Below are 57,671 nucleotides of genomic sequence, written 5' to 3'. Positions count from 1 at the left end.
CGAGCGCGGGATCAGCGCGCAGCGCGGCCAGTTGCGCCGGGTTGCGCAGCAGCGCGAAGGTGCCCAGCGCCAGGGTGTTCGCGGTGGTGTCGAAACCTGCCACCAGCAGAATCAGGGCGATCCCCCTCAGCTCCTCGTCGGTCAGATCGCTGTCGGTGAGTTCGCTGAGTACGTCGTCGGTGGGGTTCGCGCGCTTGGCGGCGACCAGCTCTGCAAGGTAGCGCTGGGCCGCGGTGTAGGCCGCTATCTGGTCCTCGTCGCTTGTCTCCCCGTTGAGAAACGACTCGATCTGCTCCTGGAAGGAGCCTCGGTCCTGGTACGGCACCCCCAGCAGCTCACAGATCATGATGGCGGGGATGGGCTTGGCGAACGCGGTCACCAGGTCCGCCGGTGGCCCGGCCTTCTCCATGGCGTCCAGGTGCTCGGTGGTTATCTGCTCGACGCGCTCGGTGAGGAGCCGCATCCGCCGTGCGGTGAACTTGCCCACCAGTGGTTTCCGATAACGCCCGTGCTGTGGCTCGTCCATGAGGAGGAACTCGCCGGGCGGCGCCGGAGGGATCTCCATGCCGGTGATGTCGATGGACGGGTGGAGCATGAGCTCCTTGCGCGAGCTGAACCGCGAGTCGGCCAGGACCGACCTGACCAGGTCGTACCCGGTGATCAACCAGCCGGCCTTTCCTCCGGGGAAGGTGTAGCGGCTGATGGGGCCGTGCCGACGGGCATCGAGCAACTCTGCCGGCGGGTCGAAGGGGCAGCCGGGCTGACGCGCCGTCGGCAGCGTCGTGACGGCATGCAGGGATTCACCCATGACCATTCCTCATCTCGCGACAGTACGCGTTTGGAACGGATTAAAAGCTACGTTGCGTTCAGAGGACCGTCAATCGGTCGAGTGGTATTTTCCCAGGTGAATGGCGGTAAATTGATGCAATGACGCTGGGCTCGAATGCAATGCTGTGTTGCAATGAGTTGCGACGAAGGCAATGCTGACGGCATGCCAGGATGACGGCGCGCGTGTGCCTGGACTCGTTGCTGTCCGAGGACGGCAGGCGCACCGCGGCCGAGCCGACCCGCAGGCTGAAGGCCGGCCCGGCCTCCGTCTCCGTGGCCGTGAACTACCTGGTCCAGCACGGGTATCTCCGGCGCGACATCTACGTGGTTGACGACGGCGCCTGGTGCCGCTCGATCATGGTCAGCACGCGGCGGACGCTTGAGGCGGCGCAGGCCGCGACGGCTGCGGCGGAGACGCCCGGGCTCAACAGCCCCGTGGGGCAGCGGCCGGCCAGGGGAGGGGCGTTCCTGGGGCGGCTCAGCGCCTGCCCGGTGCCCTTGACCGCCTTGTTGAACTCCGCGTCGAACTGTTCACGCCCGGTCTTGGCCACGAGGGTACCGTCTCGTCCACGTCCTCATCCCAGCCAAGTGCATGGAAACGTGCTCGGGCGGCGGGGTTCGGGGCGGCGTCATGTCGGCCCCTCGCAGAAGGGCGGGTCCGCACCTGGGATCATGAACGCATGTCCGAGGAACCGAACCTGATGTCAAGCCTGTGGCCGCTTGTGCCGTCCGGGGCCGCCGACTGGCTGCTGGAGTTGTGCGGCGACGGCATCACAGGGTTCATGCCTCCGGCGATGCCCGACGCGGTGTGGGTGCTCAATGCCATGTACGAGCAAGAGCAGGGGCCGGAGGATGTGTCATACCACGAGTACCACCAGGCACGTCTGGCAGATGGAAGCACCCTGCCCCACATCGTCGCGGGCTTCGACCTCGACGCCGTGAGCGTCGCCACGGGAGGAGGACTGGGCCGCGCCCAGCACCCGGGCCCCGGCTGGCGACGGCTGCGCTGGGCCGAGCTTGCCCAACGAACCGGCGACCCGGCCGTGCCCGACGGGCTGATGCCCTCATACCGTTGCTTTCCCTCGGCCAAAAAGGAGGGCAGCTGGCCGCTGGGCATGATCCCGCCGACCGAGGGGAGCCTGGATCGTGAGACCTGGAACCGGCTGATCGCCATCCTCACCCAGTACAGTTCCGCGGGCCCGGACACCCGCTGCCTGGCTTACTGCAACCCGCTGATGCTCGGAGCCATCGACTTCGACAACCTCCACGTGCGTGCGGGTCGACTCGGCGACGCCGAGATCCTGTATGACCAGTCCGAGGCCGACTTCAGCCCGTCCAACCTCTGGGCCGATGACCACTCATGGGTCCTGTGCACCGACTACGACCTGTGGGCCACCAAGGTCGCCGGGCCCCCAACCCTGATCAACGCGTTGCTGAACGACTTTGAAGTCGAGGCGATGCGACTGCCCTGGGCACACTGACGGGGGAGCTGCTTCGGCCCCCTGTTCAGCCCCGCAGCGCGCATGCACATGTCCGCCAACACCGGTTTCCACTCCCTGAGATTGGTTGGCATCCTACGATCCTGTGGTCGGCGGCTGCTGGGAGTACGGAGATCGGGTTACGGCCGTCTGTCCGCCGAATGGCGGCCATAAGCGGCTCCGGTCCGGTCTGTGGCCTTACACCGGTTGTATCGATGACTGTGGTGTGAGGGGAGCCGGAAGCGATGACGAACAGGTACCGGCCGGTGGTGGCGTCCAGACCTCGCGGGCCCGCTCGATCCGCGCCGCCTTCGGCGCGTTGGTCAACGACCACCTCGGCGGCCTCTTCGACGCCGAGACAAGCTCGGAACTCGACCTCTCCGCGCCGCTGACGGCTCGGTCGACGGCCGGTGCGCTGTCTACTTCTTCGCAGCCTTGGCCGCTTCGTCCCCCGCGGTGGCCGTGGCGCTGCTGCCCCCCGCCCAGCCCGCAGGGGACTTCTCGTCGCTTCCCCCCGCGCAGTTTTCGCCCGTCTTCGCCACGCTCTTGCCCCTGTACAACTCCCAGCCGCGGAGCGTCCAGGTGGGCCCCCGTTCGATCATGACTCGGGATGGCATATCGGGCCCGTCGCCTGCCGCCTCATCACAGCCGCAGACGACCCCCAGCTTCACACTGATCTCGCAACAGCTCTCGGCGGACGGCCAGGGGGTATATGACGCCGCCTTGATCATGTGACGGGGCGGAGGCGGTCCCGCTGGAGGCGTTCCATCGGTCCGTTGCTGCGCCGAGCCGGATGCACCGTCACATCCACCGGAAAATAGTAGCCATGGACATAGTGTCCATGTAATCTATTCGGCATGAGCAAGGTTTCACCGGGCCCTACGCCCGGCTTCCTGGTGTGGCGGCTCGCCAACAAGTGGCGCGTCGCGGTCGATCGCGCGGTGGCGCCGCTGGGCCTCACGCACGCGCAGTACTCGCTGGTCGCATCGCTGCACGGCATGCAGCGCGTCGGCGAGCGGCCCAGTCAGCGCCGCCTCGCCGACCACACCGGCCTGGAGGCGTTGTACGTCTCGAAGCTGGCGCGCGCCCTGGAGTCGGCCGACCTGATCGAGCGCACCCGCGATCCCCGCGACCCGCGCGCCGTACAGCTCGCCCTCACCGAGCAGGGCCAGGCCGTCACGCGGCAGGCCATCGACGTGGTCCAGGAACTGCACCAGCAGTTGCTGGAGCCGCTCGGTGGCCTCGACGCCCCGCGGACGCGCGCCTTCACCGACGAGCTGACGACCCTGCTCGACGCACCTCTCACTCCATCCCTGCCGAACGACCCAAGGGGAACGCCATGACCGCCACCGCATCCACCACTGCACCCGTCGCCGACGCTCGCGCCCTCGGCCTGGCTCACTACGCCGCCCGCGGTGTACTGGAACACGTCCTGGCCCGGCACGGCGTCACGTTCCAGCAGCAGGTCGTCCTGCGCGCCGCCATCACCGCCAACGCCCCACGGACGCCGGACGATCTCATCGCCCAGGTCCAGGGCTCCCTCAAGGCCGACCCGGCCGACATCCGTGCCACCCTCGACGAGCTGCTGGTCAGGGAGCTGCTCATCACGGACGGCACGTACCTTCGCCCCACGGACGCGGGGCGTGAGCTGCTCGCCGCCGTCGGCGCGGAGACCGCCCCCATCACCGCCCGGGTCTGGGGCGGGATACCCGCCGAGGACCTGGCCGCCGCCGGTCGCGTCCTCGCCCTGGTCACCGAGCGCGCCAACGCGGAGCTTGCGGCGCTGACCACCTGACCTCCCGACCGGTCCTGTAACTGGCTGTGATTACAGGGTGGTTCGCGTGAGGCTGCGACCGCATCGGGCCGGGTGCGGGGCCGGCCGGCCGGACCGCGGACCCGGATCTTCTTGAGCACGGGGATGAACTGGGGGCTGTCGGCAGCCTGTCCTGCGGTCAGGATGAGTGCGAGCGGGCGGCACTTGCGGTCGGCGGCGGATGCGTCTTCGCTCTTCACGTGTGGGATCGTCGCCGTCGTCCTGTCCGGCTTGTCCTTCCGGGCTGCCCCCTTTTGCCGGGCCTTCTCCTCGGCGGCGGCGGCCTTCTCCAGGGCGGTCAGGATCTCGTCGTCCACGTGCATCTCGGCGCCGTCGTGGTGGGCCCGTGCGGTGGTGGAGTCCACGCTGACCAGTGAGAGGTCCACCTCCTCCCGCTTCGCGGCTTCGGCGATCAGGCCCTCAAGCAGGGCCTCGAAAGGTACGGCTCAATGAACTCCCACTCCGCATCCGTCAGTTGCTCCCGCGTCATGGAAGACGGCCTACTGGAACACGTCATGCAACACGGAAAGTCCCACAGATCGATCACGACTCGATACGCGTTCTAGGGCGTTTCGGAAGTGAATTTGGGGCGGAGTACGCGGGGGTGTAACCCTCGGTCTTGTACGCGGTGAGCTGTGCTGGCCAAAGCTATTCCGTGTCGCTGTTGATCCAGAGGCCCAGAGCCGCAGCGGTCTCGGCGGGGCTGCGGCCGGTGGTGGTGAACTCCCGGTTCACTGCGTGCCGAAGTTCTTCCGCGTCCTTGAGTGCTTCCTCGATTTGGTCGAACTCCCACCCGCGGGCGGCAAGGCGGGTACGTCGGTCCGCGTCGGCGCAGTCGAGGCGTGCCCAGGCGACGGGCGGCGGGTCCGCGGTCGCTGCAGACGCGCTTGCCCATTCGGTCGGTGTCAGGGGGACACAGCACCAGTACGTCTCCGCCGGCCCGGAGCATCATGGCCGCGATCTTCACCCAGAGCCTGTTGTAGGCGGGCCATACGGAATCCGCCGTAGGCGAGGTGATGTCGATACCGAGCAAGCTGCCGTCCGACTCAGGGAGTTCGTCGAAGTCGACTGTGCCGAACGGGTATGCCGCCAGATATGGCAGGAGGGTGGACTTGCCGGCCCCGGGAGCACCGGTGACGACATAGAGCCTGGACATTCTGCCTCTCCTGGTACGTGGTGCTGAGTCAGCGGGTCCGCATTACTTTACCGTCGCGGGTGAAACCGCTGGTCGCAGCCATTCGTTGAGAGCCGCGACCAGGACGGTCGCCTGGCGTCGCCGGAGGCGGGCGGCTGACCGCGACCCGGGCGGCCGGGCTTCTCCATTCGTCGCCGGTCCGGTCAGGCGTCCGTTCCACCGGGCAATTGCCCCAGCGCTCCGCTGCCGGAATGGCCTGGTCAGTGGAGCACTCCGGACCATAGAGTCATGATCATGACTGAGGAAACCACGCCCGACACCGCCCTCCCGGCGACGCTGACCCGCCACGTGGATGCCGAGACCTGCGCCGACCCGAGCAGTGTGATGACCCTGCTGGCCGAATCGGACGCCGCCGGCGGCTTCACGAGCTACCGGTCCACCTTCAGCAGGGGGGCCGTGGGAGCCCCGGCGCACTTCCACACCAAGGCGACGGAGCTGTTCTTCGTGATCAGCGGGTCCCTGCAGGTGCTGGTGGGCGACGAGGTCACCGTCCTGAACGCGGGCGACTTCCTGGCGGTGCCGCCGCGCACCCCGCACGCCTTCGCCGCGGCGCCCGGCGCCGAGGCGGACGTCCTGTTCGTGTTCACCCCGGGTATGGGCCGGTTCGACTATCTGCGCCTGCTCGGCCGGGTGATGCGCGGCGAGGCCGACCCGAAGGAGATCGCCGAGTCCGCGGAACGCTTCGACAACCACTACGTCGACAGCCCCGCATGGCGTGCCGCCCTGGAGCGCTCGGCGTGATCGACTCCACGAACCACATCCGTGTGGCCCGCCCCTCACGGGACCTCGCCGCTGCGGAACGCTTCTACACGGACGGCCTCGGGCTCGAAGTCCTGTGGCGCACCACCGAGCGCACCCCGGGCGAGCACGATCTCCTCATGGTCGGCCCGCCCGGCGGGTCCTGGCACTTCGAGCTGACGCACGACCCCGAGCGTCCGCTGGAACCCACCCCGACCGTGGACGACCTGTTCGTTGTCTACCTGGGGGCCCCGGTGGACGAGGCCCTGATCACCCGGCTGGTCGCCGCTGGCGGCACCCGGGTCCCCGCGCACAACCCGTACTGGGACGAGCACGGCGCGACGATCATGGACCCGGACGGCTACCGCCTCGTCCTGTGCGCTCGCACCTGGGGCTAGTTCAACTTCGCTGACACCGAAGCAGGTTGGTCGAGACGGGACAACGCCGCTCGGCGTGGCTGTCTCTGGCCTGTGCTGCTCTATCCCGGATAAGTGAGCATATCCGGGATAGAGAAACCGGCATGACGTGGCAGCCCGGGTCCTGCGTCCACCTGCGGCCGGGGCCGCGGTCGGCGGGCACCAGGAATTCGAGTTCCTCGCGCAGCGCGGCGATGAGAACGAAGCGTGGCGTGTGCTACTTCGTCGCGGTCTTCCCGCCCGCGTGTGCCGGCAGGCGCTCCGACGGGGTACCCCACGCTTAGGGCGATCTTTGTGTTCGACCTCATTTGCTGCTTGATCGGGCGTCGGATTCACGCGATCAGCGCGCATCTCGGGGAAGGCCCGAGTTCTGAGAGGGCTTACGCGAACGGTGACCTGCGGAGACGGATCACGTCCGGGGCTCTCGCAGAACTCTCGCGGATGTCCGTTTATGAGATGAGGCGGGGCCACCGGATGCATAGGCTCAAGGCCGTGGCCGATGAGATACAGAGAATCGTGACGGAGCTGCCGGATCTGAAGGGCGTCACCGGCGTCTGGACGGTAGCCGACGACCGGGTCGCGCAGGGGGACGCCGCCTTCGCCGCAGACCTCGGCATCGCACTCGCCAGGACGTACGGCTCTGAGGGGCAGATGTGGCAGTACAAAAGTGTTTTCGACTATCTTCTTCGGCTGCTGGCCACCACTGCTGGTCCTGAGAATGTTGCCCAGGCGCTGCGGCTGGTCTCCTCGGCCGAGGTCGCCAGCAGAAAGCTGGATCGCTACACGGCCTCGCTGCTGGCTTCCAGCCACGAGGCTGCGGACCTGGTTGCGGCGTTCACCGGCCGGGCTTCGGAGGAGCTTCGGGCCTGCCTGGTCCACGAACTGGTTCTCAGGGGCGCGGTCGTCGAGGAGACGCCGGGGATCACGGATTGGGCGACGTCGTCGCATTGGGGTCATCACCCGTTGGGCTGGCTGCCTCTGACGCTGTCCGATATAGAAGGGAATGCGGACCTGCCGAGTTACGGCATCTGTGGCACCAGTCATCCGATGCCGTACGGACCATCGGAGAGCCGTGAACTGGCAGTGATCGCCGACGCGCGTGTTCCGTCGGCGCGGGAGACGACAACACAGGCCACTGCCACGGCCATGAGAAAGGCCGTGGCGAACTGGGCCGAAGAGTCCAACGGGCGTATTGAGACGCGGGTTTTCGACCTCACAGCCCCCTTGGACGTCGAGTCGGTCCCGAACGCGCTCCTGATGCTGGGGCTGCAGTGTCTGCACGGAGCAGGCAAGAAGACCGCGCTGTCGGTCGCTGTCCTTCCGCCAGCCCAGGCATGGCGAGTGCTCTTCGCCTCGGCATCGACGGGAGGGGCGTACAACTTCGGTTCCTATGGCGCCTACGGCCGCCTGTTGGCCTGGCAGTCCCTGGCCGCGCTGGCCGGAAGCCCGGAAGGCGCCACCGCCGACGAGGTCGAAGCACGTGTGCGGGACTGCATTTGGCACGGCTTCGACGCCGATACGAAGTGGTTCAGGCAAGTGGCCTGGGACATCGGTCTGGTCGCCCTTGCGCGAGACCGTCGGCGCCTGGCTGTAATGGCCGCGACTGACACTGACTGACGTGCCCGAGGCCCATGCGTTGAGCCGATAACCACCCTCACCCGACGGCTACCGGCTGCGTGCCTCCGCCGCGCACGCCCGAGGGCGAACCGGCTGCCGCCCCGGCGTGACGGGCCGGCCCAGCTGTGCCGTGGACGACGATGCCGTTCCGTACGATCGCCTTCTTGTGGGAGACCGGGCTCTCCCGTGACGGAAACTCGGATGCGGGTGCCGTACGGCCGCCCCTAGGCTGCGCTCGCGGGGAGGGCGAGGCGCGGTATCGACCGTCAGCGGATCGGAGATGAATGGGGTATGACCAGTCAACTGTTCGCGATCTGCTTCAATGCGACCCGACCGTCGGGCCTGGCACGGTTCTGGTCCGGGGTTCTGGGCTGGGAGTTGGCCGACGGTCCGGACGACGACATCGCGATCCTGCCCCCTGATACCGCCGGGTTCCGCATCCGTTTCCTGCCGAGCCAGGAGCCGAAGATCGGTCAGAACCGGGCGCACTTCGACCTGACGAGCACCTCCCCGGAGGATCAGCAGCAGACGGTGGCCAGGGCGCTGGAATTCGGCGGGAAACACATCGACGTGGGCCAACTCCCGGAAGAGGGGCATGTGGTGCTCGCCGACCCGGATGGGAACGAGTTCTGCGTAATCGAGGCGGGCAACAAGTTCCTCGCCGACACCGGCTTCATCGGAGCGCTGGCCTGCGACGGTACGCAGGAGGTCGGCTACTTCTGGAGCGAGGCGCTGCGGTGGCCGCTGGTCTGGGACCAGGACCAGGAGACCGCGATCCAATCGCCGAACGGCGGTACGAAGATCACGTGGGGTGGTCCTCCGGTGGCGCCGAAGAAGGGCAAGAACAGGCTGTACTTCGAGCTGGCGCTCCCCGCTGATGCCGACCGGGAGGCGGAGGTCGACCGCCTGATCTCGCTCGGCGCGACGCGCACCGGCATCGACGAGAGCGACGGCGGCCGAGTGCTGATGCTCGACCCCGACGGCAACGAGTTCTCCGTGCAGAGCCCCCGGTAGCGGGGCTGTTGTCGGGTGACCGCGCGTTTCATAGGCGTTCGCCTATCCCAGTCCGCCCACGCCTGGCGGGCTGCGGGCGGCAGGGGCTCGTCGACGCCTTCTCTGTAGAGCGAGCGGCCCGCCGTGGACCGCCCCTCGCGGTCGAGTACCCCGAGCATCAGGTACTCGCCCTCGCCCTCGGCGAGCGCGGACAGCATCGGTGCCCCGGGCCGGCAGCCCACCAGCGTGACCGGGATCTCCGGCGGCTCGGGCCGCTCCTCATACAGCCCGTTCACGCTCAGGCAGGTCCCGTAAAAGATGGACTCGGGCCACCCGCCGGCCAACTCGAACTGCGGAGGGTCCGGCAACCCATGCCGCCCACTGTCCGGTTCGCTCACCACGGTTGTCAGTCGCCGGTGATGGTACGGCGGGGTGTGGCTGTGACGACCCGGACCCAGCTCATCGCCGGCTCGACATCGGCGTTCTCACGGGTCGTGCAGCGTCTGCCGCTGGCCGTCATCGAGTTCGGTGGGCGACCGACCCATCCGTTGCAGCCGGACCGGGACGTTCCGCCGTAGGACGGTTCGACATAGCCGAGGACTGTGCTCTTGAGGATCCAGCGGTGGTTCTCCCGCCATTCCGGGTGGCGGATCAGCGTCGCGGCGTCCGCGGCGGCGGTCGCCTTCTTGTGGGTAAGCCCCTGGGGACGGTCCTCGATACCCTTGGGCGCCGGGGTGATCAGGGCCCCGACCGAATCATCACGTGATGCTCGAGCGGCGTCCCGGTGCGCAGCGCCGACGGTCCGTTCCGGCGTGCGGCACCGTGGGGCGCGGACGGCAGGGTCCGGAGTGGCGGGCGGACCCGGCGGCGCATGCGCAGGGGCCCGGTTGCCGACCGCGTTGGCAGCCCGAGCCGCAAGGACGACTGGGATGCGGGCCATCACCTTGGGTCCCGCGCGCCGAAGCCGTGGCGCTGGTCGTAGACGGTGCGGGAGCCACTCGCCCAGCGGCCGGCGGTGTTGTGCTCGGCCTGGCGGCGGTCAACGGCCGGTGATGGTCCAGGTCCGTTCTTGCGGGCGGTCTCCTGTCCTTCGGGGGTCGCGAACCTTCGCGCCCAGCGAGCGGTACTCGCGGGCCGCCGCCAGGGCCGCCTTCATCTCGGGGCGTTCGCGGACCCGGGTGCTGATCTGTTCCTGGAACAGCCGGTGTACGCCGGAGGCTTCGAGGGTGTCGACCTATGGCTGGATCTCCTGCGTCCGGTTCGAGACGCGGGCGTACGCGAGCCGGACCTCCATCGGCATGGCAGGCGCCGCGAGCTTCTGCACCGGCAGGGCCGTCCAGACGGAGCCGGGATGGCGTACGGCGGGGGTGGCGACGTGCAGCTCGGAGTGGAGCGAGGGGACGAGCTGGAAGCGCGCGGTGTGGTACTTGAGCGCGACCTTGCCGGAGGTGGTGCGGCAGGGCGAGCCCGTCGGGGTCTGGCAGGTGGACATCGGGCAGACGTACGACTCGACGAGCCGGTACGGGCGGCCTGTGAAACAAATCGACCTGCGGCGATGCCGCCGACGCCCGGTGTTGAAACGGGGATCACCCATGAAACGCTGCGCCGATCGTTGACGGCACCGCGGCTCACGCCGGACCCACCGCGACGTCGGAGCCGCCAGTGGAACGGATTCACTGGCGCAAGCGCTGTTGCGCCTGTTCTTCGGCGGCGTCAAATGCGGGTTCGAGTGTGGCGAGCGCGGAGCGGAGCAGGTCTGGTAGCGAGCCGGACGGCACGACGAGCCCACTGGTTGTGAGTGGTGCAGCCGGAGGCTGGAGCCACTGCCGGAGTGCGACCCGAACCGCAGCGGCCGCGCTCGCCGCGAGCACGCGAGGAGCGGGCGTGCCGGTGCAGCCGAGGCGCTGGTCGATCGCGGCGGCGAGGGGGTGTTCGATCGCTGCGGCGGCGTCGAGGAACGTGTCACGCAGCGCGGGACTGGCGGTGATCAGCAGCAACTCGTCGTGGTCACGCGGTTCGGTGTACTGCTCCAGGATCGCTTCGGCCAAGGCATCAGCGAGGCGGACGTGGGCGGGCCTGGCTGCCACGGCCGCGGCGACCCGGGATTCCCGTTCGGCGGTGACGGCGGCGACGATCGCCTGTTCGCGACTGGAGAAGTAGTTGTTGTAGGTCCTCGGCGAGACCCCGGCTGCCTCGGCGATGTCGTCGACGCGGACGTTGTCGGGCCCGTGCTCGAGGGCCAACCGAAGTGCCGCCTCACGCAGTGCCACTCGGGTGGCCTGCTTCTTCTCCTCGCGCAGCCCGGTCCGCCTTGTGGTCACCCTCGAAGTGTCCCAGCCTGAGTGCGTGTACGCAAACTTGCGTGCACGCAATATTTGCTTCTACTCTCAGGCCACCTACAGGAAGGTCAGACGCATGCGAGCCAAGGGCATCTGCTACGACACCGGCTTCCTCCGCAACGGCAGCAGCTCCCGGGAGCACTTCGACCCCGACCTGGTCAAAAGGGAGCTGACCATCATCCGCGACGATCTCCACTGCACCGCTGTCCATATCACTGGCGGCGACCCGGGCCGCCTGGAGCTCGCCGCCCGTCACGCCGCCGAGCTCGGGCTGGAGATCTGGTTCTCGCCCTACCCGCTGGAGCTGACGACCGATGAGATCCTCATCCTGATCGCTGACTGCGCAGAGCGGGCCGAGCGACTCCGGACGCAAGGAGCCGAGGTCGTGTTCGTTACCGGCGCTGAACTGAGCGTCATGAACCATGGGTTCCTCGAAGGCGACAGCACCGAAGAGCGACTCGGCTGGTTGCTGAGCGACCCGGCCCGTCGGCCCGAGAGAATCGCCGCGGTCGGCACCCGCCTCAACGCCTTCCTCCACGAAGCCGTGGCGGTGGTCCGCGAGCGCTTCCACGGCAAGGTCACCTACGCCGCCATCCAGTTCGAAGCCGTCGACTGGGACTTGTTCGACTTCACGACCTTCGAACTCATCCGATCTGCGGAAGTAGCCGCCCGATTCCGAGATGCCGTGCGCAGCCTCGTCGCACAGCCCAAACCGGTCGCTATCACCGGCTTCGGCACCGCCACCTGGCGCGGCGCGGGTGACGTCGCACCCCGCAGCATGGAGATCCTCGAAACCGACGAAGTCACCGGGGCGCCGCTCCGGCTGACCGGGGAATACGAGCGTGACGAGGCCGGCCAAGCGGCATACCTGAGCGAACTGCTGGAGATCTTCGACAGCGAGGGCGTCGACAGTGCCTTCGTATTCCTCTTCGCGCTGTACAACCTGCCCCACCGCCCCGATGGCGATCCTCGCGACGACCTCGACCTCGCCAGCCTCGGCATCGTCAAGATCCTCGAGGACCGCCACGGCGACACTTACCCCGACCTGCCCTGGGAGCCCAAGGCCGCCTTCGCCGCAATCGCCGACCACTACCGCGGCTGAGTCCGCTCAGGATCAAGACGTGGGGGACGGATAAGGCCCTGGAGGTCCTTCATCGTTTCTCCGTGCTCGATCGGTCGGCAGTGCCGCCGGGGGCCGGGGACGGGGCACAGTGGCGGCCAGCCTCAGGTCGAGGCACTTCCCGGAGCCGGGTAGACGGACCGTCGTGCCCTGTGGCTCCCACCCCGGACGCCCCGGCATCTTCGTCCCCGCTGGGGCGGCGCCGGGGCCGGCTACTACAGCCCGACTCCGGGACCGTCCGTGTCCACGGTCCGTCGCGGCCGGTGTCCGCGGTCGTCGAGCTGGGCGAGTTCGTGCTCGTAGTCGACGGTGATGGAGCGTCTACGAATCACGACCCGCGTCAGCTGCCTGACCCGGAACGAAAGGCCAGTCGGCCTCTACGGGGAAGGGCTCCTGCGCACGCGAGCATGTGGACCACAACGTCCGGCGGATCCGCCTAGCCCAGCTCCAGCTCCCCGACCTTCTGATCCCCGCTCATCTCCCCGGTCGGCCGGAATCCGAGCCCCAGGTAAAAACCTTCGGGGCCGTCCGCGCCCGGGTGCCAGGTGGTGGTCAGGCGGGTGCCGCCGCGGCGGCGGATTTCAGCGGCCACAGACTCGACCGCGAAGCGGCCGTAGCCGCGGCCCTGTTCGCCGGCCGCGATGTTGAGCCGCCACAGGCCCGAGCGGATGTCGGTGCCGCTGCCGTCGCCCGCGAAGTCGATATCGAGGAAGGCCATGAGGAAGCCGACGGGCCGGTCGCCGTCGAAGATGAGACGGGGCCAAGCCATGTCGGGGTATACGTATGCCTCGGCAAGGGACTTCACGACCGGCGCGACCAGGTGCTCCTGGTCGGGGCGGACCTTCAGGCCGATCGCGGCGTCGAAGTTGGCGGCGGTGACCTTTGCCAGTCGGAGCGTAGTCGTCATGCGGGAACCGTAAGCCAGTGGATCAAGTGGTTTTCCCGGCGCCGCATACCTCCTGCAGACGGCGACACCGCCAGCTTTCTCTCGGCTCCACACCGTTGTCCACGAGGTACGGCTACCGGCCGACCACTGCGGCCCGACACTTGACGAAAGAGATAAGGGCCCCCGCCAAGTCGTCGCCGCTTTCTGGAGACCACGAAGCCTCGTGCCCGACGGCCTCCCCGGCCAGACCCCGAATGCACTCTGCGCTCGGCCTGCAGCCAGCTGCGGGACCGGGGCGACGGCGGTAGAGGCGGGCGTACGCCGCTCGCCGGACCGTGGGTAGGCTGCCCGTCGCCAGAGTGTCGATCATCAAGGAATTGCTCCGTGACCAACCCGCCGGATCCGCGCCCGTACCCCACTCAGCCGTACGGGCAGCCGTACCCTCCCGACGCCTACCCGCCGCCGGCGGCGGTCTGGGGGCAGCATCCCCCTGTCGGAGGGGCGCTGTCCTGCGACATATGCGGGGGCATGCCGGCTGTCCGGGCCACCGTGCGGGGCCATCAGGGGATGGTCGTCCTCATGCGCTTCCTGAAGCGCTCGGGGGCGTTCTGTGGCTCGTGCGGTACGTCGTTGCACCGCAAGATGACCGCCGACACTCTCTACCAGGGCTGGTGGAGCCCTCTCTCAGTGATCTTCACCCCGATTACTGTGCTGGCCAACGTGCTGGGCCCCCGACGGGCGTTCCGCCGTCTCGGTCCGCCCTCCGGTGGCTGGCAGCGACCGCTGGACCCCGGGAAGCGGGTCTTCCTGCGTCCGGCAGCCTTGGTGTTCGCCCTCCCGGTCGCTCTGGTGGTACTGGCGGTGCCGCTGCTGGTGGTGATCGGCCTGATCGCTGGTGACGGGAAACCTGATCAGCTGTCCGTCGGCGACTGCGTACGCAACAACTCAGCCTGGCCCGCGCAGGACCTGGAAGCAGTTGTCTGCGGCTCCTCCCCGGATCAGTACCGGGTGTCACAGGAACTGACTGGCCCGGGCGATACCTGTAAGGCGGATGGCATGGAGATCCCCTACATCGGTGACCCGAAGTACAGCGCGAACGGCTACACGCTGTGCCTCAGCAGAGTTCACTGATTCGGTGATGTGACTCAGCGAAGCGGGTTCGCCATCACGACTTCCCCGGTCTCACTGTCAGGTAGAAGGTCTCCACGCTCCAGCGTGATACCGAAGCCACTTTGTCGATAGAGGGCGGCTCTCGTTGCCGGGAATCACCGAGAGCCGTGACGACCGAGTAACCCGCTGCCGAGCCCTGCCGTCATGGGGTTTTGGGGATCGTCTCCCGGTTGGCAGGTGACTGTTTCCCGGGTTCCCGTCCATTCGGTGTTCTCTACAGCTCGACATCCTGGGCGGTGTCTTCCCAAGTGATGTCACGGAGCGCGGTGTCGGCTTCGGCTGGAACGCCGGGGGCGGCCTGGAACCAGATGACGGTGAGTGCGGAGCGGTGGAGCACAGGATTGCGTGCTGGGTCGATCGGCGTGGAGGCGAAGGTGCCGATGCATGTCACGGCGGGCAGCAGTTCGACCGGGCCGAATGGGCCGGCAGTCAGGTCCGGGTATTCCCGCTGCGGGTCGATGAGGTGCACCGGGGTTCCGGGGAAGGTCTTCTCGGCGTTCTGGACCAGGCCGGTGACCTTGAGGTCGTTCAGGCGCTTGAACGGGGGTCGCGCCCGCGTGAGTGGGTGGTCACACATGTGGCCGGAGGACGACGGGCATGCCGAGGTCGGTGAGCTTCTTTGGCGTTCCCGCGTGCTTTGTCGCAGGCTTCGGCCGAGAGGGGTGCGATTCCCTTTGGCCTTGGTCAGGCTGACCTGGAGGCCTCGGACTTCGCTGAGCCGGCCGTTTATGCGGGCCTCGACGATGCGGTCGTTGAGGTTGCTGATCATCTCGACGAGAGGACGTCCGGCGAGACGAGCTGTCTGAGCTGACGGATGGACCTGGGCGTCGTTGAGCCACTGGGCGATGGCGCGGTAGCAGCCCAGGCCTTCCTCGTCGTGCCATTGGCGGGCGAGGGTCTCGATCTCCTTCTCGTCCGTCAGATCAGCGAGTTCGCAATCCGTGGCCCTTCCCCTCGATCGCGGAGTGGTTGTTGACCCCGTCAGGGCACGGAATTGCGACTGAGCCCCCGAGGCGGCGGCGCTCGCCAACTGCGCTGCTCAGCTCGGTGCGGGGCCGGGGGAGGCGGCGGTGCGCCGGGTCTCTGTGAGGTGGATGTCGATGTACCGAGCGAGGGTCAGCGGGTCCTGGGGGGCGTCGGCCTGGAAGGCGGTGCGGCGGAACAGACCGACTCCGCTGAGTGCGACGCCCTCGCGGGCGAGGACGAAAATGAGGGCGAGGAAGGCGGACCGGGCGTTGCCGTCGTCGAAGGGATGGAAGAAGCAGACGTCGAGATGTACGCGTGCGGCGCGGGCGGTCAAGGGCAGGGGCTGCCCGGTGTCGTTTGCGCTCTCGGCCAGGCAGGCATCGAGGTGGGCGCGGGTATTGGAGCTGATGCCGTAGCGTTCGCGGCCTCCCTTGGCGAAGGCGGGCGAGCTGCGGAACGGCGGCGGCTGAGGTGTGCCCAGGACATGCTGCTGCCAGCTGCGGAGCAGTTCGAAGTCGAGCGGGGCGCCGCGCGCAGCGTCGGCCCGCAGCAGCTCCAGGGCGGCAAGCAGGCCCTCCGCGCGGGCAGGGTCCACGGCGCCGTCGAAGGCGCGGATGTCCTCCGCGGCGCCGTCGCAGGATGGGATCACCGGTCCATCCGCGCCGCTGTCGGGGGCCTCCTGCCAGGGCACGGTCTCGCGCACCGTGAGCCAGCACTTCAAGTGGTCCGGCGCGGGCTTGGCGGAGGGTGTGCCGTCGTCCGGCCGCAGCGACAGCGCGAGACGCTCCGCGACGTCGTCGACCAGCACCGCGTCCGGGCCGGTCCAGCTCCGGAACCGCCCGCCGATCGCCTCGTCGACCAGGTCCTGTGCGACGTCGGGTGCCACTCCCCAGCGGCCGAGGAACCAGGTGAGCACCTGACGGCAGTGCCCGTGCCAGCCGCTGCCGCAGCCGGTGCGGTCGACGACCTGCAGAATCAGGTTCCGGGCAGCGTGCTCCCACAAGATCCGCTGGTCCTCGATGACGGCCAGCTCGAGCGGGTACGCCTCGAACCAGCCGGCGAGGCTCTCCAGCCACTCGCGCCACTCGCACAGCGCCGCGACGACACGGGCGAGCGTCTCCTCCGGAGCGGTGACCGAGTCCCGCGGGCAGCACCAGTTCCCGACCGGCCCCCCGTCGTAATCCCCTTCGTCGTGTGACCAGCGCCAGCCCACGGTCCAACGGCCGTAGCGTTCGACGAGGGCGTGTGACATGGCGTCGGCCCAGAGCTTGGCCTCGCCCCAGCTCCAGTCACTCATCGCCGGGTCGGCGAAGGGCACATCGGGGCGGCGAGGCACACGCCGGGCCGGTCCGAGCGAGTGCACCACCCGCGCTGCCGACGGGCCGTCGAACGGATGGCGGGCAGGGTCCACCTCGTCCCAGCTCAGATAGCCAGGTGCAAGCTCGGGAATCACCGCGCAATCCTGCCACGCCCACCAGGCCCCCGTTCAAGTGGATTTCCCCAGATCGGCGGCGCGAAGGAGTGCTTGTGTGACTGGCCGCGATAGTCGGACATGCTCGAGTTGATCGGGCTACCTGACACCGGCGCCGCGTCGCTTCCGCCGGTCAAGGATCTGACGCATCTCGATGCGAGCGCTCCAGTTGGCGGGACTCGCCGACTACAGCGCTCAGCGCCCTGCTCCCGTGCGGGTGACGTCTGCGGTGGTGCGAAAGCGTGCACGGTAGGCGGTCGGGGTGATCCCCAGGGTGTGCTGGAAGACGCGGCGCATGGTTTCCGAGGAGCCGAGGCCGGACTCCTGGGCTACCGTGTCGACGGAGTCGTTGCCCGCTTCGAGGAGGGCCTGGGCGGCCTCCAGCCGTACGGATTCCAGATACCGGCCAGGCGTCATCCCGGTCTCCCTGCGGAAAAGCCTGCCGAGGTGGCGGGTGCTGACGCTGGCACCACGCGCCAGGGACTCCAGGCTGTGAGGGGCAGCCGGGTCGGCTCCGACGCTGTCCATCACCTGCCGCACCACCGGATGCTTCGCTTCACGCGGTGCCAGGCGGGCACTGAACTGGGACTGTCCTCCGGGGCGGGCCATGAAGACGACCAGCTCGCGTGCCACATCCCGCGCGATGCCGGCACCATGGTCGTCCTCGACCAGGCAGAGGGCGAGGTCGATGCCCGCGGTGACACCGGCGGAGGTGATGACGTTGCCGTCCTTGACGAAGACCGGGTCCGTCTCGACGTTCACTTGGGGATAGGCGGTCGCCAGCTGCGTGGCGAGCTGCCAGTGCGTGGCGGCGCGCCGCCCGTTCAGTGCGTCCGTCTGCGCCAGGACAAAGGCTCCGGCGCACACCGAAGTAATCCGCCGTGCGCGGCTGACGAGTTCCGTGACCAGGGAGAGCAGCCTCTGGTCGGTGACGGCACGCTGCCAGTCGCGTCGGCCGGGCACGACGACCGTGTCGATCCGCGCGGGCAGACTCGTCGGCGTGGTGTCGACGCCGATGCGCACGCCCGAGGAGGTGCGCACGTCGGTGCCGGTCGGCGAGACGATCCGTACGTCGTAACGGGCGCCGAAGGCGTTGGCCGTGGTGAAGACCTCGGCGGGGCCGGTGACGTCCAGCAGCTGCACGCCGTCGAAGGCGGCCACCACGACCACCTGACTCGCTGGTGTGCGGGTGGCTACTCGGCCCATGGGGAGTCCAGGATGGTGCGGACGAAGTCCCCGCGCTCGAAGCCGGGCACGTAGTGCGCGAGCACGTCGGCCTTGACGTTGCCGAACGTCGTCTCCGGCTTGGGCCGGACCCCGTCGGCGAAGGCTTCCAGGATGCGCCGCTTGAAGCCGGGGCGGGGGTGCAGGGCGACGACCGCGGCGCGGTCCGCCTCGTCGAGGTCGTGGTAGCCGATGCCGAGGACGTCGTACTCCACGCCCGCGGTCACCAGCGCCACCTCCGGCTCCATGAACTCGGGGATGCCCGGCGTGGTGTGCAGGGCGATGGCGGTCCACACCCGTCGGATGCTGTCCTCCGGGACCCGGTGCGTCTGCAGGAAACGGCGGGCTTCATCGGCGCTGTCGACCTCGAAGCGGCGCCCGCTGCCGTGGAAGGTCTCGTTCAGGCCCAGGTCGTGGAACATGGCCGCGATGTACAGCAGCTCGGGGTCGAAGCCGAGGTCCCGGTTGCGCCCCTGGAGGCTGCCGAAGAAGTACACCCGGCGTGAGTGGTCGTAGATCAGCTCATTGGTGCTGTCCCGTACCAGCTCGGTCGCCTCCCGCGCGAGCTTCGAGTCCGGCACACGCACCCCGGCCGGTACGGAGGAGTCGTCCGTCATCGCAATCACCTGGTCCCTCGGTCCGCCGGTCCCTCCGGCAACACCTTCAGTCTCCGGATCACCAGATCGCTGCGCCATGGCTATGCGGCCGTACAACCCACAGATATGGACACCCCTGGCCAGGCGCGACGGGACGATACGACGGCATCCCGCAGCCGATTGCCGTCATCAGCAACGTCACAACCCGCCTGCCCGACGTCGCTCCCGGCCGGGTCGGGCGACTGTCCGGTCATGGTCGATCGTCGCGGCCTCGCTGCGGAACTGCTTGGCGCGGGAACGGGTGTCGGCCGCACCGTCCATGGCGAACTGGATGTCTTCCTGGACCGTCCGGCAGACCTGGCCGAGCTCGAATGCCGAGGCACCCGCCTCTGCCAGGCCCTGAAGGTGTTCGTCGAGCCCGTTCTGCAAAGCAGAAGCCCCGCGCTCGGCGGTTTGGGCCTGGCGCTCCGCGGCTCTCCTTCGCCCTGGGTGTTGGACTGGGAGGACTGGGGGACAGCACCCCGAGGTCTGGATGCAGCATCCCTGTGGGTGAGTTCCCCAGGGCCTGTCTGGTGGGTCGAGAGTGTTGAGGGTTTCTGCCGCGCCCGGGGTGTCAGATGCCTCGTTCGATCATGTCGATGACGTGCTGGCCGGCTTCGTGGGCCTGGGAGGGGAGGAGGCCGCGGAGGGGGCCGTCGATGAGCAGGACGGCGAGTCCGTGGACGGCTGACCAGGCGAGGAACTCAGCTCCGGGGCGCCGGTCCTCGGCCAGGAGACCGGCATCCACGAGGCCGTCGAGGGCCTCGCCGAGCAGCTCGAAAGGGGTCTTGCCACTGACGCCCGCAGCGGTGTCGTCGGCAGCGTGGGCCATGTCGCCGGGCACGTGGAAGGCCGTGCGGAACAGGCCGGGCTCCTCCTGGGCGAAGCGGAAGTAGCCGGTGCCGACCGCACGGAAGCAGGCCCGGGCGGCTGCCACCGGGTCGGCGGTGGGCGGCAGGGCGGCCTGCTCGGCCTCCATGGTTCGGGCAACCTGGGCCATGGCCGCCTGGGAGACGGCGTGCAGCAGGGCCCCGCGGTCGCCGAAGTGCCGGTAGGCGGCATTGGGGACGACCCCGGCCTGCCGGGTGACCGCGCGCAGCACCACGGCCTCGGGGCCGCCCTGGCGGGCGAGTTCGAGGGCGGCCTCGATCAGCGCGTTGCGGAGGTCGCCGTGGCGATAGGTGTCCCGCTTCGGCTTGCCGTTCCCGGTTGCCGCCACGGCTACCGCCTCCAATGTGGACAGTATCCACTTAGGTCGTCTAGGCTCCTGCATGATCACTCGGGGGGTGCGGATTTCCGCATCCCCCGAATGTGGACATCGTACACAAGGGCGGTCAATGGCCGTCCGGACGCCTGTCGCCAAGGGGGACCCGGTACTCATGGGCAAGATCACGCACTTCGTGCACCAGTCGCTGGACGGTTTCATCGAAGGGCCGAACGGAGAGTTCGACTGGCCGCGTATGGACGGCGAACTGTCCGCCTATTCGCAGGCCCTCACGGACAGCGCCGACATCTTCCTGTACGGCCGCGTGGTGTGGGACATGATGTCCGGCTTCTGGCCCCGCGCCGAGGAGTTCTCCACCCACGAGCACGACCTCGCGTTCGCACCCGTCTGGCGCAAGGCTGCCAAGGTAGTCGTCTCCTCGACCCTGACCGAGGCCGACTGGAACACCCGCGTCATCAACACCGACGTCGTCGAGCAGCTCACCGCCCTCAAGCAGGACGGTGCGCACCTGCTGCTGTTCGGCGGCTCCGCGCTGGCCGGCTTCCTGACCGAGCACGGGCTGATCGACGAGTACCAGATCTTCGTCCACCCCGTCGTGCTCGGCGGCGGCAAGCCCGTCTTCACCACCCCGCAGCAGCGCATCGACCTGACCCTGGCCGAGACCAGGACCTTCGACTCTCAGGTGGTCCTGCTGCGCCACGAGCGCACCGCCCGGCCCTCCTGACCCCCACCACCACGACGAAGGACGGAACCCGCGATGACCGCACCCGTGAAGGGCCCCGCGAGCTACTTCCCTGCCATCGAGAAGAAGTACGGCCGCCCGATCGCCGAGTGGAAAGACCTCATCCTCGCCTCGCCCCTGACCAAGCACATGGAACTCGTCGGCTGGCTCAAGACCGAACACGGCCTGGGCCACGGCCACGCCAACGCTCTGGTCGCCCATACCCTCGCCGAAGACAGCGGTAGATGAACCACCCGGGTGGGAACTCGTCACACAGGGACCCGACGGTCACGGACGAAGCCAGAGCCGGATCGCGGCAACGGTGGGCGTCCCGTGAAAGATGCACGCCCGCTTCTCGTATCTGGTGGCCACCGCCCGGGATCCCTTGAGCGCCACGATGGTGCGTTCAACTTCGTTCCTGCGGCGGTTGGCCCGCTGGTTCTTCGGCTCGGAGATGGTGTGCTTGATCTGCCGCCGACGCAGGTAGCGGCGATTGCGGCGTGAGCTGTAGGCCCGGTCCGCACACAAGCGGTCCGGCCGAGTACGCGGACGGCCACCGCCCAGGCGAGGAACGTGGATGCGCTTCAAGACCTCGATCATCCACGGGCATCAGACGGTGGAGTCCACGCTCACCAGAGACCAGTCGATCCGCCCCTCCGCGTTCGCGGATGCTTGGACGGCGCGCAAGATCTTCTCCCAGGTGGCGTCTGCCGCCCACCTGCGATGGCGGGAGTGGATCGTCTGCCGCTTTCCGAACCGATTCGGTAGATCCCGCCACGGGATACCCGTCCGCAGACGGAACAGAATCCCGTTGATCATGCGACGGTGACACTTCCACCGCCCGCCCCGGCCCACGTTCTTGGGCAGGTGCGGCTCCAGCCGAACCCGCGCGCACCCCAGCGACGCACGCGCCAAGCTCCTGGAACTGACCGAGCGCGGCTGGGCCGCCACCCGCGCCGCCGACCAGATAGCACAGTCGGCCGTCGCGCCGTCGCGCGAGGCGCTGGGCGAGGCCCGCTGCCTGGCCTGATGTCCGGTCTTGCGACCGTAGGCCATCGTTTTCAACCGGTGGCGCTCGGAGACGGCCAAGGCAAGAGCTGCGGCTCGGACCACAGGCATGGAGGACAACGGCCAATCCCGGAAAGGTCATTCAGGACGGTCGGGCACCCTGCGCCGCACGCTGTACGCGACGCGCTCAAGGGCGCCTGATCAGGGAGTCCGGCAGTCAGCCGAGGAAGTCGACGTGGTCGATCAGGCCGTCGCGGACCCGGTAGGCGACCAGCACGCGGAGGGGGGGCGTCCGTGATGCCGTGGGCGATCTCGTGGTCCACCACCCAGTCGCCCTCGGTGAGTCGGCCGACTATCTCGGCCCGGCAGCGGCCCTTGGCGAACATGTCGGCGTACGCCTCCCGCACGGCGTCGCGCCCGAGCAGGCGGTCGCCGCTGCGGCGGTTGATGCAGACGTCGGGGGCGTACGTCGCAGCGAAGGCTTCGAGGTCGTGGCTGTTGTAGGCGGCGAGCTGGCGTTCGACGACGGTCTCTGGGGTGGTCATCAGTTGATCATGCAGAGTGTTTCCTCGTTCGTCCAGGGAGAACCGGGACTACCTGCCGATCGGTACATTCCCACCACGCACGACCTCTCAGGGGCGGCTGCACCCCCAAGGCAGCGGCTCCGGCGGTGGCCGTGAACGTTGTGGCTGTGCGTCAGTGCGCGGTGCGTGCCGCGTCGCGCAGCCTGCGCCACGTGCGACTGACCGACGTCAGCCCGGCGCGCTTGGCGCCTGGTTCACCGGTCTCCCAGTTCCGGGCCGTCTCGGCGAATGTCTCCGCCCGCGTCGTCGCGACCGGTCGTCGCGCCTGCGCGGCCCGTGCGGCGAGCCGCAGGTCCTCTGGTTCGATCGTGTCGAGCTTGGCCCGGACGTGGCTGAGCAGCGTGGCGCAGGCGTCGGCGATCGCGGCCTCGCCCAGTGGGCGCGCCGGGAGGTCCAGCCCTTCGGTCAACCGCTGCTCCAGAGCCGTCCGCAGGTCCTGCAGGGAGATGTCGCGGATCGTCAGCGACAGGTGGGCAGACAGTCCGGCGGCGCCCACCGCGCGGTGCGCGAAGCCGCGCGGGACGTAGAGCACGTTGCCGGGCTCAAGGACGCTGTGCAGGAGCCGCGGGGAGTGCTCGTCGTCCGGGAGCTCTCCCAGCGACCAGTCCGCCACAGTCGGCGCGGAGTGGACGTACCAGGTCTTACGTCCTGCCACCTGGAGGACGAACACGTCGGCGTCGTCACGGTGCACCGCGAGCCCCTGACCGCCGGCGGGCGTGACGAAGAAGAACGCCTCCACGTGCCGGCCGATCTCCTCGGACAACCGCGCCACCAGATCGCCCGTCGGGCGGTGCCACTGGTCGACGCATCGCAGGAGCAGCGTCGCCCCGGCGTGCAGGAGTGCGACGACTTTCGCGCGGTCGGCGAACCCGTGGTGCGTTGTGCCGTTGACCACGCGTGATGTGGTGTAGGCACCGGGCGGGACGACGACCTTGTCGGAGCGGACCATCTCCAGGTAGGGGGTGCGCAGCAGCCCTCCGTCGAAGGCGGCGTCCAACTCGTCGAGGTCCAACGGCGAGGCGAGTGTCTCCGGCGTGAAGACCGCGGGTTCGCGCTGCCACTGGCGGCCGGCGAAGCTCTCGACGTCGCCGACCCAGTCGGCCAGCGTGGGCGATTCCATGGTGTTTCCCGTGGTGTCAGGGTGTTCGGTGCTCGCGGTCGGCAGCGTCCGTCCGGAACGGGGGCGTGTGCGGGCTCCGCGGAGGGAGGGGTTGTGCGTGGTGGTCACACTGCCCTCGTCGGGAACGGCCGGGCGGCGTGAGGGCGGTGCGCCAGGTCATGCCGTGGTTTCCGCGTCGAACCGCACGGAGAGCAGGGAGCGCAGGGGGACGTGCGCCTCCTGCTGCGGGCTGCGAATGACGAGTCGGTTGTCGAAGGCGACGGTCAGCAGACGCTCGGCCAGGGGCACGACCAGGTGCTTGGCCCAGCAGCGGGCGCCGTCGAAGCCGAACGGCATGAACCCGGGCACCTTCTCCGGGTCCGTCACCCCGGCCCATCGCTCGGGCCGGAACTCCAGCGGGTCGGACCAGTAATCCGGGTGACGATGCATCAGGAGCGGGAAAAGCGCGACGTTGTCCTCGGGACGGATCTCGGAGTGCAGTCCGGTGTACGCGTCCCCGCCCTTGCGGAACAGCATCCATGCGGGCGGGAGCAGTCGCAGCGTCTCCCACAGGACCGCGGTGAGGTCGTTGCGGGCTTCTTCCTGTTCCCGCGCCGGTCCCATGAGCCACAGGGCGTTGCCGGCCAGTGCGGCCACGCCGTCGCAGAGGGTGGCTGTCGCTCGCCGGTACATGGCGATGGTCTGTCTTCTGTCCTGGGTGCCGGAAGCACCGCGGATCTGCTCGGCCAGTGCGGTGGATCTGCCCTCGGTATCGGATCCCGGCCAGACGGTGACGGCGCGGTCGACGATCCGAGAGAGCGTATTGGAGCGTGTGACGCCGCGTTTCGACAACAGGGAGACCGGCAGGGGGTCGGACGAGAAGAGCCACTGGCGCAGATAGGAGGTGGCCGCGTAGGGCCAGGCGCCGGACATCCCGCGCGCAGGGGGCGGCGGAGTCCGGATGCCCGCCATGACGTCCTGCCCCAGCGCGCGGATCGTCCGTGTCGCGCTGTCGTGGTGGATGTCGGCTCCCGCGGCGGGCTTGTAGACCGAGCGCTCCGTCGCCAGCACAGGGCGCGCCGCGACGATTTCGGCGATCAGGTGGCAGTCGGAGACGCCGACCGTGGTCGCGTCGATCCGGAATACTTTCTCTTCCCTGGCCAGCAGGTCCTGAATTCGCGGGGCGTACACGACGGATTGGCCGCGCACCGCTGACGGCGCCATTTCTTCCACGGGAATCCCGCCTCCATTGGCATGTCAATGAAATGCGTTTCCCGCAGCAGGCGGAGAAATCCGGGCATGGAACGGGCAGGACCGTCGCTCCGCGCCGTGGCCCGGCCTGCGGCGGAAACCGACACGGTCATGGCCGCCGCGGACCGCGGCAACCAGGGGGCACTGTGCGGCGTCGGCGGAGGCAGCGGCATGGCCGCGTCCTCCGCCGACGGCGGTGCGTCAGATCACGTGCAGGACCCACGCGTGGTTGGCGAGGTCCTCGTCCTTCTTGAACTTGCTCACAAGCGCCTTGATCATCTTCATGGCCACTCCATTCGCAGTATTGCGGGCACGATAAAACAGGCGTGCCCGCGCCATAATCGGAATTCGACATTCCCGTCCGGAAACCGAACGGGATGTTCTAAACCCGGACCTTAACCGAAAGCGAGCGCCCCTGGCACCCCTTGACGGGCAATTATCTGATCTTGGTGCTGTGCGCAAGAATTTCGCAAGCGATGCGCAAGCAGTACGCAAGTAATGCGCAAGCCGGGGTGACTGCAGAACCTTCGCTTCGCGGGTGGACGCTTCACCCGTGCCGGCGAGGGCACCCCTCAAGAGGAGGAAACAGGTTGTCAGCCAGGAGGTGTGGCCATGCGTATCCCTGGTCCCGAGCCCCGGGTGGACGGTGGGGTGGGCGCTGTCGCGGCGGCGGGCGGACTGCACAACTACCAGTTGCGGCTGCACGCCGAGTACGGGCCTGTCGTGCAGTTCCAGCTTCCGGGCACGGAGACGGCCGTTTCCGTCGCCGACCCCGTGCTGCTGGAGGCCACGGCTCACATCGACAAGCGCCCGGAGCGGCTGTTCGAGTTCCTGGCCCCGCTGTGCGAGGCGGGCAATGTGCAGGTGATGGCGGCTGATGAGCACACCCCGTGGCGGCGCCTGCTGCTGTCGGTGCTGGCCGGGCGCCCCTCCCACGAGCGGCATTTCGCACAGTTCACCGCGCTGACGACAGCACTCGCGGACCGCTGGGCCGGGCAGGCCGGCCGCGAGCCCGTCGCGCTGCAGAAGGATCTCACCGCGCTGACACTGCGGATGATCTGTGAGTACGCGCTGGGGGGTGACGCCACGGACCCGGACAGAGTTGTCGCCGCCTTCGAGGAGGTGCTCACCGAATCCCTGGGACGGCTCTACCAGGTGCCGGTCCCGGGTACACAGGAGGAACGGGCCGAGCGGGCGGCGGAGTCCCTCGCCTACCTGCGCGCGACGGTCGACCGAGTGGTCGCCGCGCATCGCTCCGGCAGTCGAACGGACAAGAGCGATCTGATCGGGGCACTCGTCGACGCCGGTGAGCGGCCCGCGCGGATCCACGACACCGTGATGGTGACGATGCTGGCCGCCCACCACACCACCGGGGTGGCCGTCTCATGGACCCTGCATCTGCTGGGACGGCATCCCGAGGCGGCCGAACGCGTCGCCGACGAGCTGGACCGTGTGCTCGGTGACCGTGCGGCGCCCGAGTACGCCGACCTGCGACGGCTCACGTATCTGGAGATGGCCCTGAAGGAATCGATGCGGCTCTACCCGCCCGGCCCGTACGGCGCGCGGGAGACGACCGAGGCCCTCGTCCTGGGCGACTACGAGATCCCGGCCGGGGCCACGGTCTTCTATCCGTTCTGGGCCGTCCACATGAACCCCGACCACTGGCCCGAGCCCGAGAAGTTCGTACCCGAGCGGTTCACCCCGCAAGAGGCGGCCAAGCGGCCGAGGCTGGCCTACATCCCGTTCGGGATCGGGCCGCGCAACTGCGAAGGTGCCGGTCTGGCCATGATCAAGGCCGAGCTCGTCCTGGCCGTACTTCTCAAGCGCTTCCGGTTCCGGCCCGCGCCAGGACACGAGGTGAGGCCGGTCGAACGGTTCGTGCTGTGGGCGGCCGACGACATCCGAATGATCGTGAGCCCGCGTTCTCAACAGGCCGGATGACATGCGAGGTTAAAGCAAGCTCAGAAACTGACAGGGGCGTGACGATTGCGGTGATCAGCGGGCTCGCGGCGTTGGCCTACGGGCTGATCCGCGCGGGGCAGGTGGCTCGGAACCTTTGTCGGCCTTGTGCCGCCGAGCGCGCGAAACGGTGGTGGCAGGCGGGCTGCCACAGCCGCCCCACAGGCAACCGACACCCCTACGCACGCGTCGTACAACACATGCAACGCGAATGGCTCTTCTCGCTCATCCCGCTGACGATTGGCGTGGTCTCCCTCAGCTTTGGCGTGTACGGACTTCGCCGCGCCGCCGCGCTCCGTCGCACAGGTGCCACCGCACAGGGTCGGATCGTCCGCCACGATGTCAGGCGAAATGACGAAGGCGCCAGGTTTCACCACCCGGTCGCAGCCTGGACGACCCGGGACGGCCGTGAATGCGAGTACTCATCCAGGTTTGGCCGCGGTTCCGTCGGAGGCAACTTCGGCGTGGGGGCCTTTGTCGTGGTGCAATACGATCCGGAAGATCCACGCCGGTTTGCGATCCAGGGCTGGGACGTAGCGACGGTCGACCTGGTATTCACCGTGTTGGGGTCGGTGTTCACAGCGGGCACCTTGGCGGTGTTGCTCGTCCGGCTGCTCACTCTCTGATCGCAGCCGGCTCTCAGGCTCCCGAAGGCAGTCCCCTCTCCATTCGGGTTCGAGAGGGGACGCCGTCCTGACCCGCACGCCAGGGTTCCGACGGTCTCCGCTATTGCGGTGAGATGGCTTTGAGCCAGTCCTCGACGGCGACGACATCTGCCCACTGCGGGAACAGCTTTTCGGTGAGGAACCGGTGCACCTCGGCGTCGGTGTCGAGGCAGGCATCCACCAGGACGGTGAGGCTGAAGTCCAGGTCGATGGCTCCACACAGGGTGCACAGCACCACACCGCTGGTGGCGATGCCGGTGAGAACAAGGCTGTCGATATCGCGAGCCCTGAGCACCAAGTCGAGATCGCTGCCTGAGAACGCGCTCCCTCGCCTCTTGGTGACCACGACGTCCCCCTTCCGGGGCGCGATGTCGTGATGGATTTCGGTGCCGGGGTCGCCCTCAGCGAACAGGCCGGCCCGCACAGCGGTGGTGAGCACCTTATTGCGAGCGCTGACTTCCGGATGGCCCGGCCGCAACCCGATGACCACGTAGATCACGGGGATGCCCGCCGCGCGGGCACCGTCGATCGCCCTGCGCAGGCGTGGCAGATATCCGGAGCCGTCGTCGGCGATGTCCACGATGTCCCGTTGGACGTCCATCACGAGGAGCGCGCTGTTCGCCATGCTTACCGTCCTTTCGTCACTGGGGAACAAGAACAGGTCCGGGGGATCGACCGAATCGCCACCCTGAGGTCTCACCCCTTCTGGTCGCCGCAGGTCGCAGCTCTGACCTCGGACCAGGGCATTTGCGACGGAGCAGTCGCGTCGGTCAGCTGAAAGCGAGCTCGCGGAAGTGGTTGCGGATTTCGGTGAGCGGCTGACGGTCACGCGTGTAGTAGAGCTTGTTCGTCAGGAGGACGGCCCACGTGCCCTTCTTCGGCGAGAGCCACATGCCGGTACCTGTGAATCCGTAGTGCACATATGTGCGGTCCGCTGGATCCGTGCCGGGAGCGGGGTGCCAGAACAGGCCGCGTGCAGGATCCAGGTCGCCGGTCTGGACGGTCAGGGACTCCTCGACCCAGTTCGGTCCGAAGCCGGGCTGCGCAGGGGTGATGGTGGGGTCGAGCATGTACCGCAGGAAGCGGGCGAGGTCGTCGAGGACGGAGAAGGCGCCGGCGATACCGCAGACGCCGCCGAGGAGGCGGGCGGAGAAGTCGTGGACGCCGCCTTTGAGATGGCGGCCGGTGTCCTCGTCGAGCTCGGTGGGGGCGCACCGGGCCGCGAGGTCGGCAGGCAGGGGGCCGAAGCGGGTGCGGGTCATGCCCAGGGGCTGCCAGATACGGGTATGGGCGAGCTGGTCCAGGGCCTGGCCGGAGAGGTGTTCGGCGAGGTAGCCGAGGATGAGGGCGGCCCTGTCGGTGTATTCGACGGCTTTGCCGGGCGGCCTGTGCAGGGCCTCGTGGAGGACTCCCGTCCGGATGGTGGCCGGGTCGGTGCCGTAGAGGTTCTTGAGCTGGGCCCGCAGTGGTACACCGGCGGTGTGGGTCAGCAGCTGCCGGGCGGTGACCTGGCCGAGCGGGCAGCCGGTGACCTCGGTCCAGAAGCCTTCGAGGGGTTCGTCGAGCGGGAGGGCGCCGTCTTCCCAGAGGGCGCCGACGGTGGACCAGACGGCGAGGATCTTGGTGAGGCTGGCGACGTCGAAGACCGTGTCCGGCCGCATCGGGGTGCCCGGCTCGGCGGGGTCGAGGACGCCGGCGGTCGCTCCGGCCTTCATGCCCGCGGCATCGCCGATGGCCCACACCGCGCCGGGGTAGACCTTGTCGCGGGCGCCGTCCGCCACGAGTTGTTTGATCCGGTCGGTGCTGTCTGTCATGGAGCGTCTCCGATGTCGCGGTACGGGCCCGGCTCGTCAGCGTAGTGACCGCGCCGGGCCCGGCCGGGGAACTTGGCGGGACGGTCAGCAGATCCGGTGGCCGAGTTCCCCGGCCGGGGGCGGTGCGGAGGCGGTCGATGTCGCGGGCGAGGGGTTCGCAGGAGGACGGGTACTTCTGGAGCGAAGCGCTGGGATGGCCGTTGAGGCGACTCGAATCGGCACCGGCCACGGCGAGGCCGGCCGGGTGGCGATGGCCGATCCCGACGGCAACGAGTCTGCGTCTTGACGCCCCGGCAGCGCGGCCGGGATCCGCCTTCGGTCCTTGCCCGGCCGGGCGGTCAAGTCCCCGGGCCCGTACGGCGGTTCTCCGGCGCTTGGATGCGCGCGTGGGTGAAATCCGGATGATGGCGCATATTCTTGGATGTCGTGGGACGACATGATGCGGCACGGCCGATGGTGTCCGGCGCGGGGCAGTGGCGGCTCGGCGCCCTGCTCGGCGCGTGCGGAGCGGTGGCTCTGACCACCCTGCCGCTGGCGATGGGCTTCGGCCGGCGGGGCGGTGGCGCGTCGTCGAAGGCGGTTCGCCGTCAGGGGAGTGCCCGCCTGGGCTGGGGCTTCACCCACACCCAGTACAGCGCGGACCACGGCGAGCCGGAAGCCACGCGCAGGGCCGCCGGCCTGCTCTCCGCGCGGCCCCTGCCGCAGAACCAGCACATCATGGGCTGGGGCGCGGAGAACCCCGAACCGGCCCCCGGGCGCTACGACTTCGAGGCCCTCGACGAGCGCGTCGCCCTGATGCGGGCCACCGGCGCCACCCCCGTCCTCACCCTGTGCGGAGCCCCCGACTGGATGAAGGGCGGGCGTAGGGGCCGCACCGACTGGTCCCGGCTGGAGGCCGCTCCCGACCGCCGGCACTACGCGGACTTCGCCCGGCTGGCGGGCAGGATCGCCCGCCGCTACCCGGACATCCGGCACTTCCTCGTATGGAACGAGCTGAAGGGGTTCTACGACGAGGACCGGCGCCGCTGGAACTACGAGGGGTACACCGAGCTGTACAACCTCGTGTACGCGGAGCTGAAGCGGCAGAACCCGGACAGTCTGGTCGGCGGCCCCTATGTCGTCGCCGATCACGATCCGCCCGGCGACGGGGAGGGGGTGCCCGAACTCAGCGGTGTGTGGGGAGACCTCGACCAGCGCTCGGCCGATGTCGTCCGCTACTGGAACAAGCACAAGGCGGGCGCGGACTTCATCGTGGTGGACGGGGCCGGCTACACCCGTGAGGGCCACCGGACGATCCCCGACGAGTTCGCCGCCACCGAGAAGTTCGCCGACGTCACCCGCTGGCTGGGGCGTGTCACCGGACTTCCGGTGTGGTGGGCCGAGTGGTACGTCGAGCCTCCCGCAGAGGACGACGGGCCGGGCGGGCGGGACGGCTGGAGCGAGCAGCACCGCATCGCCGTCCATGCCGTCGCGATGATGCATCTGGCGGAGAGCGGCGCGGCGGCCGCTTTCTACTGGAACCCGCAGCAGACAGGGGACGACTGCCCGGGCTGTCTGTGGCGGAGCACCCAGCTGCACGACGGGGGCCATGAGCTGCCCATGGCACAGCTGCTGGGCCGGTTCGCCCACGAGTTCCCGCCGGGCAGCGCCTTCCGGCCGGTCGTCGCCACCGCGGGGGCCGGGGCCAGGATCCAGGCCCTCGCCGACGACGCGGCCGTGCTCGTCGTCAACACCGAGCGCCGGCCAGTAGCGGCACGGGTGGACGGGCAGGCGCTGTCCCTCGCCCCGTACGAGGTGCGCTGGCTGGCTTGCTGAGCCGTAGCACGCTCCTGCGTCGCGGCCGACATGACCTTGCCGCCGATGAGCGCCTGGTAGAACGTGGTCAGGTCCTGCTGTGTCGCGATCAGCGCCCCCACGGAGCTGAACATGGACGGGTCGATGTCCGACGTGGCGTCGAGCCAGAAGAAGAACGGGCCGAGCCTGCTGCCCTTGTAGCCGGACACGTACGGGGCGGGGACGGCCCGGTCGCCCGCCGTGGGGACGGAGGTCCGGGTCAGGCCGAGCGGCTGGATGATCCGGCTCGTGACCGCCTGGGCGAAGGGCGCGCCGGTGATCCGCCCGATGAGCATGCCGACGATGTAATAGTTCGTGTCGGAGTAGTGGAAGGCGACTCCCGGCGCGGAAGCCGGGGGTGGCTCAGTCCTTCGCGCACCAGCGCGGACAGGGTGTAGGTGCCGTCAGGGTTGACCGGGGCCTTCCCCAGTGGGTTCGTCGGGATGCCGCTGGTGTGCTGCAAGAGGTGCCGGATGGTGATGGTGTTGCCGTCATAGCCGTTCCCGTCGACCACGCCGGGCAGGTACCGCTCGATGGGTGCGTCGAGGGAGACCTTGCCCTCGTCGACCAGTTGCAGGACCACGGCCGCGACGAAGGTCTTGGTCTGGCTCTTCGTCACCGATCCTCCTCGTGGGATGTGCACGCGAATGATCGGATTCTTCGTGCTGAGCACGTCACGCACGAGAGGGTGTCCGGTGGGCCGTCAGGCGCGGCAGCGCAGCATCTCCAGTGGGGGGTTGGTGAGGAAGTCCGCCCAGAAGTCCGCACCGAACTCGCGCACGCCGGCGTCGGACACCTCCAGCGGAACCCAGGCCACCTCGCCGAATCCGGCCGCCCGCAGACACTCCTCGTAGACCTCGCGGCGCGGGAGGGTGCTGACGATCGTGATCGGCGGGTCGAGCAGCGCCGTGGTCCGGACTCGCGGTCCGGCCTCGGCCTCCTCGCCGGTCAGCTCGGTGACAAAGCCGTACTTGGCCAGGGAAGGCCCGTCGAAGTCGTAGTCGGGCGATTGGTTGAACAGGAAGAGCTCGGCGCCGGGCGCCAGGCTCCGGTGAACGTTGCGGCACATCCGTTCCATGGCGGCGACGTCGTCCGCATAGTTGAGCAGCTGGACCGCCGTGGCGACGTCGAAGCGCTGACCGAGCGGCCGCAGCTCGGACACATCGCCCACCTCGTAGCGCACACCCAGCGGATTGCGATCCTCCAACTGCTCTGCCACGGCGACCATTTCACCGGAGATGTCGATTCCGAGCACGTCCGTGGCGCCGCGCCGCTTGAACTCCCTGCTGTAGAAGCCGGTGCCGGAGGCCAGGTCGAGGACCGACTTGCCGCGCACGTCCCCGACCATGGCCAGGAAGCCGGGCACCTCCGCGTACCGCGCCAGCGGCAGGGCCTTGAAGCCCTCGAACGCCTCGCCGATCTCGTCGTACTGCTGCGCACTCACCGTGCTGTCCTCTCCTGTGCTTCGTCATGTCCTTGGCCTCGGCCCTCACCCCCCGGGGCGCGCCGCGGCCTCTGATGGGCAGTCTCTCCACATCCCGGCAGACCGTCGTACTGGCAGAAGCCACGAAGATGCCGGCATCGTCCCGGCCTCGTGTACAAGCAGGCGTGGAGATTCGAGCGAACGTTCGCAGGAATGGGCGAACGGATGGTTCGTGGGTGAGGTCTTGAGGCTTGCTGTCAAGCGGAATATGATGCGCGGGCTCTGGCAAGTCCCCGTACGTGCAACTACGCGCCGTGAACCCGGACTTGCTCCTCCGGTTGTGGCGTGAAACGGTGATCCGGAACGTCGTTCTGTGGGGAAGAAGCGACTGCGGAGGCGGGAGCGATCGCCCTTGCATGCGGCTCATCCGGCATCGTCCAGATTACGAGTCCCTGGTGGGGAGCCGCCCTCGTGGTGCAGACCGTGATCGGTGTCAGTCCGTTCGGAGAGGCCGACGCGCGGCTCGTCGCGGCCGTCTGCGGAGCCGGTGGGACCGGTGTCCTCGACCTCGGCAGCGGAGGCCGCCGCGTCCGCGAGGCCCTAGCCCTCACCCGCCGCTGGACCGGCGGCGCCTTCGGCGTGCGCGTCCCGGAGGACTGTGCGCTCCGCCCGGAGGAGCTGTACGGCCCGGACGGCACGGGGCCGCACACCGTCCTGCTGGCCCCGGGCGTCACGTGGCCAGGGGGCGAGGGTCGCGGCGTCACCGTGCTGGCCGAGGTCCGCTCACGGGCCGAGGCACGCGCCGCGGTACGGGCGGGAGCGGCCGGCCTCGTCGCGCGCGGCGGCGAGTGCGGTGGCCCGGCCGGTGAACTGTCCACTTTCGTGCTGCTCCAACAACTGCTCTCCGACCCGGAGACGGCCGTCCCCGTCTGGGCGTGCGGCGGTATCGGGCCGAACACCGCCGCGGCGGCCGTGCTCGCGGGCGCCGCCGGTGTCGTACTCGACGTACAGCTCGCGCTGCTGGAGGAAGCCGCCACCCCGCCCGCGCTCGCCCGCCTGCTGCGCGCGGCGGACGGCACCGGGACGGTCCTGGCCGACGGGCGGCGCCTGCTGGACCGCGACCGCCCCGGTGTCCCCGCCGAACTGCGCGACCGCCCCGTCCCGCTCGGACAGGACGCCTTCCTCGCCCGCCGCTTCGCCGCGGACCACCGCACGGTGGGCGCCGCCGTACGGTCGGTGCGCGAGAGCATCGACCGGGCGCTGCGGGCCCCCGGCGCGGCGGAGGCCTTGCTTCCAGGGTCGGCACTGAGCCGCTCGTTCGGCACCGCGCTCCCCGTCGCGCAGGGGCCGATGACGAGGGTCAGCGACCAGGCGCGGTTCGCCGCCGCCGTCGCCGAGGGCGGCGGCCTCCCGTTCATCGCGCTGGCCCTGGCCGGCCCGGAGCGGACCAGGTCCCTCCTGGAGGAGACCAGGGCCGTGCTCGACGGGCGGCCCTGGGGCGTCGGCATCCTGGGCTTCGCGCCGGAGGAGGTACGCGCCGCCCAGCTGGAGGCCGTGCGTGAACTCCGGCCCACTCACGCGGTCCTGGCCGGTGGCCGCCCCGCACAGGCAGCCGCGCTGGAGGCCCAGGGAATCCGCACCTTCCTGCAGGTCCCGACGCCCGGGCTGCTCGGCCAGTTCCTCGACGCGGGGGCCCAGCGGTTCGTCTTCGAGGGCGCCGAGTGCGGCGGCCACGTCGGGCCCAGCAACTCCTTCCCGCTCTGGGAGGCCCAGCTGGCCGTCCTGGCTGACTTCCTGGACGCCCGGTCGGAACGGGGCGGGCGGCCGGGGATCGAGGTGCTCTTCGCGGGCGGGGTGCACGACGAGCGCTCGGCGGCGATGGTCGCGGCCCTGTCCGCCGGGCTCACCCGGCGCGGTGGTGCGGTCGGCGTCCTGATGGGCACCGCGTACCTCTTCACCCGCGAGGCGGTGGAGTGCGGCGCGGTCCAGCCGCTCTTCCAGCGCACGGTGCTCACCGCGCAGAGCACCGTCCTGCTGGACACCGCGCCGGGGCACGTCACACGCTGCGTACCGAGCCCGTTCACCGACACCTACCGCACGCACCAGGAGGAGCTGCGCGAGCAGGGTGTTCCCAGGCGGCAGGCATGGGAACGGCTGGAGCGGCTCAACCTCGGGCGGCTGCGCATCGCCAGCAAGGGCGTCGAGCGCGTGGAAGGCGAACTCCACGAGGTCGGCGAACGGCGGCAGTTCGACGAGGGCATGTTCATGGCCGGGGAGGTCGCGGTGCTGCGCGACGCCACCACGACCGTCGCCGAACTGCACCGCGACGTCACGGACCGCGCGGCCGCCTTCTACGAGCGGCGGGCCGCGGAACTGGCCGCTGCCGAGCCGTCCGCCGCGGCACCGGCCCCCGTACCGCAGCCGCTCGGCGTCGCGATCGTCGGCATGTCCGCGATGTTCCCCGGAGCCCCCGACCTGCCCGCCTACTGGGCCCAGGTGCTCGGCGGCGCGGACGCGGTGACCGAGGTGCCCGAGGACCGCTGGGAACAGGCCCTCCACTACGGCGAAGAAGCGCCCGCACACGATGTCTCGGTCTCCCGGTGGGGCGGCTTCCTGCCGTCGATCCCCTTCGACCCGCTGCGATACGGCATCCCGCCGTCCTCGCTCGCCTCCATCGAACCCGTGCAACTGCTCGCCCTGGAAGCGGCCCGCAGAGCCCTCGCCGACGCGGGCTACGCACACCGGGACTTCCCACGCGAACGCACCGGCGTGGTCTTCGGCGCCGAAGCCGGCAGCGACACGTCCCACGCGACCACGCTGCGCACCGTCCTGCCGGCCTACCTGGGCGGGCGGCTCCCGGAGGATCTGGCGGAGCAGCTGCCCACCCTCACCGAGGACTCCTTTCCCGGGATGCTCGCCAACGTCATCTCCGGCCGGATCGCCAACCGGCTCGACCTCGGCGGAGCCAACTACACCGTGGACGCCGCCTGCGCCTCCTCCCTGGCCGCCGTCGACGTGGCCTGCAAGGAACTGGCGACGGGCGCGGCGGACCTCGTCCTGTGCGGCGGCGCCGACCTGCACAACGGCATCAACGACTACGTGCTCTTCTCGTCCGTGCACGCGCTGTCGCCCACCGGCCGCTGCAAGACCTTCGACGCCGGGGCGGACGGCATCGCGCTGGGCGAGGGCGTCGCCTGCGTGGTGCTCAAACGACTGGCCGACGCGCAGCGCGACGGGGACCGGATCTACGCCGTCATCAAGGGCGTCGGCGCCTCCAGCGACGGGCGCTCCCGCGGCCTGACCGCGCCCCGGCCGGAGGGCCAGCGCGCGGCACTGGAGCGGGCCTACGCCCAGGCCCGGATCTCACCGGCCCGGGTCGGCCTGGTCGAGGCGCACGGCACCGGTACGGTGGTCGGCGACCGCACCGAACTCGACGTGCTCACCAAGGTGTTCCAGGAGTCGGGCGCCGAGCCTGGCCGGTGTGTCATCGGCTCGGTCAAGTCGCAGATCGGCCACACCAAGTGCGCGGCCGGTCTGGCCGGTGTGATCAAGACGGCCCTGGCGCTGTACACCGGGGTGCGTCCGCCGACCCTGCACGTCCGGCGGCCCAACCCGGCGTGGCAGCCGGAGAGCAGCCCGTTCGTCTTCCACCAGCGGTCCTTGCCCTGGGCCGAGCCGTCCGGCGAACGCGTCGGCGGCGTGAGCGCCTTCGGCTTCGGCGGCACCAACTTCCATGTGGTGATGCGCGGCTGCGACGGCGAGGCACCACCGCGCCAGGCCGCCGACGCCTGGCCCGCCGAGCTGTTCCTCTTCCGCGGCCGGACGGCGATCGAGGATCTGCTGCGGCTGGCGGAGGCGAACGCGACCCACGAGCCAGGCGGAACAGCCGCCGCGGACACGCAGGACACCACCCGCTGGCGGCCGTGGCGGCTCCGTGACCTGGCACGCACGGCGGCACGCCGGGCCTCGGACCCGGCCGCCGGGCCGGTCACCGCGGCCGTGGTCGCCTCCGGCCTCGCCGAGCTGCCCGGACTGCTGCGGGCCGCACTGGCCGGCCGGGCGGCCCCGGGCGTCTTCACGGGGGTCGAGCCCACCGGCGGCAAGCTGGCCTTCCTCTTCCCGGGCCAGGGCAGCCAGCGGCCCGGCATGCTGGCGGACCTGTTCACCGCCTTCCCCGAGACGCACGGGCACCTGCGCCACGCCCCCGTCGCCGCGATGTTCCCGCCCGCCGCGTTCGACCCGGCCGGGCGGGACGCACAGCGCGCCCATCTGGCCGACACCCGCAACGCCCAGCCGGCCCTGGGTGCCGCCTGCCTGGCCGTCCATGACGTGCTGTCGGACCTGGGCATCCGTCCCGACATGGCGGCCGGCCACTCGTACGGGGAACTCGTGGCGCTGTGCGTGGCCGGAGCGTTCCCCGTCGAGGCGCTGCCGGAGCTGAGCAGGCTGCGCGCCGAGGCGATGGCGAGCACCACCGGGGACGAGCCCGGTGCCATGGCCGCCGTCACGGCGGGAGCGGCCGCGGTGGAAGCCGCGCTGGCCGAGGCCGGGCTGGCCGGGCAGGTGGTGGTCGCGGGCCACAACTCCCCGTCCCAGACGACGGTCTCGGGACCGGGCCGGGCGGTGCGGCGGGGAATGACCGCACTGGAGGACGCCGGCTTCCGCGTCCGGCCGCTCGACGTGGCGTGCGCCTTCCACAGCCCGATGATGGCCGAGGCGGCGGAGACCTTCGCCGAGGCGCTCTCCTCCCGCCCCGTGCGGGCACCGGACCTCCCGGTGTGGTCCGGTCTGACGGCGACCCGGTACCCGGCGGACACCGTCGAACTGCGGGCCCGCCTCGCCGGGCAGATCGTGGCACCGGTGCGGTTCGCCGAGCAGGTCGAGGCGATGTACCAGGACGGCGCGCGGATCTTCGTCGAGGCGGGCCCGGGCGCCGCGCTCACCGGTCTGGTGCGCGCCACCCTCGGCGACCGGCCGCACCTGGCCGTCCCCTTCGAGCCCCACCCCGAGGCGGGACTGCGCGGCCACCTGGAGGCGCTGGCCCGGCTCGCGGTCTCCGGCGGCGTCCCGGTCGACGCGGAAGCGCTGTTCGCGGGCAGGGACGCGGTGGTGGCCGAGCCCGGGCGGACGCCGGAGCGCCCCGGCTGGATCGTGGACGGGCACCTGGTCCGCACCGCGGACGGCGGGCTGCTCCCCGGCGGGCTGCGCCCGGCGCGGCGGATCGCGCCGCTGACGGGAGCCTCGGCACCAGGTGGTGTCGGGGCCGACGGGGCCGGGCGTGTGGACCGCGAGATCCTGCTCCAGGACTTCCTGCGCGGCAGCCGTGAGCTGATCGCGGCACAGAAGGACGTCCTGCTGGCGTACTTCGGCGGAGCGGTCCCACCGCAGGCCCCCGCGCCGGTGCCGGCCCCGGCCGTCATTCCGGCTCAGGCAGTGGAGACGGCCGTGACGGCGGAACCGGCTCGCCCCGCGGACACCGACGAGCCGGTGGATCTGTTGCGCACGGTGGTGTCGGTGATCAGCGAACGGACCGGCTACCCCGTGGAGATGATCGATCCCCAGCTCGACCTCGAGGCCGACCTGAGCATCGACTCGATCAAGCGGACGGAGATCGCGGGCGAACTGGTGAAACGGCTGGGAGGCACCGCGACCGGGCAGATCCCGCAGGACACGGACCTGGAGAGCCTGACCCGCGCACGGACCGCGGCATCGATCGCCGAATGGATGACATCGCGCACGGACGGTCCCGCCGGACAGGCGGCCGACGAGGACCCCGCCCGGCAAGGGAACCGGGAACCGGACGAGGCCATGCCCGCCGAGCCTGTCGGAGTCGCGCCCCGGCGGTACGTGCCGCAGAGCGTGGCACTGGACGATGCGCCCGCACCACACGGCACCGCGGCCCTGCGGGACAGGCACTTCCTCGTGCTCGGCAAGAGCGCCGATGTCGCCCAGGCCCTCCTCGCCCGGCTCCAGGAGCACGGGGCACGGGCCACCCGTGCGGACGGGAACCCCGGCACCTCCGCCGGGCCGCTCGACGGTGTGATCCTGCTGGCCGGCCCCGCCGAGGAGTCCGCCGGCCCGGTGCTGCCGGACGCCTTCCCCCTCCTGAAAGACCTCCTCGGACGCGGGTTGCGCTGGCTGCTGTACGTCCGGCCGGCCGAGGACGGTGACCGGGGCGACGGGCTGGGCGGCTTCTTCCGCACCGTCGCCCGCGAGTACCCGGACACGGTCGCCCGCCTGGTGTCCGTGCCCGGTGGGGAGGCCGACGGGGCGGCGGGCGCGATCATCGGGGAACTCCTCGCACCGGACCGGACGCCCGTCGTCGAACGCACCGAAGACGGCCGACGGCTCGGCACCGAGCCGCAGGAGGCCCCGCTGGGCCCGCTGTTCACCGACGACCAGTCCACCGGGGCCCGGGCCGCCGAGGCCCTCGGGCTCGGGCCCGAGTCCGTCCTGCTCTTCGCGGGCGGGGCCCGCGGCATCGCCGCGCGCGTCGCCGTCGCCCTCGCGGCGGCCTCCCGCTGCCGGATCGAACTGCTCGGCCGCACCGGCATGGCCGACGCCCCCGAGCCGCCCGACACCGCGGGCATCACCGAACGCGCCGCACTGCGGGCCGAGCTCGCCGCGCGCGGCGAGCTCCGTCCCACGGAGATCGAGCGGGAAGCGGGCCTCATCCTGGCCCGCCGTGAGATCGGGGCGACCCTCGCCGGGATCCGCGCGGCCGGCGGCGAGGGCGCATACCGTACCGTCGACCTGCGGGACGCGCAGGCCGTCGAGCAGGCGGTCAAGGAGACCCACGCCCGCCACGGACGCATCGACGGTCTGGTGCACGCCGCCGGAATCATCGAGGACCGGCTCATCGCCGACAAGGACCCGGCGTCCTTCACCCGGGTCCACGGCACGAAGGCGGAGAGCGCCCGCGCCCTGTTCACCGCCTTGCGCCGGCTCCCCGAACCACCGCGCTTCACCGTGCTGTTCGGCTCCGTCGCGGCCGTGCACGGCAACCGGGGCCAGGCGGACTACGCCGCCGCCAACGGCGCCCTCGCCGCACTGGGCAGACAGTGGCACCGCTCCACCGGCACCCGGGCACTCACCGTGCACTGGGGGCCGTGGGCCCCGGACGGCGTGCACGGCGGGATGGTCGGCCCGGAACTCGCCCGGGAGTACGCCCGGCGCGGCATCGGCCTGATCGACCCGGGGGAGGGGACGCTCGCCCTGCTGCGCGAACTGACCTGGGGTGACGACGACACGTGCGAGGTCGTCTACACCGCTCCGGGGCGGTGACGATGAACATGAGGTCCGCGCAGGAGCCCGTGGCCGTCATCGGCATGGCGGTCACCCTGCCCGGCGCGGACGACCTGGACCGGTACTGGCACAACCTCCGCACCGGCGTGGACGCCATCTCCGAGGTGCCGCCGGGGCGTTGGGACCAGGACGAGTACCGCTCCGGCGCCGTCTACTGCCGGCGCGGCGGATTCGTCGACGACCGGCTCCCCGGCTTCGACCCCGCCGCCTTCGGCATCATGCCGGACTCCGTCCCCGCCACCGAGCCCGACCAGCTGATCGCCCTGCGCACGGCCGCCGCCGCGATCGCCGACGCGGGCGGCCTCACCGCGGCCGATCCCGCACGGGTCGGAGTGGTACTGGGCCGCGGCGGCTATCTGACGGCCGGGCTTGCCCGGCTCGACCAACGGGTCCGCACCGCCGGCCAGCTGACCCGCACCCTGGGGGAACTGCTGCCCGAGCTCGGTGAGGAGCGGCTGGCCCAGGTCCGTACCGCCTTCGAGGAGGCCCTGGGACCGGACAGCCCCGACGCGGTCATCGGCCTGGTCCCCAACTTCACCGCCTCGCGCATCGCCAACCGGCTGGACCTGCGCGGCCCCGCCTACACGGTCGACGCGGCCTGCGCCTCCTCGCTGCTGGCGGTCGGCCAGGCGGTGGGCGAGCTGGCCGCGGGGCGCTGCGACGTGATGCTCGCCGGAGGCGTCCACCACTGCCACGACGTGACCCTGTGGTCGGTGTTCGCCCGGCTGGGGGCACTCTCCCGCACACAGCGCATCCGCCCCTTCCACCGGGATGCCGACGGCGTGCTGATGGGCGAGGGCACCGCGGTGGTCGTCCTCAAACGGCTCGCCGACGCGGTCCGCGACGGCGACCGGGTGTACGCGGTGGTGCGCGGTACCGGGGTGGCCGGCGACGGGCGGGCCGCGGCCCTGGTGAACCCGGACCCCGACGGCCAGACCCGGGCGGTCCGGCAGGCCTGGGAGGGCGCCGGGGTGGACCCCACGGCCCCGGGGTCGATCGGCCTGCTGGAAGCGCACGGCACGGGAACCCCCAACGGGGACGCGGCCGAAATCACCACACTGCTCCGTGTGTTCGGCCCCTCGCGCGAACCGGACGCGGTGATCGGCTCGGTCAAGTCGATGATCGGCCACACCATGCCGGCGGCGGGCGCGGCGGGCTTGGTCAAGGCCGCCCTGGCCCTCCACCACCAGGTGCTCCCGCCCACCCTGCACTGCGAGGACCCCCACCCCTCCCTGCTCGCCACCCGCTTCCGCCCCACCCCGGTGGCCCGCCCCTGGGAGGCGGAGGTGCGCCGGGCCGGGGTGAACGCGTTCGGCTTCGGCGGCATCAACGCCCACGTGGTCCTGGAGGAGTTCCTTCCCACGGCCGGGAAGAAGGGATCCGGGAAGAGGAGATCCGCGGCCACGGCGCTCCGGGTCGCCGAACCCGAACCCCTCCTGCGGATCGCGGCGGACACCACGGAAGAGCTGCGCGCGGCGCTCGAAGCCGAGGACGCCCACCTGCGCGCCGGAGGCGACATCGGCAACGGGGGCACCCGGCTGGCCGTGGCCGGGCCCATGGCCGAACGCCTCGCGCTGGCCCGCAAGGTGGTCGCCCGCGGCCGGGCCTGGGGCGGCCGCCGCGAGGTGTGGTTCGCCCCCCGCCCACTGCTCGGACCGGCTGGTGGCGGCCGCACCGCCTTCCTCTTCCCCGGCCTGGAAGCCGGGTTCACACCTCAGGGCGAGGACATCGCCCGCCACTTCGGACTGCCCCGGCCCACCTGGCAGCAGGCCCGGGTCGGCGACGTGGCCGAGCACGGCGCCGGTGTCGTCGACGCCGGGCGGCTCCTGGCGACCGCGCTGCGCCGAGCCGGTGTCGCCCCCGACGCCCTGGCCGGGCACAGCGTGGGGGAGTGGACCGCCATGGCCGTCGGCGGGATCTTCGCCGACAAGGAAGTGGACGCCTTCCTGAGGGACTTCGACCCCTTGGCCCTTAAGGTCCCGGACCTGGTCTTCGTGGCCTTCGGGGCACCCGCCGACCAGGTGGAGGCAGCCCTGGCCGGCATCGGCGAGGTGGTGCTCTCCCACGACAACGCCCCGCACCAGTCCGTGGCCTGCGGCCCCGCGGCCCAGGTGGAGAAGGTGACGGAACGACTGCGCCGGGACGGCGTACTCGGCCGCGCGCTGCCCTTCGAGTCCGGCTTCCACACGCCCATGCTGGCGCCCTACCTGGGGCCGATCCGGGAGGCGATGCAGCGCTTCACCCTGCACCCGCCCTCGGTGCCGGTCTGGTCGGGGACGACCTGCGCGCCGTTCCCGCACCAGGAGACGGAGGTCCGTGAACTGGCCGTGCGCCACCTTCTGGAGCCGGTCCGCTTCCGCGGACTCGTCGAATCCCTCTACGCGGCCGGGTTCCGGGCCTTCGTCCAGACCGGCCAAGGCCAGCTGCCCGCCCTGACCAGCGACATCCTCGCCGGACGCGAGCACCTGGCGGTCACGGCCGCGGCCACCGGCGGCGACGGCCTGGGCCAACTGCGGCGCGCCGTGGCCGGACTGTGGGCGTACGGGGCGGAACCCGACGTCGCCGCCCTGGCCCCCGGAGGAGGCCGCGCCGCCGGTACCGTTCCGCTGCCGCCGTCCGCGGCGCCGGCCCGGCCGGGCGTACGGCTCGGCCTGGACGCCGGGCCGGTCCACCTCGAACCCGCCACCCGCGACCGGCTCCGTACGGTACTGCGCGGCGCGCTCACCGGCGAGGGGACGGCGGCACCCGGGGCCGGACAACTCGAGGACGCCGCACGGCGGTTCCCGGCGGCGGCACAGCTGCGCGCCCTGCTGACCGAGACGGCCGACGCGGCCGTGGCCCTCTTCGCGGCACACGATGCCCCCCGGACGGCCACTGCGGTCCCGGAAGCCAGGGCCTCCCGCCCGGCGGCGCTTCGCACCGCGGCGGACCCCGCCCGGACCACCACGGTCCGGATCGCCCTCGACACCATGCCGTACCTCACCGACCACTGCTTCTACCGCCAGCGGCCGGACTGGCCCGACATCGGCGACCGCTGGCCGGTGGTCCCCGCGACCACCATGATCCAGCGCATGACCGAAGTGGTGGCCGCGCCCGGCCCCGGTGTCACCGTCGCCGTCCGCGACGCCCGCTTCCTCGCCTGGCTGGTCGCCGAACCGGCCGTCGACGTGACCATGACCGTACGGAACGTCGTCGGCTGTCCGGACCGCCACACCGTGGAGTTCGGCCGGTACGCGCGCGCCGAGACCGAGACGGCACCCCGCCACCCCGCACCACCCGCCCGCTGGCCCCTCCCACCTGACGAAGAGATGCCCACCGTCTCGGCCCGGCGGATGTACGAGGAACGCTGGATGTTCCACGGCCCGCTCTTCCAGGGCGTCACCACGATCACCGCGCTCGGCGCGCGGCACGTCCGGGGCGTGCTCACCGCACCGCCCGCCCCCGGTGCGCTCCTCGACAACGCCGGACAGCTGCTCGGCTACTGGCTGATGGCCACTCACCCCGACCGCACGGTGGTGCTCCCGGTCGGGATCCGCGAAATCCGCTTCCACGGCCCGGAACCCGCAGCAGGCCAGCGCCTCGACTGCCACATCCGCATCACCTCCCTCACCGAGACCCTGCTGGCGGCGGACATCCAGCTCAGCCACCGCGGAACCGTCTGGTGCGAGATCAACGGCTGGGAGGACCGCCGGTTCGACTCACCACCCGCCACCGACGCCATCCGGCGCCGGCCCGAGCACAGCACCCTGTCCCAGGTCCGGCCCGGTGGCTGGCACCTGGTCTTCGAGTACTGGCCCGACCCGGCCTCCCGCGAGCTGATGATGCGCAACCTGCTGGGCGGCGCCGAACGCGACGCCTACGCCGCCCGCCCGCCGCGGGGCAGACAGCAGTGGCTGCTCGGCAGGATCGCCGCCAAGGACGCCGTGCGCCACCATCTGTGGCAGCACGGCGCGGGCCCGGTCTTCCCCGCCGAGATCCGGGTGCGCAACGACGACAGCGGCCGACCGCACCCGGAAGGGGTCCACGGCCGGGAACTGCCACCCCTGGACCTGTCCCTTGCCCACTGCGCGGAAGCCGCCGTCGCCCTGGTCCGCCCGGCCGGCACAGCGCCCGCCGGCATCGACATCGAGGAGATCACCGAGCGCCCGGAAGCGACCCGCGACGCGATCCTCGCCCCCGAGGAGCTCCCGCTCTTCGACCGCCTCGGCGGCGACGCGCGCACCCTCATCCGTTTCTGGACGGCCAAGGAGGCCGCGGCCAAGGCCGAGGGCACCGGACTGCAGGGCAGACCACGCGACTTCCGCGTCACCACCACCGACGACGACCGCCTGACGGTCCGCACCCCCTCCGGCCGCACCCACCCCGTGTCCCTCGCCGAGGTCGCCAACCCCGAGGGACTGCGGCCCCGCCGCTACATCGTCGCCTGGACCGCGGACACCCACCGGCAGCACCACGAGGAGAACCCCTCATGACCACCACCCCCGCACCCGACGCCGTCACCCCCCTCCCCGGAGCCGACGAGTGCGCCGTCCTCGCCGAACTCACCGAGGCACTGCACTCCGTGCTCCCCGAGATCGGCCTCGAGGACACGGCCGTCACCATGGACACCCGCTTCGTCGAGGACCTCGACCTGGAATCCATCGACCTGATCACCCTCACCGGCGAGCTCGGGCGCCGCTACGGCGACCGGGTCGACTTCCCGGCCTTCTTCGCCTCCCTCGAACTCGCCGAGATCATCGAGCTCTCCGTCGGGCAGCTGGTCCGCTACATCGCAGGGCGTGCGGGGTGACAACGGCCCGCCGCCCGCGCCTCAACGCCGTACGCGTCGGACCGCCCGGCGGAGACACCGTCGTCCTGGTGCACGGCATCGCGATGGACAACTTGACCAGCTACTACTTCACGGTGGCCGCGGCCCTCGCGGCGGCCGGGCACGACGTGGTGATGTACGACCAGCGGGGCCACGGCCGCAGCGAACGCCCGGCCACCGGCTACCGCCTGGAGGACTTCACCAGCGACCTCGCCGTGCTCCTTGACGACGCGCACACCGCAGGCCCCGTTCACCTGGTCGGCAACTCCTTCGGCGGCACCGTCGCCCTCGACTACGCCCTGCGTCACCCCGACCGGGTTGCCAGCCTCCTGGTCGTGGAGTCCGAACCGCCCACCGCGGCTTGGGCGGCGAAGATGAGCGCCCTGCTGGCGGACACGGCACACCGGCTCCGCGACGAGCGGAGCCTGCCCTGGCTCGAGCACACCTACGGCCGGCACGAGGCCCGGCACGCCCGCCGGGCCCGCCCGCTGCTGCGCGGGACGACGATCGCCGCCGACATCGCGGCAAGCCGCATACCCGCCGAGGAACGCTGGCGGGACCTCGACCTGCCCGTCCTCGCGGTGTACGGGAGCACCTCCGACCTCGCCGACATGGCGCCCTGGCTGGAGTCCCTGCTCCCCAACTGCCGCACCCACCGGGTGGCAGGTCATGGCCACTCCGTGCTCGTGGGCGACCCGCGGACCGTCGGGTCGCTCATGCTCGACTGGATCGGGGCGGGACACCGGCACCAGGCGAAAGCCGTCCGGGTATGAGGCGGTTCCTCTTCGTGGTGCCGCCACTCGTCGGACACATCAACCCCGCCGTCGCGGTGGCCGCCGAACTCACCGGGCGCGGCCACCGGGTCGCCTGGGCCGGACTGCCGGGTCTCCTCGAAGAATTGGCGGGACCCGGCGCCGGCATCCATCCCTGCGAGACACCCCGCGACCTGCACCGGCCTCCAGAACTGCGCGGTGTCGCGGCGCTGCGCTTCCTGTGGCAGGACTTCCTCGGACCGCTCGCACTGGCAATGGCGCCCGGGGTGGAGCGAGCGGTCGACGCCTTCCACCCCGATGTGATCGTCGCCGACCAACAGGCCCTCGCCGGAGCCCTGACGGCCGAACGACTCGGCATCCCCTGCGCGACCTCCGCCACCACCTCCGCCGAGTTCTCCGCCGCGCTCGCCGGAATGCCGAAGGTGGAGGAGTGGATCCACGGCCTGCTGGCCGGGCTGCGCGGCACCCTCGGCGACCCGTCCCGCACCCACGACCCCCGCTTCTCGCCGGACCTCGTCCTCGCCTTCACCACCACCGCCCTGACAGGCGAGTGCACCGCGCCCGCGCAGACCCGCTTCGTGGGCCCTGCCCTCGACCGGCGGCCCGAACCGGCACCCTTCCCCTGGGAGCGGCTGGACCCCGGCCGGCACACCGTCCTGGTCTCCCTCGGCACCGCCAACACCGACATCGGCGACCGCTTCCTCACCGAGTGCGCGGCAGCCGTACGGGAGCGCGCACGGCACGTCCAAGCCGTCATCGCCGACCCGGGCGGGGTACTCGACGGCACCGCGGACGATGCCGTGCTGGCCGTGAAAAGGATGCCGCAACTCGCCCTGCTGCGAAGGGCGTCGGCGGTCGTCTGCCACGCAGGCCACAACACCGTCGCCGAATCCCTGCTGCGCGGGGTGCCGCTGGTCGTCGCCCCGATCCGGGACGACCAGCCCGTGATCGCCGCACAGGTCACCACGGCCGGTGCCGGAATCCGCATCCGGTTCGGCCGCAGCGACCGCCATGCGATCGGCGCCGCGCTGGACGGCGTGCTCACCGACCCCCGGTACCGCGAGGCCGCCCGACGCGTACGGGAATCCTTCCGCGCCGCGGGAGGCGCCGCCGCGGCCGCCACGCACCTCGAAGAATTCACCGCCTCCATACGACAAGGGGAACCAGGAACACCATGAACCGTACCCAGGAGGTCGCCCGGCTCCGCGTCGACTACCAGCGCGAAATCGCTCTCGGCACGGAACGCTTCCACGCGCCGAAACGCACCGAGTGCCCCTGGTGCGGCTCCTCCCGGCTGCGCACCAGGCTGCGCACCGTCGACCTGCTCCAGCACAAGCCCGGCACTTTTGTCGTCGACCAGTGCCGCGACTGCTCCCACTCCTTCCAGAATCCTCAGCTCACGCCCGAGGGGCTGGACTTCTACTACCGGGACTTCTACGACGGCCTCGGCGTCGCCCACGCGGACTGGCTCTTCGGCTCCAGGGGCAGCCGCAAGCGCTACCGCGCCAGCGCCCGCGCCCTCCTCCCGTTCGGTGCCCCCCGCCGCTGGCTGGACATCGGCACCGGGCACGGGCACTTCCCCCAGACCGCCGGGACGGTCCATCCGACCACTGTCTTCGACGGCCTCGACCTCAGCGCAGGTGTAGAGGAGGCCAAGCGCCACGGCCGGATCGACGAGGCGTACCGCGGCCTCCTCACCGAACTTGCCCCCAAGCTGGAGGGGCGGTACGACGTGGTGAGCATGTTCCACTACCTGGAACACAGCATCGACCCGCGCGCGGAACTGGCCGCCGCGAAGACACTTCTCTCCCCCGGCGGTCGCCTGATCATCGAGGTACCGGACCCCGAGAGCGCGATGAGCGGGGTCCTGGGCCGCTGGTGGATTCCGTACCTCCAGCCCCAGCACCTGCACCTCATCCCGTTCGCCAACCTCCGCCGCGAACTGGAATCACTCGGTTTCACCGTCGTCGCCGTCGCACGGTACGAACCGCACACCGGGGTCGACCTGACGTGCGCGGCGGCTCTCATGCTCGGCCACGTTCTGCCGCCTGCCGACGACCCCTGGCACGCCCAGCCGCCCACCCGTCTGCAACTGAGGGCCCGCACGGCCCTGTTCTGGTCGGCCTTCCCCCTGCTGGCCGGTGTGTACGGCCTGGACCAGCTTCTCACCCCGCTCCTCAGCCGCACCGGGTTCTCCAACGCGTACCGGATCGTGGTACGCAGTGGAGCCGGGGCATGACCGACATGGAGTACGGAGCTCACTGACCGCGCGCTTCAGGCGAACCGCAGGAGGGTCACCGCGGGGGAGATGGACCGGAAGACCGGTATCAGGTGCTGGTACTGGATGAGCCGGCCCGTCACCCCGCGGCCGCGCTCCATGGTCAGTGCCCGCACGTCCGCGATGCGCGGGTGCGCCGAGTACAGCCGCGGGCGCTCATCGGGCGCCATCGACCAGTGCATCGGGGGGATGGTCAGCTCGCCGATCCGGATCTTGCCTTCACGGGTCAGCTTGGTGATCCAGCGGGGCATCGAGTCCAGGATCAGCGCCCCGCCCGGCAGCCGGTCGGCGCACGCGGCGATGATCTCCTTCACCTCGTGGGGCCGCAGGTACATCATCAGTGCCTGCGCGGTAACGATCGTGCCCTGTTCCGGGGCGTCGATCTCGTCGAGCCAGCTCAGGTCGGTGGCCGACTGGGCGAGCACCCGCAGCCTCGGGTGCTCCGGCAGCAAGGCGCGCCGCAACGCGACGGCTTCCGGGAGGTCGACGCTCAACCAGCGCAGCCGTCCGTTGTCGACGCGCCAGAACCCGGTCTCCAGACCTTCGCCGAGCGCGATGACGGTCGCCTCGGGGTGCCGGTCGGTGTACTGCCGTACCGCGCGGTCGAAGGTCAGGGAACGCAGCCCCTGCACCTGGGAGAAGAGAGGATGCGGAGGCCCCAGCCGTTCCACGAAGGGGTAGTCGAGCTTTCGGACCAGTGCCTCGGCCATCGGATCGTCCAGCACCGGGTCGGCGTGCCCTGCCTCACAGGCCCGGTTCCACAAGGTCCATAACAGCGTCTCCGGCAGCCCGGTCAACTCCGCCTTGACTCCGGACGGATGGGCATCGTCGTCCTGCCCGTGTTCAGCGGTCGTCGTCACATCCCGACACTACACACGCGATCGGACGGCCCGCGGGTACAAGTGCGGAACTCTGCTGTCAGCGGCTGAGGGCGTCGAGGTGTCGATGGAGAGCCCGGTGCCCGTCGGGAGTGGGGTGCAGACCGTCGGTGAGCAGCTTGGTGTTGTCGCGCAGCGGCTCCCACATGTCGAGGTAGTCGATGTGCTTCTCGGCGCACCAGGTGCGCAAGAACTCGCGCAGGGCCAGCGCTCGGGCGTGGGTGAATCGCAGACCCTCGTAGTCGCGGGTTCGCGATTCATCGAGCCATGTCGGTCCCGCGACGACGAGTCGCGCGTTGTGGTCCAGGGCCGTGGCGGCCAGCGAGCCGAGACTGTCCGCGATGTGCGTCAGCCAGTCGCTGTGAGGCTGTGCAGTGGCGAGCGGAAGGGCGGAGTCGTTGATACCGGCGGCGACAAGAAGGGTGTCGGGCAGGCGAGGAGCCAGGAGTGCGGGGGTCTGCTCGCTGACATCGGTCAGGGTGCTGCCGGGGATGGCCAGGTTGAAGACCCGGTGTTCGGCCTCGCTCCCGGCGATGTGGGCGGCCGCCAGGCGGCCGGCCCATCCACCGTCCGGATCGCAGCGGCCGTAGGCGATGCTGTCGCCCACGATGACAATGCGAGCTGCTGAGCGCAGCGGTTTGGCATCCAGGTAGGCCCAGGCGATCTCACCGGAGGAGAGGAGAACCCGTCGGCGGGCGTAGTCGTCGACCTCGTAGGCGTCGGCCGCGGCGAGTTCATGGTCGGTGAGGTGCAGGATGGCGCCCTCGACCACGGCGCCGACCTTCCGTGACAGGGTCAGGTGTACCTCGAGGCCGCTGGTGGTGATCACGGATTGGTCGGTGATCGGCAGCGGCCTGGTCGTGTAGCCCGTCAGCGACGCCGCGGAACTGGGTACGGCTTGACCGAAAAGCGCGGTCTGGACCCGCTCATCCATCAGCGTGCCGAAGGAAAACAGGGTGTGAGGGCGGGACTGGGTCACCTTGGGCGCCGTGGCCTTTCTTCCTGGAGTAACCGGGCCATCTTATTGGCCGAGTGTTCACCCATCCGCGGCGCCCTACGTGGGGTGGCTCACCCCGGCGAGGGCCCGCGTACGCACAGCGGGAGACGCCCAGTCGGCGCGGCAGCGACGTTTCATCGGATCGGCGGGGGGTGTTCGGGAGGTCTCAGCCGGCGGCTGCCTGAACGAGTTTGAGGTACCGGTTCCAGTCCCAGTGGGGTCCGGGGTCGGTGTGGTCGGTGCCGGGCACTTCGGAGTGGGCGATGATGTGCGCCCGGTTCGCCGGGATCGCGTACCGGGTGCAGATCCCGGCCGTGAGATGGGCCGACGCGGCGTACATCGCGTCCGTGAAGCCTCTGGGCCGGTCCACGTGGCCTTCGTGCTCGATCCCGATGCTGCGCTGGTTGAACTCCCGGTTCCCGCAGTGGAAGGCCACGTCCAGCTCGCGGACGGTCTGCGCGATGTGACCGTCTTGGCGCACGACATAGTGCGCGGCTGCCTTGTGCAGGGGGTCGCGGAACACCCGCAGCGCGTCGCCGTAACTGCCCTGGACCACGTGGATGACGACCAGGTCCACCGCGTAGTCGGCAGGCCGCTGAGCCCGCCGCCAGTTCGCCGACGACGCGCCGGCCCACTCCGCGCCCGCATGATCGACAACACCGTCCGTACGCGGCCTCTCCAGCCCCGCGGTGCGCCACCACCATCTCCTGAGCCCGTCCCGGCCCGCGTATCCCGTCGTGCCCATGACCGCCGCGGCGGTGCCGCCTCCGATCAGCAGCCTGCGTCTGGTGATGCCGCGCGGCCGTTTTTGTTCCCGTTCCATCCGTGTCCCCCAGGGGTTCCGGCGCGCCCGTGATTCGTTCTGACCGGACACGCGTGCGGTGTCCTCGTCGGTTCCGGGCAGCGTGCTGCGGGTGCTCTGGCAAGGACCCTACGGCCCGGCCCGAGACGGAGGCAGCAGGACGCTCGGCAGGCCGCGATGAACCGGGGACTCCGCGGACGATGCCAGGGTGCGTGGCTCCGCCATGAGTCCGGGTCGGTTCGTCGGAGAAAACGAAAAGGCAAGGAGATCTCTCTCCCTGCCACTCTTAACGTATAGCGCACTGGGGGGCTTGCCACAAGACCCGGGTGGTGGCGCAAAATCGTCGGCCGAGGCCACAACCTGCGGAAAAGGGGCACGACGTGCGTGTGTTGTCGACGTATGGGGGACGCGGTGACGTCGAACCAGTGGTGGGACCGGCAGTGAAGTCGCGGGTGGGCACGGCTGCGCCGGAGGTATCGCGATGATCGAGCAGTACGTGTGGGATCTTCAAGAGGTCGACGAGACGCAGGTCGCGGTCGTCGGCGGCAAGGGCGCGCACCTGGGCGGGCTGTCGCGGATCGAAGGCATCCGCGTGCCGGCCGGCTTCTGCGTGAAGACGGACGCCTTCCGGCGGATCATGGCGGAAGCACCGTCGATGGGCGATCGGCTCGATCAGCTGTCGCGCCTCAACCCGGACGACCGGCAGGCGATCCGCACGCTCAGCGCGGAGATCCGCCGGACCATCGAAGAAATCGCCATCCCGGGCGATCTCGCGGCGGCGATCACCCGCGCGCTCGCCCGGCTCGGCGAGCAAGCCGCCTACGCCGTGCGATCCAGCGCGACGGCGGAGGACCTGCCGACGGCCTCCTTCGCCGGCCAGCAGGACACGTACCTGAACGTCGTGGGGCCGACGGCGATCCTCCAGCACGTCAGCCGGTGCTGGGCCTCGCTGTTCACCGAGCGGGCCGTGACCTACCGCCAGCGGAACGGCATCGACCACCGTACGGTCCACATGGCCGTGGTCGTGCAGCAGATGGTCTTCCCGCATGCGGCCGGCATCCTGTTCACGGCCGACCCCGTCACGGGCAACCGGAAGGTCGCCACCGTGGACGCCGGCTTCGGCCTCGGCGAGGCCCTGGTCTCCGGCCTGGTGAACCCGGACGTCTTCAAGGTGCGACACGGCGAAGTCGTCGCCAAGGCGATCGCCGTCAAACAGCGTGCCGTTCACGCCCTGCCGACCGGCGGTACGCAGGAAGTGGCGATCGACTCGCAGCGGCAGGAGCAGCCGGCGTTGACGGATGCGCAGGTCGTGCGGCTCGTGCGGCTCGGGCGGCGGATCGAAGCGCACTTCGGCCGCCCGCAGGACATCGAATGGTGCCTGGTCGACGATGGCTTCCAGATCGTCCAGAGCCGGCCGATCACGACGCTGTTCCCCATCCCCGAGACCGGCGACCAGGAGAATCACGTCTACGTCTCCGTCGGCCATCAGCAGATGATGACCGACCCCATGAAGCCCCTGGGGCTCTCCATGTGGCAGCTGACGGCCATGGCGCCGATGCACACGGCCGGCGGGAGGCTGTTCGTCGACGTCACCCGGCGCCTGGCCTCGCCCGCGAGCCGCGCCGGCCTCCTGGACCTCATCGGGAGAGGCGATCCGCTGGTCAGGGATGCTCTGGAGACCGTCCTCGACCGCGACGACTTCGTCCCGTCGCTCCCGGACAGAGGTACCGGAGGGCCGCCGGCCGGCGGTGCGCCCGCTCCGATCGAGACCGATCCGGCCATCGTCACCGAGCTGATCGAGCGCAGCCGGGTGTCCATCGCCGCCCTGGAGAGCGGCATCCGGACGAAGACGGGACCGGCGCTGTTCGACTTCCTGCTGGAGGCCTTCGAGGAGCACAAGCGGGTCCTCAGTGATCCGCTGAGCATGCAGGCCATCATGGCGGGGATGGAGGCCACGTGGTGGCTCAACGACAAGCTGCTGGAGTGGCTGGGCGAGAAGAACGCGGCTGACACGCTCACGCTGTCCGCCCCCGACAACGTCACGTCGGAGATGGGACTGGCGCTGCTCGACGTCGCGGACGTGATCCGCCCGCAGCCGGAGGTGGTGGCGTTCCTGCAGGGCGTCGAGGACGAGGGCTTCCTGGACGAGCTGGCGAAGCTCGCGGGCGGGGCCGAAGCGCGCGACGCCATGGAGGCCTACCTCGACCGGTACGGCATGCGCTGCGTCGGCGAGATCGACATCACGAGGCCACGTTGGCGCGAGCGCCCCAGCACGCTCGTGCCCGTGATCCTCGACAATGTCAGGAACTTCGAGCCGGGTGCCGCCGGGCGGCGCTTCGAGCAAGGGCGGCAGAGGGCGCGGAAGAAGGAACAGGACGTGCTGTCACGCTTGCGGGCCCTGCCGGACGGGGACCGGAAGGCCGACGAGGCCAAGCGGATGATCGACCGGGTCAGAACCTTCATCGGGTACCGGGAGTACCCGAAGTACGGCATCGTCAGCCGCTACTTCGTCTACAAGCAGGCCCTGCTGGAGGAGGCCGAGCGCCTCGTGCAGGCCAACGTGCTTCCTGAGAAGGAGGACATCTTCTACCTCACGTTCCAGGAACTCCACGACGTCGTGCGCTCGAACCAGGTGGATGACCAGCTCGTCCAGCAGCGCAAGGACGCGTTCCGCTCGTACCACGCGCTCACACCGCCCCGGGTGCTCACATCGGATGGCGAGGCCGTCACCGGGGCGTACCGGCGCGACGACGTGCCCGCCGGCGCTCTGATCGGCCTACCGGTTTCCGCCGGGACCATCGAGGGAAGGGCCCGCGTCATCCTTGACATGGCGGAGGCCGATCTCGAAGCGGGCGACATCCTGGTCACGACCTTCACGGACCCCAGCTGGTCGCCGCTGTTCGTCGGAATCGCGGGCCTGGTGACAGAGGTGGGCGGCCTGATGACCCATGGCGCAGTGATCGCCCGGGAGTACGGCTTGCCGGCCGTCGTGGGCGTGGGGCAGGCCACCCGGCTGATCCGGGACGGGCAGCGGATCCGCGTGCACGGAACCGACGGGTATATCGAGATCCTGCCCTGACCGACCAGTCCTGGCCTTCCGTTCCTGGCGTTGTCAGAGCGTTCCCGTAGTTTGAGTCCATGGTCGAAACAGGTGAGAACGCCACCCGGTCCGGCACGCCCCGTTCCCCGATCGACTCGTACTACGCACAAAACGCCGCTTGCCTCGGGCAGCGGTATGCGAGTGTTCCTTTCGAGCGGGTGCATGGTGGGGTGTTGGACCTGCTGCCGTCGGCCCCGGTGAAGGCGGTGGACGTCGGAGCGGGCACGGGGCGGGACGCTGCTGCGCTGGCGCGGCGCGGCTACCGGGTGGTGGCGGTCGAGCCGGTGCGCGAGCTTCGGGAGGTCGCACAGCGCTTGCACCCGAGCGAGGACGTCCGTTGGGTGGAGGATTCCCTGCCCGAGCTGTCCCGACTGGCGGAGGAGAGGTTTGAGCTGGCGCTGTTGTCGGCGGTGTGGATGCACCTTCCGTCGGCCGCGCGGGGGCGGGCCATGGGACGGCTGGCCGCGCTGCTGGCACCGGCGGGGCTGCTGGTGATCTCACTGCGACGCGGAGCCCCACCGGCGGACCGGGTGATGTTCGACGTGCCCGCCGAGGAAGTCGTGCGCGACGCGGAGCGAGCGGGGCTGCGGCTGGTGCGGCTCGTGGACGAAGGCGCGGACCATCTCGGCCGTGCCGAGGTGTGGTGGCAGACCGTCGCCCTGTGCAGGGAGGCAGAGTGAGCATGCAGGAGTTCTACGCCCGGGATGCCTCGGCGCGTGCGTCGTGGCGGCTGGCAGTGCTGATGGGGGCCAACTCCCGCACGTACAAATTCGCCCTTGGTCAAGTCCTGCTTGATTTTGGGCGGCGTGGAGAGGAAACAGTCCCGCTGGCCGAGTTCGCCGCCGCCTACAGCCTGGGCATGGTGCGCCACTTGGCCCGGCTCCCGCAGGCGCCGCAGGCTGCGAAGTTGGGCGAGAAGGACTTCCTCACCGTCGCCATGCAGGAGAGCGCGGCGACGCTGGAGACCGGCCGCCCCACTGAGCGGCTGGCGGCAGCCGCGGTGCGTTCGATGCCGGCCATGGTGATGCAGAAGTTTCACAACCTGCGCGGCGACACTGCGGTACCCCACACCTTCTATGAGCTGACCGGGACAGGGCGGCAGTCCGCGGTGCGTCTGACCCCCGACCTGGTCCGGTTGGCAGGGTCGGAGCAGGCCGCAGGTTTGGCTGCCGAGTTGGGCGCGCGCTGGAGCATTGTGGAGAGTTCCTTCGCGGCGGGCATCGGTCGCAGCCTCATCGAGGAGGGCGTCACGGTCGACTGGGACACCCTCAGGATTACTGACAAGCGCCGCCGCCGCTCGGTGACCGGCATTGTCGAGGCCACGGTTGGCTTCCAGCACGGGCGCTGCCTGATCTGTGATGACGTCCTGGACCCGAGCGATGCCATAGCCGTCGACCACGTCTTCCCGTTCTCCCTGATGCGCCGCTTCGGCAGCGTCGGCTCCTGGCACGGCCCGGATCTGGACGCGCTGTGGAACCTCGCCCCTGCGCACGCCGCCTGCAACGGAGCCAAGAGCGACCGGCTGCCCGCTCAGGCCGAACTCGCCCGCCTGGCCGCCCGCAACGAGGCAATCATGCAGTCCCCGCATCCACTGCGCCGCACTCTTCAGCTCAGCCTGAAGAGTGCCTTGCCCGGCCGGAATGTGTCCTCGTGGCCGGAATTCCTGGCTGCAGTGCAGACGGCTGTCTGAAGCGGGCTCCCGTCGCGGAAGGAAATGACTCCCTGCCGGCCATCGGGGATCCTTCATGTACGGGTAGCCGCTGCTCAAGGTGCTCAGGGGCCGGTTCGCCGGGGCCGGCGCAGACGGCGCCGAGGCGACGCGCCGCTCTGTGGCACGAGCAGCGTCGCGGCCCGCTCCCCGATCCAGTGGCCGAGCGCCCGGTAGGCGTCGAACCGCCGGTTGTCGAACCACTGGTCGCTGGTGCCGTCGTGCGGGAACTCCTGGTCGGCCTGGGCGTAGGCGAGGAGCTCGTAGGGCATCTCGGGGGTCAGTGCCGCCCGGGCGACGATCAGCCGTCCCTCGGTGCCGAGCATCCGGCCCTTCTCGTCCACCAGTTCGCGCGGGTAGGTGATCGTGCCCTCGACCACCGCCGCGGCCGAGAGCCGGGTGTTGAGCGTGGCCAGCGGGTTCTGCGGCGTGAGGGGGGCCGCGCTGCCGGGGACGAGCTTCTCCCAGTCCCCGCGCGCGATCGTGACCTCGACGCCGAGCTCCTCCTGGGCCAGGGCGATGGCCTCGCCCAGAGCGGCGGCGAAGGCCCCGGAACCTCCGCTGGCGTCGACGCACACGGCGGTGGTGACGCCGTGCCGGAGCAGTTCGACCAGGCCGAGGTTCTCGTAGTGGCCGCCGTCGGTGACCAGCAGCATCCGGTCGTCCATCGGGTAGCGGCCGGAGACCTCCCGCAGCAGGTAGGGCAGGCGGCGGATGCCCGGCATCGGAGGCAGTCCCCAGTCTGGGTGCTCGCTCCAAAGGGCGCTCAGCACGCCGGGGTTGGGGAGCCAGGTGCCGAGCCGGGCGTTGGAGAGTGCGAAAAGCGTCTGGAAGGCGCGTGACTGGCGTCCCATGGCCGAGGCGAAGGCCGCGCCGGAGACGGCGACGGCGGATTCGACGGTGAGATCCTTGCGGATGACCGGCCTGGTGCGGCTGCACAGGAGGTCCGTGCGGGCGTACCCGACGTCCGGGCCGCCGACGTAGTCGTGCGAGAGCGTGAACGACGCCGCGTGCCGCCCCGGCGGCGTCCGGTCGTTGCCGGACAGGTTGGCTGCCGCGGCGAAGACGACCTGGGGGAAGCCGTCGTGCCGCCTGTCGTACCAGGGGAGCGGTGTCGGCTCGTCGAACCGGTAGGGGACCGCGATCTGTTCGCCGTCCCGGCAGATCCTGCGGCGGACGGCGAACGCGGAGGCCAGCCGGGCACGGTAGAAGGGGTGCAGGCTCATCCATGTCTGGTCGAGGCTCAGCACGACCAGCCCGAGGCCGGCGAGAAGGGCGATCTGGCAGGGCAGGGGCCAGGTCCACCCGGTGGCGGTCGCCCAGCCCAGGACGAGCAGGGAGGCCGCCGTCACCACCAGGAGGACCGCCCATACCAGCAGGTACTTGGAGAACCCGTTGGGCACGGCACGCACCAACCGGGAGCGCGCGGCGGAGCCGACCGCGTGCTGGACGGCCTCGATGCGCCGCCACGTGGTGCTGACCAGCACGGTCACATAGGTGAGCAGCGCGGCGGCACCGGCGCTCGCCCCGGTCTCCGGGGCATGCACCTTCCATACCTGCGGTGTCGCCCACGCCAGGCCGGGGATGACGACCACCACGACGCCCAGCAGCAGGACCGCCACCACGAACGTGCGGAAGACCGCCTTCAGAGTGCCCGACAGACGCTGCCTGGCGAGGCACAGGGACACCAGCCAGAGGAACCAGAGCAGGGCTGCGAGACCGGCCAGGACCAGGACGGCCCCCAGAGCGGGCCCCCGGAAGGCCAGGTGCCGGGGCAGTGGGGTCAGGCTCGTCAGCGGAACGAGGTGGTAACCCCAGCTCAGGGCGAGCCCCAGGGCCAGCAGAGTGGCGGTCAGCAGGCTCAGGGAGGCCAGCAGGCCCCGCAGCACGGCGCCCAGGGCGGCCAGCCACTGGCCGGCGCCTTCCGCGACGTACTTCGAGTGCCGGCGGGTGTGGTCCTCCTCCGGCGTGCCGGGCATGAAGACGTCATCGGGGCAGGCCCCGTACCGGTCCTTCCCGCACCGGTCCTTCCCGGCCAGCGCGAGCTGGAGGGCTCCCGTCGTGTAACCACCGCCTGAGACCGATACCAGGTAGCGGGCCCGGCACAGGTGGGGGCGGAGGGCCTGCAGAGCGCCCAGTGTGACGCAGGCCGAGCGGATGCCGCCGCCCGAGACGCAGAAGCCGAGCCCGCCCTGTTCCCGGCCGGGCGGCACCCGGCTGCCGTTCTCCCATCGCGCCTGCGGGGAGCGGGGAGGGTCCTTGCGCACCGCTGCCGGCCAGCGGCGTCCGTCCGGCTGCAGCACGGGCCAGGGCGGGACGACGTCGGGCCCCCGGGGACCGGGGCCGGCCCTGCCGCCTCCGCGTTTCCCCTCGCATCCGCACGTCTCGGCGTAGTCGTGTCCGTGCCGGGCCCAGCCGTGGAACACGGCCCGTTTGAGGACGATCGCGACCACGAGCGCCGCGACGGGCACGGTGAGGACGAGCAGCAGCCACTTGACCGTCGCCAGGCCCGTGGCCACCGCGAACGGCCAGCCCGCACCGCCGAGTCCGTG

Annotated in this window: 47 protein-coding genes and 4 pseudogenes (2 of these 51 cut by a window edge); 24 read left to right on the top strand and 27 right to left on the bottom strand. The window is 70.4% G+C overall.

All coding sequences use genetic code 11. The features are described from left to right. Positions 1-808: the 5' portion of a cytochrome P450 gene (locus DXZ73_RS03340; protein ID WP_116209535.1), read on the bottom strand. Its footprint begins 398 nt before the window's first position; only the first 808 of its 1,206 coding nucleotides appear in the window; the start codon lies at positions 806-808; its stop codon lies beyond the left edge, outside the window. A 340-nt stretch (positions 809-1,148) separates the two neighbouring features. Then, positions 1,149-1,379, bottom strand: coding sequence for a hypothetical protein (locus tag DXZ73_RS37860; protein WP_162890001.1), 231 nt, complete (start codon positions 1,377-1,379; stop codon positions 1,149-1,151). A gap of 129 nt (positions 1,380-1,508) precedes the next feature. Here DXZ73_RS37860 and DXZ73_RS03330 point away from each other — a divergent pair, with 129 nt between their 5' ends. After that, complete coding sequence (locus DXZ73_RS03330) at positions 1,509-2,309, top strand: hypothetical protein (RefSeq protein WP_116209534.1); 801 nt, start codon at positions 1,509-1,511, stop codon at positions 2,307-2,309. 416 nt (positions 2,310-2,725) lie between these two features. On the opposite strand, the gene DXZ73_RS37855 is transcribed toward DXZ73_RS03330, so the two are convergent. Next, positions 2,726-2,908, bottom strand: coding sequence for a hypothetical protein (locus DXZ73_RS37855; protein ID WP_162890000.1), 183 nt, complete (start codon positions 2,906-2,908; stop codon positions 2,726-2,728). Positions 2,909-3,163: 255 nt separating this feature from the next. Between DXZ73_RS37855 and DXZ73_RS03320 the strand changes: the two genes are divergently transcribed. Both DXZ73_RS03320 and DXZ73_RS03315 read left to right on the top strand, forming a co-directional pair. Then, positions 3,164-3,649, top strand: a complete 486-nt coding sequence (locus tag DXZ73_RS03320; RefSeq protein ID WP_116209532.1) for a MarR family winged helix-turn-helix transcriptional regulator — start codon at positions 3,164-3,166, stop codon at positions 3,647-3,649. Then, on the top strand, positions 3,646-4,101 hold the full coding sequence (locus DXZ73_RS03315) for a MarR family transcriptional regulator (RefSeq protein WP_116209531.1): 456 nt from the start codon (positions 3,646-3,648) through the stop codon (positions 4,099-4,101). Before DXZ73_RS03320 ends, DXZ73_RS03315 begins: the two co-directional genes overlap by 4 nt. A 44-nt stretch (positions 4,102-4,145) precedes the next feature. On the opposite strand, the pseudogene DXZ73_RS40500 reads toward DXZ73_RS03315, so the two are convergent. Together DXZ73_RS40500 and DXZ73_RS40495 are read right to left on the bottom strand one after the other, a co-directional pair. After that, positions 4,146-4,301: pseudogene (locus DXZ73_RS40500) on the bottom strand (IS5/IS1182 family transposase); the annotation flags it as partial. 69 nt (positions 4,302-4,370) lie between these two features. Next, positions 4,371-4,556, bottom strand: a pseudogene (locus tag DXZ73_RS40495) (hypothetical protein); the annotation flags it as partial. Between the two features lie 992 nt (positions 4,557-5,548). Between DXZ73_RS40495 and DXZ73_RS03305 the strand changes: the two are divergent. From DXZ73_RS03305 to DXZ73_RS03290, 4 genes are all read left to right on the top strand, one after another. Continuing rightward, on the top strand, positions 5,549-6,055 hold the full coding sequence (locus DXZ73_RS03305) for a cupin domain-containing protein (RefSeq protein WP_116215386.1): 507 nt from the start codon (positions 5,549-5,551) through the stop codon (positions 6,053-6,055). Beyond that, entirely contained in the window at positions 6,025-6,450 is a 426-nt protein-coding gene (locus tag DXZ73_RS03300) for a VOC family protein (protein WP_116209529.1), read from the top strand. The genes DXZ73_RS03305 and DXZ73_RS03300 overlap by 31 nt, the downstream gene beginning before the upstream one ends. A 510-nt stretch (positions 6,451-6,960) precedes the next feature. Further along, on the top strand, positions 6,961-8,085 hold the full coding sequence (locus tag DXZ73_RS03295) for a DUF6183 family protein (RefSeq protein WP_116215385.1): 1,125 nt from the start codon (positions 6,961-6,963) through the stop codon (positions 8,083-8,085). Positions 8,086-8,376: 291 nt separating this feature from the next. Beyond that, entirely contained in the window at positions 8,377-9,099 is a 723-nt protein-coding gene (locus tag DXZ73_RS03290; RefSeq protein WP_116209528.1) for a VOC family protein, read from the top strand. 1,213 nt (positions 9,100-10,312) lie between these two features. On the opposite strand, the gene DXZ73_RS03280 is transcribed toward DXZ73_RS03290, so the two are convergent. Next, on the bottom strand, positions 10,313-10,672 hold the full coding sequence (locus tag DXZ73_RS03280) for a zinc finger domain-containing protein (protein WP_240351130.1): 360 nt from the start codon (positions 10,670-10,672) through the stop codon (positions 10,313-10,315). A 79-nt stretch (positions 10,673-10,751) separates the two neighbouring features. Continuing rightward, entirely contained in the window at positions 10,752-11,399 is a 648-nt protein-coding gene (locus DXZ73_RS03275; protein ID WP_116209526.1) for a TetR/AcrR family transcriptional regulator, read from the bottom strand. Positions 11,400-11,493: 94 nt separating this feature from the next. Between DXZ73_RS03275 and DXZ73_RS03270 the strand changes: the two genes are divergently transcribed. Then, positions 11,494-12,519: a hypothetical protein gene (locus DXZ73_RS03270; RefSeq protein WP_116209525.1), complete on the top strand. Its 1,026-nt coding sequence runs from the start codon at positions 11,494-11,496 to the stop codon at positions 12,517-12,519. A 454-nt stretch (positions 12,520-12,973) separates the two neighbouring features. Here DXZ73_RS03270 and DXZ73_RS03265 read toward each other — a convergent pair whose 3' ends face one another. Beyond that, a complete protein-coding gene (locus DXZ73_RS03265) occupies positions 12,974-13,444 on the bottom strand; it encodes a GNAT family N-acetyltransferase (RefSeq protein ID WP_116209524.1) in 471 nt (156 codons plus the stop codon). Between the two features lie 558 nt (positions 13,445-14,002). On the opposite strand from DXZ73_RS03265, the gene DXZ73_RS03260 reads away from it, so the two are divergent. Continuing rightward, positions 14,003-14,554 (top strand): LppU/SCO3897 family protein, encoded by a 552-nt coding sequence (locus tag DXZ73_RS03260; RefSeq protein WP_240351128.1) that lies wholly within the window; start codon positions 14,003-14,005, stop codon positions 14,552-14,554. Positions 14,555-14,807: 253 nt separating this feature from the next. Here DXZ73_RS03260 and DXZ73_RS39160 read toward each other — a convergent pair whose 3' ends face one another. The 6 genes from DXZ73_RS39160 to DXZ73_RS03225 form a co-directional block, all read right to left on the bottom strand. Then, on the bottom strand, positions 14,808-15,623 hold the full coding sequence (locus tag DXZ73_RS39160; protein ID WP_240351125.1) for a hypothetical protein: 816 nt from the start codon (positions 15,621-15,623) through the stop codon (positions 14,808-14,810). A gap of 9 nt (positions 15,624-15,632) precedes the next feature. Next, complete coding sequence (locus DXZ73_RS03245) at positions 15,633-17,012, bottom strand: Fic family protein (RefSeq protein WP_162889999.1); 1,380 nt, start codon at positions 17,010-17,012, stop codon at positions 15,633-15,635. A gap of 213 nt (positions 17,013-17,225) precedes the next feature. Continuing rightward, on the bottom strand, positions 17,226-18,236 hold the full coding sequence (locus tag DXZ73_RS03240) for a GlxA family transcriptional regulator (RefSeq protein ID WP_116209521.1): 1,011 nt from the start codon (positions 18,234-18,236) through the stop codon (positions 17,226-17,228). Continuing rightward, a complete protein-coding gene (locus DXZ73_RS03235) occupies positions 18,224-18,871 on the bottom strand; it encodes an HD domain-containing protein (RefSeq protein ID WP_116209520.1) in 648 nt (215 codons plus the stop codon). The genes DXZ73_RS03240 and DXZ73_RS03235 overlap by 13 nt, the downstream gene beginning before the upstream one ends. A 177-nt stretch (positions 18,872-19,048) precedes the next feature. Further along, positions 19,049-19,279, bottom strand: coding sequence for a hypothetical protein (locus DXZ73_RS37850; RefSeq protein WP_162889998.1), 231 nt, complete (start codon positions 19,277-19,279; stop codon positions 19,049-19,051). 184 nt (positions 19,280-19,463) lie between these two features. After that, a complete protein-coding gene (locus DXZ73_RS03225; RefSeq protein WP_240351124.1) occupies positions 19,464-20,108 on the bottom strand; it encodes a TetR/AcrR family transcriptional regulator in 645 nt (214 codons plus the stop codon). A 160-nt stretch (positions 20,109-20,268) separates the two neighbouring features. Between DXZ73_RS03225 and DXZ73_RS03220 the strand changes: the two genes are divergently transcribed. Together DXZ73_RS03220 and DXZ73_RS03215 are read left to right on the top strand one after the other, a co-directional pair. After that, positions 20,269-20,838, top strand: coding sequence for a dihydrofolate reductase family protein (locus tag DXZ73_RS03220; RefSeq protein ID WP_116215381.1), 570 nt, complete (start codon positions 20,269-20,271; stop codon positions 20,836-20,838). Between the two features lie 33 nt (positions 20,839-20,871). Further along, complete coding sequence (locus DXZ73_RS03215; RefSeq protein ID WP_116209518.1) at positions 20,872-21,084, top strand: DUF4287 domain-containing protein; 213 nt, start codon at positions 20,872-20,874, stop codon at positions 21,082-21,084. Between the two features lie 39 nt (positions 21,085-21,123). Here DXZ73_RS03215 and DXZ73_RS03210 read toward each other — a convergent pair. Then, positions 21,124-21,750: pseudogene (locus tag DXZ73_RS03210) on the bottom strand (transposase). On the opposite strand from DXZ73_RS03210, the gene DXZ73_RS03205 reads away from it, so the two are divergent. Continuing rightward, the gene (locus tag DXZ73_RS03205; protein WP_425315946.1) at positions 21,695-21,865 is read left to right on the top strand and encodes a hypothetical protein; all 171 of its coding nucleotides are present in this window, start codon (positions 21,695-21,697) and stop codon (positions 21,863-21,865) included. The pseudogene DXZ73_RS03210 and the gene DXZ73_RS03205 sit on opposite strands and share 56 nt — an antisense overlap. A gap of 31 nt (positions 21,866-21,896) precedes the next feature. Here the strand turns inward: DXZ73_RS03205 and DXZ73_RS40490 are convergent, their stop codons facing one another. From DXZ73_RS40490 to DXZ73_RS03190, 3 genes are all read right to left on the bottom strand, one after another. Beyond that, positions 21,897-22,388, bottom strand: coding sequence for a nuclear transport factor 2 family protein (locus DXZ73_RS40490; protein WP_205519094.1), 492 nt, complete (start codon positions 22,386-22,388; stop codon positions 21,897-21,899). Between the two features lie 151 nt (positions 22,389-22,539). Beyond that, positions 22,540-23,547 carry a JmjC domain-containing protein gene (locus DXZ73_RS03195; protein WP_162889997.1) on the bottom strand — a complete coding sequence of 336 codons (1,008 nt, stop codon included), beginning with the start codon at positions 23,545-23,547 and terminating at the stop codon, positions 22,540-22,542. Between the two features lie 156 nt (positions 23,548-23,703). Beyond that, entirely contained in the window at positions 23,704-24,750 is a 1,047-nt protein-coding gene (locus DXZ73_RS03190) for a cytochrome P450 (RefSeq protein ID WP_116209516.1), read from the bottom strand. Positions 24,751-25,389: 639 nt separating this feature from the next. Between DXZ73_RS03190 and DXZ73_RS03185 the strand changes: the two genes are divergently transcribed. Together DXZ73_RS03185 and DXZ73_RS03180 are read left to right on the top strand one after the other, a co-directional pair. Next, positions 25,390-26,718, top strand: coding sequence for a cytochrome P450 (locus DXZ73_RS03185; RefSeq protein ID WP_116209515.1), 1,329 nt, complete (start codon positions 25,390-25,392; stop codon positions 26,716-26,718). A gap of 38 nt (positions 26,719-26,756) precedes the next feature. Beyond that, positions 26,757-27,362, top strand: coding sequence for a DUF3592 domain-containing protein (locus DXZ73_RS03180; protein ID WP_162889996.1), 606 nt, complete (start codon positions 26,757-26,759; stop codon positions 27,360-27,362). Positions 27,363-27,462: 100 nt separating this feature from the next. On the opposite strand, the gene DXZ73_RS03175 is transcribed toward DXZ73_RS03180, so the two are convergent. After that, the gene (locus DXZ73_RS03175) at positions 27,463-28,026 is read right to left on the bottom strand and encodes a cysteine hydrolase family protein (protein WP_116209513.1); all 564 of its coding nucleotides are present in this window, start codon (positions 28,024-28,026) and stop codon (positions 27,463-27,465) included. 145 nt (positions 28,027-28,171) lie between these two features. Then, positions 28,172-29,215 (bottom strand): serine hydrolase domain-containing protein, encoded by a 1,044-nt coding sequence (locus tag DXZ73_RS03170; protein WP_116209512.1) that lies wholly within the window; start codon positions 29,213-29,215, stop codon positions 28,172-28,174. A 426-nt stretch (positions 29,216-29,641) separates the two neighbouring features. Here DXZ73_RS03170 and DXZ73_RS39150 point away from each other — a divergent pair, with 426 nt between their 5' ends. After that, entirely contained in the window at positions 29,642-31,030 is a 1,389-nt protein-coding gene (locus DXZ73_RS39150) for a xylan 1,4-beta-xylosidase (protein WP_240351121.1), read from the top strand. 29 nt (positions 31,031-31,059) lie between these two features. Here DXZ73_RS39150 and DXZ73_RS40485 read toward each other — a convergent pair. The 3 genes and pseudogenes from DXZ73_RS40485 to DXZ73_RS03160 form a co-directional block, all read right to left on the bottom strand. After that, a pseudogene (locus tag DXZ73_RS40485) lies at positions 31,060-31,353 on the bottom strand (serine hydrolase); the annotation flags it as partial. Then, positions 31,269-31,667, bottom strand: a complete 399-nt coding sequence (locus DXZ73_RS40010) for a serine hydrolase domain-containing protein (protein ID WP_205519092.1) — start codon at positions 31,665-31,667, stop codon at positions 31,269-31,271. The gene DXZ73_RS40010 and the pseudogene DXZ73_RS40485, both read right to left, overlap by 85 nt. An 84-nt stretch (positions 31,668-31,751) precedes the next feature. After that, the gene (locus DXZ73_RS03160; RefSeq protein ID WP_116209511.1) at positions 31,752-32,492 is read right to left on the bottom strand and encodes a class I SAM-dependent methyltransferase; all 741 of its coding nucleotides are present in this window, start codon (positions 32,490-32,492) and stop codon (positions 31,752-31,754) included. Positions 32,493-32,945: 453 nt separating this feature from the next. On the opposite strand from DXZ73_RS03160, the gene DXZ73_RS03155 reads away from it, so the two are divergent. From DXZ73_RS03155 to DXZ73_RS03130, 6 genes are read left to right on the top strand one after another with little or no spacing between them, the layout of a single operon-like run. Then, on the top strand, positions 32,946-39,755 hold the full coding sequence (locus DXZ73_RS03155; protein WP_205519315.1) for a type I polyketide synthase: 6,810 nt from the start codon (positions 32,946-32,948) through the stop codon (positions 39,753-39,755). 2 nt (positions 39,756-39,757) lie between these two features. Further along, positions 39,758-44,248 carry a beta-ketoacyl synthase N-terminal-like domain-containing protein gene (locus DXZ73_RS03150; protein WP_338059106.1) on the top strand — a complete coding sequence of 1,497 codons (4,491 nt, stop codon included), beginning with the start codon at positions 39,758-39,760 and terminating at the stop codon, positions 44,246-44,248. Next, positions 44,245-44,565, top strand: coding sequence for an acyl carrier protein (locus DXZ73_RS03145; protein ID WP_116209509.1), 321 nt, complete (start codon positions 44,245-44,247; stop codon positions 44,563-44,565). The genes DXZ73_RS03150 and DXZ73_RS03145 overlap by 4 nt, the downstream gene beginning before the upstream one ends. Continuing rightward, a complete protein-coding gene (locus DXZ73_RS03140) occupies positions 44,562-45,356 on the top strand; it encodes an alpha/beta fold hydrolase (RefSeq protein ID WP_116209508.1) in 795 nt (264 codons plus the stop codon). The genes DXZ73_RS03145 and DXZ73_RS03140 overlap by 4 nt, the downstream gene beginning before the upstream one ends. Beyond that, positions 45,353-46,534: a glycosyltransferase gene (locus tag DXZ73_RS03135; RefSeq protein WP_116209507.1), complete on the top strand. Its 1,182-nt coding sequence runs from the start codon at positions 45,353-45,355 to the stop codon at positions 46,532-46,534. The genes DXZ73_RS03140 and DXZ73_RS03135 overlap by 4 nt, the downstream gene beginning before the upstream one ends. Further along, a complete protein-coding gene (locus DXZ73_RS03130) occupies positions 46,531-47,595 on the top strand; it encodes a class I SAM-dependent methyltransferase (RefSeq protein WP_116209506.1) in 1,065 nt (354 codons plus the stop codon). Before DXZ73_RS03135 ends, DXZ73_RS03130 begins: the two co-directional genes overlap by 4 nt. 35 nt (positions 47,596-47,630) lie before the next feature. Here the strand turns inward: DXZ73_RS03130 and DXZ73_RS03125 are convergent, their stop codons facing one another. The 3 genes from DXZ73_RS03125 to DXZ73_RS03115 form a co-directional block, all read right to left on the bottom strand. Next, positions 47,631-48,494 (bottom strand): class I SAM-dependent methyltransferase, encoded by an 864-nt coding sequence (locus DXZ73_RS03125; RefSeq protein ID WP_116209505.1) that lies wholly within the window; start codon positions 48,492-48,494, stop codon positions 47,631-47,633. 58 nt (positions 48,495-48,552) lie between these two features. Then, complete coding sequence (locus DXZ73_RS03120; RefSeq protein ID WP_116209504.1) at positions 48,553-49,491, bottom strand: GDSL-type esterase/lipase family protein; 939 nt, start codon at positions 49,489-49,491, stop codon at positions 48,553-48,555. A 184-nt stretch (positions 49,492-49,675) separates the two neighbouring features. Next, complete coding sequence (locus tag DXZ73_RS03115) at positions 49,676-50,332, bottom strand: N-acetylmuramoyl-L-alanine amidase (RefSeq protein ID WP_116209503.1); 657 nt, start codon at positions 50,330-50,332, stop codon at positions 49,676-49,678. Positions 50,333-50,792: 460 nt separating this feature from the next. Between DXZ73_RS03115 and rph the strand changes: the two genes are divergently transcribed. The 3 genes from rph (at position 50,793) to DXZ73_RS03100 (ending at position 55,101) form a co-directional block, all read left to right on the top strand. Next, entirely contained in the window at positions 50,793-53,390 is a 2,598-nt protein-coding gene (rph, locus tag DXZ73_RS03110; protein WP_116209502.1) for a rifamycin-inactivating phosphotransferase, read from the top strand. Between the two features lie 191 nt (positions 53,391-53,581). After that, positions 53,582-54,091 carry a class I SAM-dependent methyltransferase gene (locus DXZ73_RS03105; protein ID WP_240351117.1) on the top strand — a complete coding sequence of 170 codons (510 nt, stop codon included), beginning with the start codon at positions 53,582-53,584 and terminating at the stop codon, positions 54,089-54,091. A gap of 2 nt (positions 54,092-54,093) precedes the next feature. After that, positions 54,094-55,101, top strand: coding sequence for an HNH endonuclease domain-containing protein (locus DXZ73_RS03100; RefSeq protein WP_116209500.1), 1,008 nt, complete (start codon positions 54,094-54,096; stop codon positions 55,099-55,101). Positions 55,102-55,184: 83 nt separating this feature from the next. Here the strand turns inward: DXZ73_RS03100 and DXZ73_RS03095 are convergent, their stop codons facing one another. Continuing rightward, a protein-coding gene (locus DXZ73_RS03095) for a patatin-like phospholipase family protein (protein ID WP_116209499.1) crosses the window boundary here: on the bottom strand, positions 55,185-57,671 show its 3' portion. The gene runs 399 nt beyond the window's last position; only the last 2,487 of its 2,886 coding nucleotides appear in the window; the start codon falls outside the window, past its right edge — the gene reads right to left on this strand; its stop codon occupies positions 55,185-55,187.

The sequence above is a fragment of the Streptoverticillium olivoreticuli subsp. olivoreticuli genome (assembly GCF_003391135.1).
Taxonomy (GTDB): domain Bacteria; phylum Actinomycetota; class Actinomycetes; order Streptomycetales; family Streptomycetaceae; genus Streptomyces; species Streptomyces blastmyceticus.
The sequence above is the reverse complement of the archived record's forward strand: the minus strand, read 5'-3'. Positions and strand labels throughout refer to the sequence as shown.

Excerpts from the sequence above, each read along its gene's own strand:
- DXZ73_RS03330 (WP_116209534.1), top strand. The coding sequence starts at position 1,509 with ATGTCCGAGGAACCGAACCTGATGTCAAGCCTGTGGCCGCTTGTGCCG.
- DXZ73_RS37855 (WP_162890000.1), bottom strand. The coding sequence starts at position 2,908 with ATGATCGAACGGGGGCCCACCTGGACGCTCCGCGGCTGGGAGTTGTAC.
- DXZ73_RS03320 (WP_116209532.1), top strand. The coding sequence starts at position 3,164 with ATGAGCAAGGTTTCACCGGGCCCTACGCCCGGCTTCCTGGTGTGGCGG.
- DXZ73_RS03315 (WP_116209531.1), top strand. The coding sequence starts at position 3,646 with ATGACCGCCACCGCATCCACCACTGCACCCGTCGCCGACGCTCGCGCC.
- DXZ73_RS03305 (WP_116215386.1), top strand. The coding sequence starts at position 5,549 with ATGACTGAGGAAACCACGCCCGACACCGCCCTCCCGGCGACGCTGACC.
- DXZ73_RS03300 (WP_116209529.1), top strand. The coding sequence starts at position 6,025 with ATGGCGTGCCGCCCTGGAGCGCTCGGCGTGATCGACTCCACGAACCAC.
- DXZ73_RS03290 (WP_116209528.1), top strand. The coding sequence starts at position 8,377 with ATGACCAGTCAACTGTTCGCGATCTGCTTCAATGCGACCCGACCGTCG.
- DXZ73_RS03280 (WP_240351130.1), bottom strand. The coding sequence starts at position 10,672 with ATGGGTGATCCCCGTTTCAACACCGGGCGTCGGCGGCATCGCCGCAGG.
- DXZ73_RS03270 (WP_116209525.1), top strand. The coding sequence starts at position 11,494 with ATGCGAGCCAAGGGCATCTGCTACGACACCGGCTTCCTCCGCAACGGC.
- DXZ73_RS03265 (WP_116209524.1), bottom strand. The coding sequence starts at position 13,444 with ATGACGACTACGCTCCGACTGGCAAAGGTCACCGCCGCCAACTTCGAC.
- DXZ73_RS03260 (WP_240351128.1), top strand. The coding sequence starts at position 14,003 with ATGCGCTTCCTGAAGCGCTCGGGGGCGTTCTGTGGCTCGTGCGGTACG.
- DXZ73_RS03240 (WP_116209521.1), bottom strand. The coding sequence starts at position 18,236 with ATGGGCCGAGTAGCCACCCGCACACCAGCGAGTCAGGTGGTCGTGGTG.
- DXZ73_RS03235 (WP_116209520.1), bottom strand. The coding sequence starts at position 18,871 with ATGACGGACGACTCCTCCGTACCGGCCGGGGTGCGTGTGCCGGACTCG.
- DXZ73_RS03220 (WP_116215381.1), top strand. The coding sequence starts at position 20,269 with ATGGGCAAGATCACGCACTTCGTGCACCAGTCGCTGGACGGTTTCATC.
- DXZ73_RS03215 (WP_116209518.1), top strand. The coding sequence starts at position 20,872 with ATGACCGCACCCGTGAAGGGCCCCGCGAGCTACTTCCCTGCCATCGAG.
- DXZ73_RS40490 (WP_205519094.1), bottom strand. The coding sequence starts at position 22,388 with ATGACCACCCCAGAGACCGTCGTCGAACGCCAGCTCGCCGCCTACAAC.
- DXZ73_RS03195 (WP_162889997.1), bottom strand. The coding sequence starts at position 23,547 with ATGGAATCGCCCACGCTGGCCGACTGGGTCGGCGACGTCGAGAGCTTC.
- DXZ73_RS03190 (WP_116209516.1), bottom strand. The coding sequence starts at position 24,750 with ATGGCGCCGTCAGCGGTGCGCGGCCAATCCGTCGTGTACGCCCCGCGA.
- DXZ73_RS03185 (WP_116209515.1), top strand. The coding sequence starts at position 25,390 with ATGCGTATCCCTGGTCCCGAGCCCCGGGTGGACGGTGGGGTGGGCGCT.
- DXZ73_RS03175 (WP_116209513.1), bottom strand. The coding sequence starts at position 28,026 with ATGGCGAACAGCGCGCTCCTCGTGATGGACGTCCAACGGGACATCGTG.
- DXZ73_RS03170 (WP_116209512.1), bottom strand. The coding sequence starts at position 29,215 with ATGACAGACAGCACCGACCGGATCAAACAACTCGTGGCGGACGGCGCC.
- DXZ73_RS03150 (WP_338059106.1), top strand. The coding sequence starts at position 39,758 with ATGAACATGAGGTCCGCGCAGGAGCCCGTGGCCGTCATCGGCATGGCG.
- DXZ73_RS03145 (WP_116209509.1), top strand. The coding sequence starts at position 44,245 with ATGACCACCACCCCCGCACCCGACGCCGTCACCCCCCTCCCCGGAGCC.
- DXZ73_RS03135 (WP_116209507.1), top strand. The coding sequence starts at position 45,353 with ATGAGGCGGTTCCTCTTCGTGGTGCCGCCACTCGTCGGACACATCAAC.
- DXZ73_RS03130 (WP_116209506.1), top strand. The coding sequence starts at position 46,531 with ATGAACCGTACCCAGGAGGTCGCCCGGCTCCGCGTCGACTACCAGCGC.
- DXZ73_RS03115 (WP_116209503.1), bottom strand. The coding sequence starts at position 50,332 with ATGGAACGGGAACAAAAACGGCCGCGCGGCATCACCAGACGCAGGCTG.
- rph (WP_116209502.1), top strand. The coding sequence starts at position 50,793 with ATGATCGAGCAGTACGTGTGGGATCTTCAAGAGGTCGACGAGACGCAG.
- DXZ73_RS03100 (WP_116209500.1), top strand. The coding sequence starts at position 54,094 with ATGCAGGAGTTCTACGCCCGGGATGCCTCGGCGCGTGCGTCGTGGCGG.